Below are 55,311 nucleotides of genomic sequence, written 5' to 3' on the forward strand. Positions count from 1 at the left end.
CGGAGTCCTGCAGCGCTTCGAGAAGCGCCTCGAGGGTGCCGTCACCGGGGCGTTCGCGCGTGCCTTCCGCAGCGCGGTGCAGCCCGTCGAGATCGCGGCGGCCCTCCAGCGCGAGGTCGACCAGAACGCGTCGGTCCTCAGCCGCGAGCGCACGCTCGTGCCCAACGACTTCACCGTGGAGCTCTCGCCGGCCGACCACGACCGCCTGGCCCCCTACGGCGCCACGCTGGCCACCGAGCTGGCCACGCTGCTCAAGGAGCACCTCGCCGAGCAGCACTACACCGCCGCCGGCCCGCTGCACATCGAGTTCGCCCTCGACGAGGCCCTGCACACCGGTCGCTTCACGATCGTCAGCGCCTCGAACGCGTCGGTCACGCCGGTGCGCGGCGAGCCGATCACCGACACCGCCGTCCGACGCGCCAAGGTCGTCCTCGACATCGGCGGCCTGCGCCACCCCGTGAACCCGCCCGGCATCACGATCGGCCGCGGCTCCTCGGTGGACCTCAAGATCGACGACCCGGGCATCAGCCGCAACCACGCCGAGATCTCGTTCCTGGGCACGGGCGTGGAGATCCGCGACCTCGGCTCCACGAACGGCGTGATCGTCGACGGCCGCCGGGTCGACGCCGCGTTCCTGCGCAACGGCTCGTCCGTCCGCCTCGGCAACACCACGATCTCCGTGCAGATCAGCGAGGAGGTCGTGTGAGCGAGCTGACCCTGACCCTGATCAAGCTCGGCTTCCTGGCCGTGCTGTGGCTGTTCGTGCTGTCGGCCGTCTCGGTCATCCGCACCGACATCTTCGGCACGAAGGTCCAGGCGGCGAAGGCGCCCAAGGGGCAGAAGGCCCAGAAGCAGGCGAAGCCCGAGAAGGCCCGTCGCAACCGCAAGATGCGGGGTGCGCCCAGCATGCTGCAGGTCGTCGACGGTCCCAACGCCGGCCAGAGCGTGCCGCTGGGCACCGAGCCGATCCTGCTCGGCCGCGGCACCGACGCCGCGATCCGCCTCGACGACGACTACGTGTCCACCCGTCACGCCCGCTTCGCCACCAACGGCGAGCAGTGGTTCGTCGAGGACCTCGGCTCCACGAACGGCACCTACATCGGCAGCCAGCGCGTCACCTCCCCGGTGCCGGTCGCGCTCGGCACGTCCGTGCGACTGGGCAAGACGATCGTGGAGTTGCGCAAGTAGATGGCGCCGCTGACCTACCGCTACGTGGCGCTGACCGACGTCGGTCTGCGACGTTCGAACAACCAGGACTCGGGCTACGCCAGCCCGCGCCTGCTGGTCATCGCCGACGGCATGGGCGGTGCCGCGGCCGGCGACCTCGCCTCCTCGGCCACGCTCGCCGAGATCCGCGAGCTCGACCGCGACCTCGACCCCGAGGACGACGGCGACGCGCTCGAGGCCCTGCGCACCGCGGTGGCCACCGCGAACCACCGGCTCGCCCAGCTGATCGCCGACGACCCCGCGGTCGAGGGCATGGGCACCACGCTCGAGGCGATGCTGTGGGACGGCGAGAAGCTGGCCGTCGCCCACATCGGCGACTCGCGCGCCTACCGCCTGCGCCAGGGACGTCTCAGCCAGCTGAGCATCGACCACACCTTCGTGCAGAGCCTCGTCGACGAGGGACGCATCACGCCCGAGGAGGCGCGCGTCCACCCGCACCGCTCGCTGCTGCTCAAGGCGATCCTGGGCCGCGACGACTTCGAGCCCGACTTCACGTGGCTCCAGCCCGCCGCCGGCGACCGCTACCTGCTGTGCAGCGACGGCCTCACCGACATGGTCGACGACGAGACGATCGAGCGGACGATGAAGCTCGAGACGATCGACGCGGCCGCCACCGAGCTGGTCCGGCTCGCGCTCGAGGGCGGCGGCTACGACAACGTCACCGTGGTCCTGGCCGAGTTCGTCGACGGCGAGGAGCCGGTCGACGAGAGTCTCGTCTGCGCCGACGGCCGGCCCCAGATCGTGGGCGCCGCCACCACGCAGCCACGCCCGCGCACGGGCTCGGTCCGGGCCGCCACCGCTCCGGCCACGCTCCCGGCCGGAGCCGACGACGCCGTCGAGCCCGACCCCGAGGAGCTCCGCTACGCGCCGCGTGCCGCGCCCCGCCGCCGCGGCCTCACGTGGCTGCTCGCGATCCTCGTCATCCTGGGCCTCGTCGGCGGGGCCGGCGCCTACGCCTACGACTGGTCGCAGCGCCAGTACTTCGTCGCGCCGTCGGGCGACCAGGTCGCGATCTACCGCGGCGTCGACGTCGACATCCCCGGACTGACCCTCAAGACGGTCGACGAGGTCACCCGCATCCAGATCGACACGCTGCCGCCGTACCAGCGCGACCGCGTCGCCGCGGGCATCGCCGCCGCCGATCACGCCGAGGCCAAGCGCATCGTCACCAACCTCAGCATCCAGGTCACCGAACCGACCCCCACGCCGACGCCGACCCCCACCGCCACGGCCTCGCCGCGTCGCACCCCGGCCACGTCCGCGCCGACGGAGGCACCATGAGCTCCCCGGGCGCCACCCCCGCCTGGATCCCCCGCAAGCGCCGCACCGCCGAGCTCGGACTGCTGCTGCTGGCGATCGCGATCGGCATCGGGTCCTACGCCGCCGTCGGCCTGGGCATCGACGGCACCGTTCCCGCGGGCATCTACACGGTCGGCGCGGTCTACGCCGTCGTCGCGCTCGGTGCCCACCTCGCCGTGCGCCGCTTCGCCGGCTACGCCGATCCCGTGCTGTTGCCGGTCGTCGTGGCGCTCAACGGCATCGGCCTGACGATGATCTACCGGATCGACCTCGGCCTCGAGGCCAACGGATCGGGCTTCGGCCCGTTCGCGCAGGGCCAGTTGCGCTGGACGATCCTGGGCGTCCTCATGTTCGTCGCGGTGCTCGCGCTCATTCGCGACCACCGCCGCCTGCAGCAGTACACCTACACGTTCGGCCTCGGCGCGATCGTGCTGCTGGTGCTGCCGATCCTGCCCGTCATCGGCAACGCGAAGCGCGGCGCGCAGATCTGGATCCAGCTCGGCCCGTTCAGCTTCCAGCCCGCCGAGGCCGCCAAGATCGCGCTGGCGATCTTCTTCGCCGGCTACCTCGTGGCCAAGCGCGACGCGCTCGCCCTGGCCGGCCGCCGGGTGCTCGGCGTCGACCTGCCGCGCGGCCGCGATCTCGGCCCCATCCTGCTGGGCTGGCTCGTCAGCGTCGGCATCCTCGTCTTCCAGCGCGACCTCGGCTCGTCGCTGCTGTTCTTCGGCCTCTTCGTCGTGATGCTCTACGTCGCCACCGAGCGGCCGGGCTGGCTCGTCGTCGGCGGCCTGCTGTTCGCGGCGGGCGCCTGGTTCGGCTACGCGGCCTTCGGGCACGTGCGCGACCGCTTCGACGCCTGGCTCGACCCGTGGGCCGACCCGGACAAGAACTACCAGATCATCACGGCGCTCTACGGCCTCGCGCACGGCGGCCTGCTGGGTCGCGGCTGGGGCCAGGGCAGCCCCGAGATGACGCCCTTCGGCTTCTCCGACTTCATCCTGTCCTCCATCGGCGAGGAGCTCGGCCTCACCGGCCTCATGGCGGTGCTCGTGGCCTACGGCCTCATCGTCGAGCGCGGTCTGCGCATCGCGCTGACCTGCCGTGACGCGTTCGGCAAGCTGCTCGCGGTGGGCCTGTCGGTCTCGTTCGCGCTGCAGGTGTTCGTCGTCGCCGGCGGCGTCATGCGCCTCATCCCGCTGACCGGCCTGACGGCGCCGTTCCTGGCCGCCGGCGGCTCGTCGATCATCATGAACTGGATCATCGTCGCGCTGCTGCTGCGCATCAGCGACCAGACCCGCCGTCCCGCCCCCGAGGTCTCCACGATCAGCGGGGACGACCAGACGCAGGTGGTGAAGCTCTCGTGAACAAGCCCGTGCGCGCCATGGCCATCGTGTGCCTCCTGATGTTCCTGGCCCTGCTGCTCAACGCCAACGTCGTGCAGTTCGTCCAGGCCGACGACCTGAACGCCAAGGAGGGCAACCGCCGCGTCATCGACGAGCAGTTCAGCCGCGAGCGCGGCGCGATCATCGTCGACGGCGAGCCCATCGCGCAGTCCGTGCCGGTGAAGGACAAGTGGCAGTTCCAGCGCAAGTACACCGACCCGAAGCTGTACGCGCCGGTCACCGGCTACTTCTCCTACATCTACGGCCGCGAGGGCATCGAGCAGTCGTACAACGACATCCTGTCCGGCAGCGACGACCGCCTGTTCGTCAACCGCGTCATCGACGTCATCTCCAACGACCAGCCGCAGGGCGGCAGCGTGGAGCTCACGCTCGACCCGGCCGCGCAGAAGGCCGCGTTCGACGGCCTGGCCGACCTCGGCGAGAAGACGCGCGGCGCCGTCGTGGCGCTCAACCCGCAGAACGGCGACATCCTCGCGATGGTCAGCCAGCCCACGTACAACCCCAACGCGCTCGCCAGCCACGACCTCGACAAGGTCACCACGGCGATGCGGCGCCTGGAGAACGACGAGAACCAACCGCTCATCAACCGCGGCACGCAGACCACGCTGCCCCCGGGCTCGACCTTCAAGGCCGTCACGGCGGCTGCCGGCATCGAGGACCTCGGGCTGAAGGCCGACGACGACGTCCGCGGCGGCGCCACCCTCGGCTTCCCCGGCATCGACTACAAGCTCACCAACCAGGGCGGCAGCGACTGCGGCGGCAACCCGATCACGTTCGAGCGGGCCCTCGAGGTCTCGTGCAACGTCTCGTTCGGCTGGATGGCCGGCAAGGTCGGCCAGGACAAGCTCGCCGAGCAGGCCACGAAGTTCGGCTTCGGCTCGCGCCCGCTGGACGACCTCGCCTCGGCCGCCAGCCGCTTCACCGCCGACCCCGACGCCGAGCTCGAGGCGCCGCAGCTGGCCCAGTCCGGCATCGGCCAGTACGAGGTCGCCGCCACGCCGCTGCAGATGGCCATGGTCGCCGGCACGGTGGCCAACGACGGCGTGCTGATGAAGCCGCGCGTCGTGCGCACCGTCCGCGCGCCGAACCTGTCGATCCTCGAGCAGCCCGAGCCGCAGGAGCTGGAGCGGGCGATGTCCGCGGGCGACGCCCGCGAGCTCAACGACATGATGGTCGCGGTCGTCGACGACGGCACCGGCTCGCCCGCGGCCATCCCCGGTGTGAAGGTCGGCGGCAAGACCGGCACCGCCGAGTCGGCGCCCGACCGCCCGCCCTACGCCTGGTTCATCAGCTTCGCCCCGGCGGACGACCCGCAGGTCGCCGTGGCGGTGCTGGTCGAGTCCGCACAGAACACCAGCGACATCGGCGGAGGCCGCCTCGGCGGCCCGATCGCCCGCTCCGTGATGGAGGCGGTGCTGCGATGACCACCATCCACCCTTTGGGAGACTGGACACCATGACCGAGACTGACGCGTACATGAGCCCGCTCGGCGACCGCTACCAGGTCGGCGAGCTGGTCGGCCGTGGAGGCATGGCCGATGTCAGGGCCGGACACGACATGCGCCTGGGCCGCCCGGTCGCCATCAAGCTGCTGCGCGCCGACCTGGCCGCCGACGAGACGTTCCAGGAGCGCTTCCGCCGCGAGGCGCAGTCCGCGGCCTCGCTGAACCACCCCTCGATCGTCGCCGTCTACGACACCGGCGAGGCCACCGACGCGTCCGGCGCCCACGTGCCGTACATCGTGATGGAGCTCGTCGAGGGCCGCACGCTGCGCGACGTCCTGCGCGACGGCCGCAAGATCCTGCCCGAGCGCGCCCTGTCGATCACCGCCGACATCCTGGCCGCCCTGGACTACAGCCACCGCGCCGGCATCATCCACCGCGACATCAAGCCCGCCAACGTCATGCTGACGCCCGAGGGCAAGGTCAAGGTGATGGACTTCGGCATCGCCCGCGCGATCGCCGACACCTCCAGCGCCATGACCCAGACCGCGGCCGTCATCGGCACCGCGCAGTACCTCTCGCCCGAGCAGGCGCGCGGCGAGACCGTCGACGCCCGCAGCGACATCTACTCCACCGGCTGCGTGCTCTACGAGCTGCTCACCGGCCGTCCGCCGTTCGTGGGCGACAGCCCCGTCTCGGTGGCCTACCAGCACGTGCGCGAGGAGGCCCGTCCCCCGTCGCAGCTGAACCCCGACGTCTCGGTCGAGGTCGACCACGTCGTCGCGAAGGCGCTCGCCAAGCGCGTCGACGACCGCTACTCCAGCGCCGGCGACATGCGCAAGGACATCGAGCGTGTGCTGGCCGGCGGCTCGGTCGACGCGCCCACGCAGGCCGTCACGGCCGTCGGCGCCGCCGGGGCCACCCAGGTCGCGCCCGCCGTCGCCGCGCCCGTGCTGCCGCCCGCCTCCGAGGAGGAGGAGAAGAAGAAGGGCGCCGGCAAGTGGTGGGCGCTCGCGCTCGTGCTGCTGGCGATCGCGGCTGCGGTGGGCATCGCGCTGATGCTCAACGACAAGGACCCCGAGGTGAACACGCCGCAGGTGGACGTGCCGCGCGTGGAGGGCCTCGACGTCGAGACCGCCACCAACCGGCTCGAGTCCAAGAACCTCGTCGTCGGCGACACCAGCGAGCAGACCAGCGCCGACATTCCGAAGGATCAGGTCATCTCCACCGACCCCGAGGCCGGCACCACCGTCGACGAGGGCACGACGGTCGACCTGGTCGTCAGCGCCGGGCCCGAGCTCGTCGACATCCCGAACCTCACGAGCTACTCGTACGACGAGGCCAAGGACCTGCTCGAGGGCGACCGGTACGGCCTCAAGGTCGAACGCCAGAACACCGACAGCGACCAGCCCAAGGGCCGTGTCCTGAACAGCAACCCGCCCCCGGGCACCCAGGTCGAGCGCGGCAGCACGGTCACACTCATCGTGTCCCGCGGTCAGGTCGACGTGCCCAACGTCGTCGGTCAGTCCGTCGACGCGGCCACGAAGACGCTCGAGGACGCCGGCCTGAAGGTGTCGGTGCAGGACGACCCGAACGGCACGGCGCCCGACGGCACCGTCACCGCGCAGAGCCGCGAGCCGGGCTCGATGGTCGCGCCGGGCACGACGATCACCCTCACGGTGTCGCGTCCGCCGGAGCCCGAGACCGAGCCGACGCCCGACCCGAACGGTCCGCCGACCACGCTGCCCACCCCCTGAGGGGACTCAGTCCACGACGGTGGCGTGGCTCATCGACACGCTGCCGCCGTAGGCGGGCGCCTTCACGACGTCCACCTCGCGCTGGTCGAGGCCGAGGCCGTACTTCTGCGCGTACTGCGTGTAGGTGGTGACCTCGGGCGACTCGGTCATCGCGCCGCGCAGGCGGCTACGGTCGCCGATCGCCTCGATCACGTAGGGCGGCGAGTAGGGCACGCCGTCGAGCACCACGGTGTTGCCGACGCACTTGATGCCCGTGGTGGAGATCAGCCGCTGCCCCTGCAGCGTGATCGCCTCGGCACCGCCGGCCCACAGGGCGTTCACGAACGCCTGGATGTCCTGCTGGTGAACGACGAGCAGGTTGGGATCGAGTCCGGGGACCTCCACCGAGCGCGGAGCGTCCTCCAGGGCGATGCGCAGACCCGGCCCCTCGACGGGCGTCAGGCCGGCCGGGTCGGAGAGCCGCGTGACGCGACGCGCCTCGCGGCGCAGGTCCGCGTCGTCGGCGCGGCCGGTGAGCTCGTCGACCTCGCGCTGCAGCCGCGCGGCCTCGCCGCGACGGTTCTCCACCTCGTGGGCGCGGTCGCGCACCACCGAGTTCAGGTCGCCGCCGGCGGGCCTCAGGTCGGAGCCATCGGAGGTCACCGCGGCCGCCACCAGGACGATGCCGCACACGCAGGCGAGGACGAGGCCGAGCAGGCTCCACCTGCTGACGACCTTGATCTTCCCCTCCTCGCGTGGAGTTTCCGGCACGACGACTAGGCTAGCGGGGTACGACACACAGCGGCCGTCCCAGCCGCCCGACCGGGAGATGCTCGTGTTCAACAGGTTCAAGCGCAAGTCCGTCGACGACAACGGCCCCAAGCCGGTGCGCATCGGCAACCGCTGGGCGGCTCCCCTGATGGTCGCGTGCGCGGTCATCGGCCTGGCCTGGATCGTCGTCTTCTACACGATCTCCAACACCGACGTGACGATCCCCTGGTACAGCGACCTCGGTGGCTGGAACCTCATGATCGGCATGGGCTTCATCCTCGCCGCGTTCGGCTTCGCGATGAAGTGGGAGTGAATCACACCCCTGTGATTCCCCACAGGCTGTGCACACGGCTGTGGACAAGGTGTGGACGCGGGCGCTTCAGCTGAGGATCATGAAGCGCCCGGCGAGGTCGCTCGTGCGCCAGAACACGGCGGCGACGAAGGCCGCCCAGAGCACCACGAACGTCGCGACCTGCACGAGCGTGCGGCGCTCACGCGGCGCATAGGCGAACACCAGGCCGAGCACGAGGCCGGTGAGGAAGCCGCCGAGGTGGCCCTGCCAGCTGATGCCCGACTGCAGGCTGATCAGGCCGTTGATCGCCAGCAGGACGAGCATGCCGGTGATGTTCTGGCGCGTGCGCACGAGGAAGACCAGCGCCAGTCCGAACAGGCCGAAGACGGCACCGGAGGCGCCGATCGTCAGGGTGCGGAAGTCGGTGAGCAGGTAGACCAGCACCGACGAGCCCACGGCGAGCGTCAGGTACGTGAGAATGAACCGGACGCGCCCGAGGGTCTGCTCGACGAACGGGCCGAACAGGTACAGCGCGTACATGTTGAACGCGAGGTGCAGCAGTCCGCCGTGCAGGAAGGCCGCGGTCACGAGACGCCAGTACTCGCCGTGGGCGACGCCGTGGACCTCGCCGTCGTAGACGCCCAGGCCCAGCATCGCGCCGTCCTGGAAGAAGCGGCCGCTCGTGCCGCCGGTGACCATGACGATCAGCTGGGCCGCGACGTTGAGAGCGATGATCACCATCGTGACCGCGCCGGTGTTGGTGGAGATCGCGCCTCCGGCCAGCGTGCGCGGCTGACGCACCGACGCCTGCCCCTGCTTCACGCACTCGGGGCACTGGAAGCCGACGCTGGCCTCGCGCATGTCCTCAGGACAGATGTAGCGCGAGCAGCGCTGGCACTGGATGAACGCAGGCCGACCCGGATGGCGGTAGCAGGTCTGGCCGGCGTTCTGGTCGGTCACTTCTCGATGGTGACGGACTCGATCACGACGGGCTGGGTCGGACGATCGAAGCGATCGGTCTCGACCGCGGCGATCGCGTCGACGACAGCGCGGCTGTCGGCGTCCTTGACCTCACCGAAGATCGAGTGCTTCCGGTTGAGCCAGTCGGTCTTCGCGACCGTGATGAAGAACTGCGAGCCGTTCGTGCCGGCGCCGTTGGGCTTGGTGCCCGCGTTGGCCATGGCGAGCAGGTAGGGACGGTCGAACTGGAGCTCGGGGTGGAACTCGTCGTCGAACTCGTAGCCCGGGCCACCGCGGCCGTCGCCGAGCGGGTCGCCGCCCTGCAGCATGAAGTTGGAGATCACCCGGTGGAACGTGAGGCCGTCGTAGAAGGGCTTCGTCGACACCGAGCCGGTGGCGGGATCGACCCATTCCTTGGTGCCCTCGGCCAAGCCGACGAAGTTCGCCACCGTCTTGGGTGCCTGGTGGTCGAACAGCTCGATCTTGATGTCTCCACGGTTGGTGTGGAGCGTGGCGATGGTGGGCACTTCACGTCCTTTCAGGGGTTGGTTCCATCCTTGCACGAGACGCCGAACGTCTCCCGCTAGCGTGGGGGCATGTCGAGACTGGTGTTGCTCCTGATCGCTGCCGCGGCGGCCGTCGTGGTCGTCCGCAAGGCCACCGCCGAGCGCGGCGGCTCCTACGATCCGAGGATCGATCGGTGACCGTCGACCTGCACTCCGAGGGTGGTGTGACAACGCTCACCTTCTCCGCCCCGCCCGTGAACCTGTACTCGCTGGAGTTCCACCACGAGTTCGACGCGGCCCTGGATCGCGTGGAGGCCGAGCCGCCCCGCGTGCTGGTGGTGCGCGCCGAGGGCAAGCTCGTGTCCGGCGGCGTCGACGTGGCGCAGTTCCACGCCCGCACCACCAAGGCCGCCACGCGCGAGCTCTACGACCGGATGATCGAGCTGCCCGAGCGGTTCGCGGCGCTGGACGTTCCCACGATCTTCGTCGCGCACGGCCTGACGCTGACGTGGGCGTTCGAGGTCGCGCTGGCGTGCGACGTGCTGCTGGCCTCGGAGAGGGCGAAGTTCGGCCTCGTCGAGCGGGTCATCGGGCTGACGCCGACCATGGGCGGAACGCAGCGGCTCGCCGGCCGCGCGGGTGTCGCGCGCGCCAAGGAGTTCGTGTTCACGGGCGCGCCGTTCGACGCCGCCACGCTCGAGCGCTGGAACGTGGTCAACCGGGTCTTCGCTCCCGACGAGCTCGACGCCGGCGTCGCGGCCTTCGCCGCCGACCTGGCCTCCGGCCCGACCCGCGCGTTCGGCGCCGCGAAGCAGATCCTGCGCGAGTTCGAGGCCTCCGGCGTCTCGGGCTCCATCGCCCGCACCACCGAGATCGCCGCCGAGCTCTTCGACACCGAGGACCTCCAGCACGGCATGGCCTCCTTCCTCGCCGACGGCCCCGGGAACGCCACGTTCGTCGGGCGGTGACGTGACAGTTTCCCCGGTTAAGCGGGGAAACTGTCACTGACGGAGGTTCGCGAACCTCGTGAAGTGACAGGAAACCTCGTGAAGTCAGGCGAGGACGGTGGGCGAGAGGCGGCCATGAAGGCGACGCGACTGCTCGAGGGCTGCCAGGATCCGCTGGCAGGTAGCCCGAGGCGAGTGCAGGTCGGACCACACCCAACGGCTCATCCCACGGCCCGTCTCGCGAATGCGGTCCTCGCGGCGCTTCTCGTCGACGATCACCTGACCGAGGTTGCCGCCGCCGTACGGGTTCAGACGGCCGTACTTGAGTAGGCCGTCGAACTCGCCGCAGTGCCAGAAGTCCTCCCAGTCGAAGTCCACCCGACCGAGCGAGACTCCGTTCGCGTCGAAGTACTCCACCTGCATCCGGGGAACGGGGACACCGCCCATACGAAACATGTAGAGGGAGCGGAGCTCCCCAACGGTCTCGCACTCCGGGGTGGCCCAGATGACGGACAGACGAACTTTGGCAACGCCGGGCCATCGCGCCATCGCGCCGAGGCGATCGTGCAGCTCTTCCGGCGTCACACCATGCCGTAGCGCGAGGGACGTCTGGATGAGGCCGGCCTCCGTGCCGGCGACCACCGCCGTCTCGAGCGCAGCGCGCCCAGGGACCACGAGGAGGTGCCCGTCGACCTCGACGATGTCCTCGTCCGGCAGGGTTCCCCCGTGATGGGTCACCTTCGCCTCGGCACGGGCGGTCGTCCGACCCAGACGCGTCACATGGACCTGGCTCAGGTCGAGGCCGTACGAGACGCCGCTGTGGATCACCGAGGCGGACTGGTGGCTGAGCACGACTCCCGAGGGCAGCTTGTCCTGCACCGCGAAGGCCAGCAGCCGGTGCCTCTCCTCCGGCGAGAGGTCGGCGTGTCCGCGCGGCGCGTACGTCCCCGGGCGGATTCGCACGATGAGCTCCTGCCGGAGCGCGTCCTTGATCTGGCGGTCGGACACGCCCAGGTCGAGCAGATCGGGACGCAGGATGTAACCACCCCGGCGATCGGCCAAGGTCTCGAAGAAGGGCTCCATTCGTGAACTCTCGCGGATCCCAGCCACGAGAACGGTCCTGACTTCGGACCCTGTGGACAACGCGGCACGTCGTCCACGAGCCCCGACTTCGCGAGGTTTCCTGTCAGTTAGTGAGGTTTGCGAACCTCGTTAAGTGGCGGTTTCCCCGCTTAACCGGGGAAACCGTCATTCACCCGACGTCAAGGGTGCTTGACTGTCAAGCGACCTTGACCCTACGGTGGGGGCATGAGCGAACGGGTGGAGACGCGGGGGTACTGGGGGCGGGCGCGGTTCGGTGGGGGGCCGGGGGTGCTGCTCGGGGTCTGCGTGGCCGTCGCTCTGGTGGTGTCGGGCGGGGTCGCGGCGTGGGCGCTGGCGGCGCTCGACGGGACCCGGCGCGAGGAGATCATCGTCTTCGCGGTCGTCGCGCTGCCGTGGATCTTCGCGCTGACGTGGGTCGTCCTCGTCGACCGGACGAGCCTGCGCGACGCGGTCGACCGGCCCGACGACACGATCGAGGCCCAGTGGCTCCAGCGCGCGCAGAGCGGCGCGTTCACCGACCTGCTGCTGGTCCTCGGGCTCACGCTCGTCGCCGGGGTCATCGTCGACCTCGACGTGTCGCTGCGGAACGGACTGATCGCGCTGACGGCGTTCGCGATGGGCGACGTCGTCGTGCGGATGCTGTGGCTGAAGCGTCGGGACGGCTGATGCGCAACCACGTCCCGCGGCTCCGCGAGGAGCGCGGCTGGTCGCAGCGCCGGCTCGCCGACGAGCTGGGCGTGTCGCGGCAGACCGTGATCTCGATCGAGAAGGGCCGCTACGACCCGTCGCTGCCGCTGGCGTTCCGGCTCGCGGCGGCGTTCGACTGTCGGATCGAGGACCTGTTCGAGCCCGACCCGGCCGAGGACTGACTCAGGCGGTCGCGGGGGAGGAGGCCCGGGAGGCGTGCACGCTGTGGGTGGTGCGGCGCTCGGACCAGAACGACACGAGCGGGATGCACGCCAGGACGATGACGCTGAGCATGTAGCCCCACGACCACTTCTCGCGCAGGGTCAGGCGGGCGACCAGGACGATCAGCACCATGAAGAGGAAGCCGTGCAGCTGGTCGATCACCAGGAAGGTGTCCTGGTGGCGGTTCCACCACGAGCCCTCGTCGGTGGCGATCTTGCCGATGAAGCCGGCCATCACGATGAGGAGGTTGAGTCCCACGATGGTCGCCATGACCTGGTAGGCGCGCAGAAGTCGGTCGTTCACCGCCCCAGCCTATCGATCTCGGCCAAGCACCATCTCACGCGCCATGCGCCACCACATGAACAGCGCGAAGGCCGCGAAGACCCACCATTGCAGGCCGTATCCGAGGTTGCGGCCGCCGGCGGTCCACGACACGTCGGCCTCCGGGACCTCGGCCACGTCGAGGCCGCCGGCGACGGCGGGGTCGGTGGAGATCGCGAAGCCCGACCACAGGTCGGCGTAGCCGAGCTCGTTGAGCAGCGTGGGGATCCGGACCGAGCCGATCGTGCGCGCGGTGGGGTCCCAGCCGGACGCGGACTCCTCACCCGGCTGGAGGACGGCCTCGAACGAGGTCTCGCCGACGGGCACGTCGGGGAACGTCGCGGAGGCCTCGGGCGCCCAGCCGCGCACGACCATCAGCTGGGCGTCGCCGACCGTGACGGGAGCCAGCAGCCACACGCCGGTGGCGCCGTCCTGCTCGCGGTCGGTGACCCAGAGCTGCTCGGACGCCGGCCGGAACGTGCCGGTCACCGTGACCGGACGCTGGTCCTGGTCGGTGGTGAAGATGTCGCCGGGTCCCCACACCGACTCGAGGGGGACCGCCGCGGAGGTCTCACCGGCCTCGGCGCGCTCGTCCTCCTGACGTTGGTCGTACGCACCCAGTTGCCACGTACCCATGAACAGGCAGAACCCGATCGCCGCGATGGCGAACAGGTGCAGGCCGAGGACGGCCGGGCGGAACCACGCACCCACCCCCGGCCGGTCGTTCACGACGTGAACGGCTTGAGGCCGGGGTAGAGCGGGAAGCGCTCGGCGAGCACGTGGGTGCGCTTGCGCAGACCCTCGATGTCGACCTCGCCCGGCTGGAGCGCCGCGGCGATGATCTCGGCGACCTCGCGGAACTCGTCGGCGCCGAAGCCACGCGTGGCCAGGGCCGGCGTGCCGATGCGCAGACCCGAGGTCACCATCGGGGGACGCGGGTCGTTCGGGACCGCGTTGCGGTTGACCGTGATGCCGACCTCGTGGAGGCGGTCCTCGGCCTGCTGACCGTCGAGCTCGGAGTTGCGCAGGTCGACGAGCACGAGGTGCACGTCGGTGCCACCGCTGAGGACCTGGATGCCCGCGGCCACCGCGTCGTCAGCGAGCAGGCGGTCGGCGAGGATGCGCGCACCCTCGATCGTGCGCTGCTGACGCTCGGCGAACTCGGGCTGGAGCGCCATCTTGAACGCCACGGCCTTGGCGGCGATGACGTGCTCGAGCGGGCCGCCCTGCTGGCCGGGGAACACGGCCGAGCGCATCTTCTTGGCGATCGTCTCGTCGTTCGTGAGGATCGCGCCGCCACGCGGGCCGCCGAGGGTCTTGTGCGTGGTGGTGGTGACGATGTGCGCGTGCGGCAGCGGGCTGGGGTGCAGGCCCGTGGCCACGAGGCCGGCGAAGTGCGCCATGTCGACCCACAGGATCGCGTCGACCTCGTCGGCGATCGCGCGGAACGCGGCGAAGTCGAGCTGACGGGGGTACGCCGACCAGCCGGCGATGATGACACGGGGGCGGTGCTCGATCGCGAGCGCGCGCACCTCGTCCATGTCGACCAGACCGGTCTCGGGGATCACGTGGTACGGGATCGGGTTGTAGAGGCGCCCGGAGAAGTTGAGCTTCATGCCGTGCGTGAGGTGACCGCCGTTGGCCAGGTCGAGGCCCAGGATCGTGTCGCCCGCGGTGGCGATGGCGTGCAGGGCGGCGGCGTTGGCCGAGGCGCCCGAGTGGGGCTGCACGTTGGCGTAGTCCGCGTCGAAGAGCTGCTTGAGCCGGTCGATGGCCAGCTGCTCGACCTGGTCGACGAACTCGCAGCCGCCGTAGTAGCGCTTGCCGGGGTAGCCCTCGGCGTACTTGTTCGTGAGCACGCTGCCCTGCGCCTCGAGGGCGGCGACGGGAGCGAAGTTCTCCGAAGCGATCATCTCGAGCGTCGTCTGCTGGCGGACCAGCTCGGCGTCGAGGAGCGCGGCGATGTCGGGATCGAAATCGGCGAGATGCTGGTCGTGGCTCATGGTCCGAGGATATCGCCCGCTCCGCGAGCCCAGATCCGCGCGCCCCTCGGGAGCGTAACCAAAACGCAACCGTCCTGTGGATGGCCGCGACTCCGCGACGGGAGTAGCGTCGCAGCGAGTGTCCGGATGGTGGACACAACTCCGGGGAGGAAACAGATGAACTCGATGCGGCGACGCGTCACCGTCCTGGCGACCGCGGCACTGGCCGGCTCCGTGCTGGCGGCCTGCGGAGCGGGACAGAACGACGACGACAGCGATGCGGCCCTGATCGTGGGCACGACCGACAAGGTGGTCTCGATCGACCCCGCCGGCTCGTACGACAACGGCTCCATGGCGGTGCAGACGCAGGTCTACCAGTACCTGCTCAACTTCCCGGCGGGCAGCACCGAGCTGACCCCCGACGCGGCCGAGAAGTGCGACTTCGAGGAGCCGACGGTCTACGTCTGCACCATGAAGGACGGACTGAAGTTCGCCAACGGCAACGAGCTGACCGCCTCCGACGTGGCCTTCTCGTTCAAGCGGGTCGTGGACATCAACGACCCCAACGGCCCGGCCTCGCTGCTCGGCGCGATGGAGTCGGTGGAGGCGCGTGACGACAAGACCGTCGCGTTCACCCTCAAGGCGCCCAACGACCAGACCTTCGCCCAGGTGCTCGTGACCTCGGCCGGCCCGATCGTCGACGAGGACACGTACCCCGCCGACGGCCTGCTGGACGACGACGCCGCGGTCGAGGCCAACGCATTCTCCGGTCCGTACACGATCGGCGAGTACAAGAAGAACGAGCTGGCCGAGTTCACGGTCAACCCGGACTACGACGGCACGTACGGCGAGGCCAAGTCCGACGTGACGATGCGCTACTACGCCGACTCGAACAACCTCAAGCTCGACGTGGAGAAGGGCGACATCGACGTCGCGTACCGCTCGCTGACGCCGACCGACATCGACAGCCTCAAGAAGTCCGACGACGTCACGGTCCACACCGGACCCGGCGGCGAGCTCCGCTACATCGTGTTCAACCTCAAGACGATGCCCGGCGACGACGACGCGCAGAAGCAGGCCGTCCGCCAGGCCGCGGCCTACCTCGTGAACCGCGAGGAGATCGCCTCGGAGGTCTACAAGGGCACCTACACGCCGGCCTACTCGGCCGTCCCCGAGGGCCAGAAGGGCGCCACCGAGGCGTTCAAGGACAAGTACGGCGACGCGCCCGACCAGGCCGCCGCGAAGAAGACCCTCGACGACGCCGGCGTCTCGACGCCCGTCGAGCTCAACCTCCAGTGGAACCCCGACCACTACGGCGGCAGCTCCGACCAGGAGTACCAGGCGGTCAAGCGCCAGCTGGAGGAAGGCGGACTGTTCACGGTCAACCTGCAGTCGACGGAGTGGAACACCTACTCCGAGGAGCGCGTGAAGGACGCCTACCCGGCGTTCCAGCTGGGCTGGTTCCCGGACTTCCCGGATCCCGACAACTACCTGACGCCGTTCTTCGCGCCGAACAACTTCCTCCAGTCGCACTACGAGGACGACGCGATGACCAAGCTGCTCGACGCCGAGCGCGTGGACGCCGACGAGGCCTCGCGTGACGCGACGCTCGCGAAGGCGCAGGAGATGGTGGCCGACCAGGTCCCGATCCTGCCGCTGCTCACGGGCGCCCAGGTGGCCGTCGCCGGCAAGGACGTGAAGGGCGTGAGCGACACGCTCGACCCGTCGTTCAAGTTCCGGTTCACGGCACTGTCGAAGTAACGGACACCCGGAACCGGGGTCCCGGCACGCCCAGCGCGTGCCGGGGCCCCGCTTCCACGTAGGAGGAGTGCAGCGTGACCACAGACGTCCTCGTCGCCGCCGACACACCGTCGGCCGAACCCCCCGGTCGCCGCGGCGGCCTCAGCCCGCTCGCGCGGTACCTGTTGATCCGGCTGGCGCTCATCGTCCCCATGCTGTGGGTGCTCGTCACCGTCGTGTTCTTCCTGATGCGCGTGATCGGCGACCCGATCACCGCGGCGCAGGGCGGCCGCCTCACTCCCGAGCAGATCGCCGAGCGCAAGGCCGAGGCGGGCCTCGACCGGCCGATCCTCGTGCAGTACGTCGAGTACCTCGGCAACATCCTGCGCGGCGACTTCGGCACGACCCTCACGGACAACCGCGAGGTCACCGACATCCTCATCGTCAACGGCGCGGCCACCCTGGAGCTCACGTTCTGGGCGCTGCTCGTGGCGTTCTCGGTGGGCATCCCGCTGGGTCGCATCGCCGCGCGGCACCGCGACCGCGGGCCCGACGTGCTGCTGCGGCTCTTCGCGATCGTCGCCTACGCCGCGCCCGTCTTCTTCGTCGGCCTGCTGCTCAAGCTCGCCGTGGCGCCGTTCGGCTGGCCCACCTCGGGCCGGGCCTCGACGGCCACCGAGCTGACGCTCGCCAAGGTCGAGCCGCAGACGAACATCATGATCATCGACGCCATCCTGTGGGGCGAGCCCGAGTACATCTGGGACGTCCTGCAGCACGCCGTGCTGCCGGCGATCGCCCTGGGCCTGCTCACCGGCGGCATCTTCCTGCGCCTCGTGCGGGTGAACCTGCTGCAGACGCTGCGCGCGGACTACGTCACCGCGGCCCGCGCGCGCGGCGTCTCGGAGCGGCAGGTCGAGCGCAAGCACGCCTTCCGCAACGCGCTCGTCCCGGTCGTGACCGTGATGGGCATGCAGATCGCGATCCTGCTGGGTGGCGCGGTGCTGACCGAGACCACGTTCGAGTGGAAGGGCATCGGCTACGAGCTGGCGCAGTACCTGATCCGGCGCGACTTCCTCGCGGTGCAGGGCATCGTCACCGCGATCGCGTTCATCGTGTGCATCGCGAGCTTCCTCATCGACGCCATCGTGGCGCTCGTCGACCCCCGAGTGAGGTTCTGATGCGCTACCCCGGTCGCTCCGTCATCCAGCAGTCCCACGGCCTGCAGCGGTTCATGCTGCTGCTCGGCGTCGGGCTGATCCTGTTCTTCCTCGTGCTCGCGATCTTCGCGCCGTGGATCGCGCCCTACGACTTCAACCAGGTGCGCGGCGACGACGGCGTCCTGTTCGGCACGCAGCAGCCACCGAGCGCCGACCACCTGTTCGGCACCACCGTCGGCGGCGCCGACGTGCTGTCGCGCGTGGTCTACGGCGCCCGCACGGCGATGGAGGTCATCGTCCTCGCCGTGATCGTCTCGAGCGTGATCGGCGTGCCGCTCGGCCTCGTCTCGGGCTACCTGGGCGGCTGGCTCGACAAGACGCTCGTGCTGATCATGGACGCGCTGTACTCGTTCCCGTCGCTGCTGCTGGCGATCGTCGTGTCGATCGTGGTCTCGGGCGGCTCGAGCGGCGCGCTCGGCGGCATCGCGTCGGCGGCGATCTCGATCACCGTCATCTTCATCCCGCAGTACTACCGCGTGATCCGCAACGCGACCGTCTCGGTGAAGACCGAGCCGTACGTCGACGCCGCGAAGGTCGTGGGCGTGCGCACCCCGCGGGTCCTGTTCCGCCACATCCTGTCCAACGTCGCGCAGACGCTGCCGGTCATCGCCACCCTGAACGCGTCGGAGGCCATCCTGACCCTCGCGGCCCTGGGCTTCCTGGGCTTCGGCATCGAGCCGTCGGCCGCGGCCGAGTGGGGCTACGACCTCAACAAGGCGATGCCCGACGCGACCAACGACATCTGGTGGACGGGCCTCTACCCGGGCCTGGCGATCGTGCTGGTCGTCCTCGGCGTGACGCTGCTCGGCGAAAGCCTCAACGACATCACCAACCCGCTGCTGCGCACGCGCGCCGCCGACAAGGCCGAGGGCGAGCTCGAGGTCGAGCTGGCCGAGGACGTCTCGGCCGCGCCCGAGCTGGGCGACGACCTGGCCGGGACCTCCGCCGGCGCGGAGCCGCCCCACCGGACGGCGGTCCTGTCGCTGTCCGACCTCCGGATCAGCTTCGGCACGGACGCGGGACGCGTGGTCGCGGTGGACGGCGTCGGCTTCGACGTCGAGCCGGGCGAGGTCGTCGCCGTGGTCGGCGAGTCCGGCTCGGGCAAGTCGGTCACCTCGCGTGCCGTCATGGGTCTGCTGCCCGGCACGGCCAAGGTCGATGGCTCGGCGGTCCTGCGCACGGGTGGCGACGGCGAGCGCGAGCTCATCGGCATGAGCCCGCAGGCGCTGCGGCCGATCCGCGGCGACGAGATCTCCATGGTGTTCCAGGAGCCCTCGACCGCGCTCGACCCCGTGCGCACCGTGGGCTGGCAGATCATCGAGGCGATCCGCGCCCACCGCGAGACCAGCAAGTCGGAGGCGAAGAAGCGTGCGATCGAACTGCTCGAGCTGGTCGGCCTCCCCGACCCCGAGCGGCGCGTCGACTACTACCCGCACCAGCTGTCCGGCGGGCAGAAGCAGCGCGTGATCATCGCGATCGCGATCGCCTGCGAGCCCGACGTGATCGTCGCCGACGAGCCCACCACGGCCCTCGACGTGACGGTGCAGGCCGCGATCCTCGAGCTGCTGCTCGACCTGCGGAACCGGCTGGGCACCGCGATCGTGCTGATCACGCACAACATGGGCGTCGTCGCCGACATCGCCGACCGCGTCGTGGTCATGTACCGCGGCAAGATCGTCGAGCAGGCACCGGTCGACCGGCTGTTCTCCGCGCCGGAGCACCCGTACACGCGGGCGCTGCTGGAGTCGGTCCCTCACCTCGGCCGGCCGAAGGTCGTCGAGGGCGAGACGGGCCCGGCGCCGCTGGAGAACGCGCCCGTCGTGCTCGACCTCGAGGACATCGTGGTGGAGTTCCCGGGCGGCTGGGGCGAGCCCACCTTCCGCGCCGTCGACCACGTGAGCCTGCAGGTGCACCGCGGAGAGGTGCTCGGTCTCGTGGGCGAGTCCGGATCGGGCAAGTCCACGCTGGGCCGCACCGCCGTGGGCCTGCAGCAGCCGACTTCGGGCATCGTGCGCGTGGGCGGCGAGCAGATCTCGGGGCTGAGCGACGCCGAGCTGCGGCCGTTCCGCAAGCGGTTCGGGTTCGTGTTCCAGGACCCGGCCTCGTCGCTGAACCCGCGGATGTCGATCCTCGACTGCATCGCCGAGCCGCTGCGGGTGCACACCGACCTCTCCGACGCGCAGGTGAGGGAGAAGGTCCAGGGCCTGCTCGACTCGGTGGAGCTGCCGCGCGACTTCGCCGAGCGCTACCCGCACGAGCTCTCGGGTGGTCAGCGCCAGCGCATCAGCCTGGCCCGCGCCCTGGCGCTCGAGCCCGACCTGCTCATCGCGGACGAGCCGACCTCGGCGCTCGACGTCTCGGTGCAGGCGCGCGTGCTGGAGCTGTTCCTCGACCTGCAGCAGCGCCTGCAGTTCGCGTGCCTGTTCATCACGCACGACCTCGCCGTGGTGGACCGGCTCGCGAACCGGGTGGCGGTCATGCAGCGCGGGCGACTGGTGGAGCTCGGCCCCCGCGACCAGGTGCTGCGCCGGCCGACCGAGGACTACACGCGCAGCCTCATCGCGGCCGTGCCCGTGCCTGACCCGGTGGAGCAGCGCCGTCGTCGCGCCGAGCGCGGCGACCTCCTCACCGGGGCCTGACGACCGGACCGAGCGGGGTCTTCCGTCTCAACGATCCCAGGCGGCGACCTGGGCGCGGCGCTCGAGGCCGAGCTTGGACAGGACGGTGGAGACGTAGTTCTTCACCGTCTTCTCCGAGAGGAAGAGGGTCTCGGCGATCTCGCGGTTGGAGCGGCCGAGGCGCAGCTCGTCGAAGACCTTGCGCTCCTGCGCGGTGAGCTCGGCGAGCGGGTCGGGCTCGTCCTGGCGGCGCAGCCGGTCGAGCACCGCGCGGGTCATGGCGGGGTCGAGCAGCGACTGTCCGGCGGCGACCCGCTGCACCGCGTCGACCAGGTCGTTGCCGCGCACCTGCTTGAGCAGGAATCCCGAGGCGCCCGCCATGATCGCGTCGAAGAGCGCCTCGTCGTCCTCGTACGAGGTCAGGATCAGCACCGAGGTGCGCGGCGCCATGATCCGCACGCGGCGGCACAGCTCGATGCCTGAGCCGTCGGGCAGGCGCGCGTCGAGGACGGCGACGTCGGGCTGAAGGCTATCGATCTGCGTGGCGGCCTCGCCGACGGTGCCGGCCTGGCCGACCACCGTGATGGCGCCCGAGTCCTCGAGCAGGTCGCCGACGCCGCGCCGCACGACCTCGTGGTCGTCCAGCAGGAAGACGCGGATGGGTTCGCTCACGGGGTCAGCCTACGGAAGGTCGACCGCGGGCTCGGTGCTCTCGAGCGGGACCCGCCACGTCACCCGCGTGCCGCGACCGCCCGGACCTGGCTCGATCAGCAGGGATCCGCCCGACCGCTCGGCGCGCTCTCGGAGGTTGGCCAGACCGCTCGCGGGCTGCTGGTCTGCCATCCCGATGCCGTCGTCGGTGATCGTCGCGACGACGCCCTCGGGCGCGACGACGAGGTGCAGCCGCACCGAGGTCGCGCTCGCGTGCCTGATGACGTTGGCCAGCGCCTCGTTCATCACGGCGTGCACGTCACTGCGCCGGCCGAGCTCGAGCAGGCCGAGGTCGCCCTCGATGTCGATCGACGGCGCGAAGCCCAGCGGCGCCGCGGTGGCCTTGAGCAGCCGGACCAGCCGCGCCTCGTCGGTGGCGGCGTCCGAGCCGAGGGCGAAGATCGCGCCGCGCAGGTCGGCGATGGCGCGGTCGACGTCGTCCACGGCTTGCGAGGCCCGGCCGGCCCAGGGCTCGTCCACGTGACGGGCGATCCGGTCGAGCGACAGGCCTACCGCGAACAGGCGCCCGATGACGAGGTCGTGCAGGTCGCGCGCGATGCGGTTGCGGTCCTCCACCACGGCCATCCGCGCCAGCTCGGCACGCGTGCCGGCGAGCTCGTCGAACAGTCGCGCGTTCGCGATGGCGGTGCCCGCGACGGCGGCCAGGCCGGTGACCAGCCGCTCGTCGTCCTCGCTGAAGCCGCCCGCCTTCTCTGTCAGGTAGAGGTCGCCGAACACGCGGCCGTCGATCCGGATCGGGACGCCGAGGAAGGCGCCCATCGGCGGGTGGTGGGGCGGGAAGCCGACCGAGTCCGGGTGCGAGGCGACGTCGTCGAGCCGCAGCGGCACGCCGTCGCGCAGGACCACCCCGAGCACTCCGGCGCCGCGCGGCAGGGCGCCGATCTCGGCGGCTGTCTCGTCGTCGATGCCCTGCGTCAGGAACTCGACGAGGCCCTCCTCCGGGTCGCTCCCGAGGACACCGAGGGCGCCGTAGCGGGCGCCCGTCAGGTCGCGGGCCAGCTCGATGATGCGGGCCAGCAGGCTGTCGAGATCGAGGTCGGACGTGACCGCGACGGCCGCCTCGACGATGTGCTCCCAGCGCTTCCGGTCCTGTTCGTCCACGCGCTCACCGTACCGAGGCCGACGGGCCCGAGGTCCCGAGAACTCGTGACCTTCGGCCCTGCCCCGGCGCCGGCGCGCGCGGCACGATGGAGGTGTCAGAAAGGAACGAGTCCATGAGCACCAACACCATCGTCGTCGGTGTCGACGAGACCCCCGCCGGAACGGCCGCCCTGAGCTGGGCCGCCCGTGAGGCGGAGCTGCGCGGCGCCGACCTCAAGATCGTGCACGTCTGGCAGATCGACGCGGCCGTTGCGATGGCCGGCGCCGAGGTGCCGTGGCTGGCCTACGAGACCGATGCCCGGTCGAACGCCGCCCGCTGGGTGGCCGACACGATCGGCGCGGAGGACGCGCAGGGCCGTCCCCGCCGCATCGACGTCGTGCAGGGTGCCCCCGGGCCGACCCTCGTCGACGCCTCCCGCGACGCGGCCATGCTCGTCGTCGGGACCCGCGTGCACACCGGCATCAGCCGGGTCCTGTTCGGCTCGGTGAGCCACTACTGCCTCACCCACGCGCAGTGCGTCGTCGTCGCCGTGCCGACCACCTCCACGGCGGAGACCGTCGACGTGGAGTCGGCAGACGAGCTCGTCGAGCACTGAGTCACGGCGGCCGGCCGCACCACCGGCCGCCCTCCCGGCCCGCGCTCCTCTTCTCGGGCGCCGGCCGACCCGGAGGCCTCGATCCCCGGAGGCCCTCCCGCCCGCAGTCCCGGCGGCGACCCCACGCCGCCGGGGCTACGTTGGCGTCATGATCGAGCGCGTCCGTGGCCAGGCTGGTGCGGCGATCTTCGCCCGCGTGGCCGGACCCGAGGGCGAGGGCCGTCGCGACCGCATCCACGGCACGCCCGGCCCCCGGCGGTTCGCGCCGGGCGACCCCGTGTGGCGCGTCCACGGTGACGCCTCGATGTTCGTCGGTGGGATCCGCGCACTGCTGCTGCAGTCGCTGCACCCCCTCGCAATGGCCGGCGTCGACCAGCACTCGGGCTTCCGCGGCGACCCGTGGGGACGGCTCCAGCGCACGAGCGGCTTCATCGCGATGACCACCTTCGGCACGATCGAGCACGCCGACCGCACGATCGCCGCCGTGCGGGGCATCCACGAGCGCGTCACCGGCACCGCGCCCGACGGCCGGCCCTACGCCGCGTCCGACCCGCACCTGCTGCGCTGGGTGCACGTCGCCGAGATCGACTCCTTCCTGCGGGCGCACGACCGCTACGGCTCCACGCCGCTGACCCCGGCCGAGCGCGACCGCTACGTGGCCCAGGCCGCGGTCACCGCACGCCTGCTCGGCGCCACCGACGTGCCCGAGGACGTCGAGCAGCTGCGTGAGACGCTCCGGGCCTACCGACCCGAGCTCGAGAGCACGCCCGCCGCCCGCGCGGCCGCCCGCTTCATGCTGATCCACCCGCCCGTTCCGTGGACGGTTCGCGCCCCGTACGGGATGCTCGCCGCGGCCGCGGTGGGACTGCTGCCGCGCTTCGCCCGGCGGCCCCTGGGACTCCCGTGGCTGCCGGTGACCGAGGCGACCGCGGTGCGTGCCGGCGGCGTCGCCGTCACCCGCGCGATCGGCTGGGCGATGGCCCCGCCCGCGCGTTCCACGACATGAGGATCGGACCGAAGCACGACACAATGGACGAGTCCCCACCCGACACCTAGGAGTGATTCCTCGTGAAGAAGCTTGCGCTGCTGACGGCCGCTGCCGTCGGATACGTCCTCGGAACCCGCGCCGGCCGCGGCCGCTACGAGCAGATCAAGCGCCAGGCCGAGAAGGTGTGGCACACCGAGCCGGTGCAGACGACCGCCCACAAGGCCCAGGACACCGCCAAGGCCGCCGCGTCCGAGGCCGGCCACCGCGTCGCCGAGACCGCGAAGGACGTCTCGGGCACCGTCGCGGACAAGGCCAAGGACATGACCGGCAAGGCCAAGGACGCGTCCGACACCGCGACCGAGAAGGTCAAGACCGCCGCCGACTTCTCGAAGGACGACGACTCGTCGCCGAGCCAGGCCACGCCGACGCCCGCCCCGGGCCCGGCCACCGTCGCCGCCGCCACCTTCGGCTCCGCCACGCCGACCACGAGCACGCCCTCCGGCACCACGTCGACCTCCGACACCGGCTCGGAGGACTCCGCGGCGCCCCAGGCCGACGCCACGTCGCTCGCCTACAGCACCAGCTCGGAGGGCCTGCGCGCCGACGCGAGCAAGGCGGACGAGAAGGCGCCGTTCGACATCGACGAGGCCGGCTCCGACGACCTCGCGTCGCCGAACCCGCTCGGCACCGACGACCCGGACTCGCGCGCCTGATGCGGCTGAGGATCTTCACCGAGCCCCAGCAGGGCGCCTCGTACGACGACCTCCTCGCGGTCGCGCAGGAGGCCGAGCGGCTCGGCTTCGACGCCTTCTTCCGCTCGGACCACTACCTCGCGATGGGCGGCGACGGCCTGCCCGGGCCGACCGACGCGTGGACCACGCTGGCGGGTCTCGCCCGCGAGACGTCCACGATCCGGCTCGGCACGCTGGTCACGAGCGCGACGTTCCGGCTGCCCGGACCGCTCGCGGTGACGGTGGCCGGCGTCGACCAGATGAGCCGGGGCCGCGTGGAGTTCGGCCTCGGCGCGGGCTGGTTCGACGCCGAGCACCGCGCGTACGGGATCGGGTTCCCCGACACCCCGGAGCGCTTCGACCGCCTGGAGGAGCAGCTCGAGATCATCACGGGTCTGTGGGCGGACACCACCGGCTCGTATTCGTTCGACGGTGAGCACTACACGATCAGCGACTCGCCGGCCCTCCCCAAGCCGGCGCAGGAGCGGATTCCGGTGATCGTCGGCGGCAAGGGCAAGCGCCGCACTCCGGCGCTCGCCGCCCGGTTCGCGGACGAGTTCAACGTGCCGTTCGTCTCGGTGGAGGAGACCCGCACGCTGTTCTCGCGGGTCCGCGAGGCCTGTGAGAAGGCCGAGCGCGATCCGTCGACGCTGGCCTGGTCCAATGCGCTCGTGGTGTGCGCGGGCGCGGACGAGGCCGAGATCGCGCGCCGCGCGTCGACGATCGGCCGCGAGGTCGACGAGCTGCGGGAGAACGGCCTGGCCGGCACCCCCGCCGAGATCGTCGACCGGATCGGCGAGTTCGCCGAGGCCGGCACCGAGCGGATCTACCTGCAGGTGCTCGACCTGTCCGATCTGGACCACCTGGCGCTCGTGGCCGAGGAGATCATGCCCCACGTGTGATCGCTCGAGAGCTCCGAGACGACGAGGCACCCGGACCGCTGCGGCGGCCGGGTGCCTCGTCGTTCTGGCCCTTGGGCAGGGCGAATGACACCGGTGTGATTTACCCACAGCATTGTCCCCACGTGGGGACAACTCATCCTCAGGACGGCGGTCCGACCTCCAGCGTCCCGCGCTCCATCTCCCACGTCAGGGCCTGCAGGAAGTCGATGATCGCCGGCCGCGCGTCGTGCGGCACCTTGGCCGCGATCGCCTTCATCCGGTCGTGCATGTCGGCCAGGTGCGCCGACATCTCGCGGCGGGCCTGCTCGGTGGGCACGAGCAGCACCGAGCGGCGGTCGGTGGGGTGCGGCGTCCGCTCGAGGTGCCCCGAGGCGACCAGTCGATCGACGAGCGTGGTGACCGCGGCGGTGCTGATGCCGAGATGGTCCGCCAGGCGGCGCGGCGTGACTCCCGGGAGCGCCCCCTGCACGACCCCGGCCTCGGCCTGCTCGACGGTCCGGATGACGTGGCGCAGCGAGCGGAGGTCGGTGGGGTTGACGCGCATCGAGTCGCTGAGGCGGTTCCGCATCTCGCGATCCGCGCGGACGAGCTCGCGCACCGCACGCAGCAGGCCGCGCTCGTCGTCGGTGTAGGCGGGCGCCACTGGGGTACGTGGAGTCAGGGGCACGGCACGACTCTATCCCTTATTTCTACAAGTTGATATCTAGACTGCTTAGCAATACGGTTTCAAGTGTCCCCAGGAGGAACCGTGGAACCCGTGCTCGATCTCTCGCCCGGTGCAGTGGATGCCGCTGCCTCGGCCGCTGCCGTGCGCGCGGACCTGCCCGACCGCCTCCCCCACGACGACCCCGACGATCTGGTCGTCCTGCTGGACGACGACCACCAGCCCATCGGCACCGCTCCGCGCCACGGCGTGCACGGAACCGACACCCCCTTGCACCTCGCGTTCTCCTGCTATCTGGTGGACGGAAAGGGCCGCGTGCTGCTCACCCGCCGCGCCCTGGGCAAGCGGTCGTGGCCCGGCGTCTGGACCAACTCCTTCTGCGGCCACCCGCGACCCGGCGAGGACCTCGTCGACGCGGTGAGCCGGCACGGGCGCGGCGAGCTGGGGCTCGAGCCCGAGGCGATCCGTCCCGTCCTGCCCGACTTCGCGTACCGTGCGGTCGACGCCTCCGGCGTGGTGGAGAACGAGGTCTGCCCCGTGTTCGTGGCCCGCACCAGCGATGACGTCGAGCCGCACCCCGACGAGGTCGAGGAGCACCGCTGGGTCGACGTGTCCGACCTGCGCGAGACCGTGCGGGTGGCGCCGTGGGCGCTCAGCCCGTGGCTCGTGGAGCAGGCCGCGGCGATGGAGGAGGCCGACGCGTGGCACGTGCTGGCACCGGACGAGACGGAGACCCGCCCATGACCCTCCAGTCCGAGCTCGACTCGCTGCTGCACTCCGCCCGGGTGCCCGGCCTCGCCCGCGACCACGCGGCGCTGCTCGACGCCCTCGACCTCGGCAGCTCGGGCGGCAAGCGCTTCCGGCCCTGGCTCGTCACCACCGTCCATGCCGCGTTCGACGGCGAACAGCCCGAGCCGGTCGTCGATGCCGTGGCCGCCGCCACCGAGCTGCTGCACACGGCCTTCGTCATCCACGACGACGTGATCGACAACGACGACACCCGCCGAGGACGCTCGAGCGTGCCGGGGCTGTTCCGCAGCGACGCGGCCGAGCTGGGCACCGCGCCCGACGACCGCGACACCTACTCCCGCGCCGGTGCGATCCTCGCCGGCGACCTCGCGCTCGCCGCCGCGATCCGCGCCGTGGCCACGTGCGGCGCGGACGCTGCCACCACGCACCGCCTGCTCGACCTCCTCGACGCCACGCTGCACGCGTCGGCAGCGGGCGAGCTGGCCGACGTGCGGCTCGCCCTCAGCCCCGAGATGCCGGGCGCCGAGGAGGCCATCGCGGTCACGGAGCACAAGACCGCGGTCTACTCGTTCGTGCTGCCGCTGCAGGCCGGAGCCGTGCTGGCGGGCGCCGACGACGCCGCGGTCCGCGCGCTGGGCGAGATCGGTCGGTGCCTCGGCATCGCGTTCCAGCTGCACGACGACGTGATGGCGATCTTCGGCGACCCCGCCGAGACCGGCAAGGACCCGCTCGGCGACCTGCGCGAGGGCAAGCGCACGCCACTCATGGTGCACGCCTCGCAGACCGACGCCTGGGCCCGCATCGCCCCTCACCTGGGGGACCCCGAGCTCACGGAGGCCGCGGCGTCCGCCGTGCGCGAGGCGCTCCAGGAGTGCGGCTCGCGCCACCACATCGAGGACCTCGCCGAGGGGCACCTCACCGTCGCCCGCGAGCACGCGCGCTCGCTCGGCCTCGAGTGCTCGCTGCTCGACCCGCTGGTCGAGCAGGCGTGGCGGATGACGCCCACGGCGCTCACGCGGGCCGCCCAGGTCGGGGCGGCATGAGCGTCCTGCACCCGGACGACCACGGGAAGTCCGGCTCCACCGCCGCCACCGAGGCCTACGCGCTGTACGACGAGGTGGCCGAGGACGCCGCCGCGCTGGTCATCAAGCGGTACTCCACCTCGTTCTCGCTGGCGTCGCGGCTGCTCGCCGAGCCCGTGCGCACGCGCGTCTGCAACATCTACGCGCTCGTGCGGGTGGCCGACGAGATCGTCGACGCACCGCGCCCCGAGGGCGACCACGACCAGCAGTTGCGATTGCTCGACTCGCTCCAGGCCGAGGTCCACGAAGCGATGCGCACGGGGCACAGCGCGAACCTCGTCGTGCACGCCTTCGCGCGTACCGCCCGCGCCTGCGGGATCGGCACCGACCTCGTGGACCCGTTCTTCGACTCGATGCGCACCGACCTGTTCCGGACCGAGCACGACGAGGCCAGCTTCGCGACCTACGTCTACGGCTCGGCCGAGGTCGTCGGGCTCATGTGCCTCAAGGCCTTCCTGCTCGACCAGCCCGACGTCAACGGCGCGTACGAGGCGCTGGCCCCGGGCGCGCGACGGCTCGGCGCCGCCTTCCAGAAGGTGAACTTCCTGCGCGACCTCGGCGACGATCGCGACAACCTCGGCCGCAGCTACGTGCCCGGCCTCGACCCGGAGCACTTCGACGTGACCATGCGCGATCGCCTGCTGGACGACATCGACGCCGACCTCGCGGCCGCCGCGGCCGTGATCCCCCAGCTGCCTGCCGGCAGCCGCCGGGCGGTGGCCGCCGCGCACGCACTGTTCGCCGAGCTCTCGCGCCGGCTGCGCCACGCCTCGCCCGAGCGGATCCGGTCCGAGCGCATCCGCGTGCCCGGGCCGGCCAAGGCCCGGGTCGTCGCGCGCGCCGTCACGGTGGGCGTCTGATGGGGCGCGTCACGGTCATCGGCGGCGGGATCTCGGGGCTCGCCACCGCCGCACTGCTCGCCGCCGACGGCTGGTCGGTCGACCTGCTGGAGCAGCGCGACGAGGTCGGTGGGCGCGCCGGCTCCTGGGAGCAGGACGGGTTCCGGTTCGACACCGGTCCGTCCTGGTACCTCATGCCCGAGGTCTTCGACCACTTCTTCCGTCTGCTCGGCACCTCAGCCGCGGAGCAGCTCGATCTCGTGCAGCTCGATCCGGCGTACCGCGTCTTCTTCGAGGGCCACGCCGATCCGGTCGACGTGCTCACCACGCGCGCCCGGAACGTGGCCCTGTTCGACGCGATCGAACCGGGCGCCGGGCAGCGCCTCGAGCAGTACCTGGACTCGGCCGACGACGCGCTCGCGATGGCGGTGGACCACTTCCTCTACACGAGCTTCGACCGGCCCGCGAACCTCGCGCACGCCGACGTGCTGCGCCGGGCGCCGCAGCTGGCGGGCCTGCTCGGCCGGTCGCTGGAGTCGCACGTCGCCTCACGATTCGACGACGTCCGGCTGCGCCAGATCCTGGGCTATCCCGCGGTCTTCCTCGGCTCGTCCCCGTCGCGGGCGCCGAGCATGTACCACCTGATGAGCGGCATGGACCTTGCCGGCGGGGTGCTCTACCCCCAGGGCGGCTTCTCCACGCTGATCGACGCGATCGCCGCCCTCGCGCGGGCGCGCGGGGTGCGGATCCACACCGGCGCCACCGTCATCGGCATCGACACCGTGGCGACCGACCGACTGCCCTTCGTGCCGGGTGCGCGGGCGCGCGTCGAGGGCGTCACGTTCCGCACCGCGGAGCGCATCGAGTGGATCGGCGCCGACGTCGTCGTCGGCGCGGCCGATCTGCACCACCTCGAGACGCGGCTGCTGCCCGAGCACCTGCGCACCTACCCCGAGTCCTGGTGGCGCCGCCGCGACCCCGGCCCCGGAGCCGTGCTCGCGTACCTCGGCGTGGAGGGCGAGCTGCCGCAGTTGGCCCACCACACCATGTTCTTCACGCAGGACTGGGCCTCGAACTTCGACGACGTCCTCGGGCGGCCCGGCCGCGTGCCCGACCCGGCGTCCTCCTACGTCTGCAAGCCGTCGGCCACCGACCCCACGGTCGCGCCCCCGGGTGACGAGAACGTGTTCGTCCTCGTGCCCGTCCCGGCCGACGTCGGACTCGGGCGCGGCGGCATCGACGGCACGGGCGACCCCGTGATCGAGAAGACCGCGGACGCCGCCATCGCACAGATCTCCGCTTGGGCTGGCGTTCCCGACCTGGCCTCGCGCATCAAGGTCCGCCGCACGGTGGGCCCCGGCGACTTCGCCGCCGACCTCAACGCGTGGTCGGGCGGCGCGCTCGGGCCCGCGCACACGCTGCGACAGAGCGCCTTCCTCCGCGCCCGCAACGCGTCGCGCCACGTGGACGGCCTCCTGTTCGCCGGATCCAGCACGATCCCGGGCATCGGCCTGCCGATGTGCCTCATCAGCGCCGAGCTCGTGCTGAAGCGGCTGCGTGGCGACCGGTCGGCCGGCCCGATCGCGGAGCCCACCGGCACTACGGTGGACGCGTGAGCTGGCTCTACCTCGCCTCGGTCGTCGGGGCGGGCTTCTGCATGGGCCTGGTCGATCACCGCTGGCGGCTGTTCCTGTTCCGGTGGCCGCGCCGAGCGCTGGTCGTCCTGGCCATCGGGTTCGTGTTCTTCCTGGTGTGGGACCTCGTGGCCATCCAGCTCGAGGTCTACAGCCGCGGCGAGTCGCCGGCGATGACGGGCATCGAGGTCGCGCGCGAGCTGCCGCTCGAGGAGCTCTTCTTCATCGCGTTCCTCTGCTACGTCACGGGCGTGCTGCACGGCCTGTTCACGCGAGTCCTCGACCGCGAGGGAGCCGCGCGATGACGTACCTCGGACTGGCCGCCGTGTTCACGGCCGTCACCGTGCCGGTGCTGGCCGTCGCCGTGGTGAGGCGCCGCCCCGACCGGCGCTGGTGGGCCGCCACCGGGCTCACGGCGCTCGCGCTGGTCGTGCTGACCGCGGTCTTCGACAGCATCATGATCGCCGCCGACCTGTTCCGCTTCGACGAGGAGTCGCTCACCGGGATCCACGTCGGGCTGGCCCCGATCGAGGACTTCGCGTGGCCGATCGCCGCCACGATCCTCGTCTCCTCGCTGCTGCTGCTCCTGGCGCCTGCGCGCGAGCCGGCCGAGGACCGGTCGTGAGTCGCGCCGGGCAGGTCCTGGCCTCGTCGCGCCCGCTGTCCTGGATCAACACGGCGTTCCCGTTCGGCGCGGCGTACCTGCTCGCCGACGGCGGGCTCGACGCGGCGTTCTGGATCGGCTGCATCTGGTTCCTCATCCCCTACAACCTGATGATGTACGGAATCAACGACGTCTTCGACTACGAGTCGGACCTGCGCAACCCGCGCAAAGGCGGGGTCGAGGGGATCGTGCTCGACCGGCGCGTGCACCGGCTGACGATCTGGTCGTCCGTGGTCACGAACGTGCCGTTCGTGGTCGTCCTCGCCGCGATGGGCTCGGCGGTCTCGAACCTCGTGCTGGCGATCAGCATCTTCGCGGTCATCGCGTACTCGGCGCCGGTGCTGCGGTTCAAGGAGCGGCCGTTCCTGGACTCGATCACCTCGAGCACGCACTTCGTGAGCCCTGCGGTCTTCGGCCTCGCCCTGGCCGCGGCCCGCGGCAGTGACGTCGAGGTCACCGTGCCCGTCGTGGCCGCGCTCCTCGGGTTCTTCGCGTGGGGCATCGGCTCGCACGCGTTCGGCGCGGTGCAGGACGTCATGGCCGACCGTGCCGCGGGCATCGGCTCGATCGGCACGGCGCTGGGCGCCCGCAACACCACGTGGTTCGCGCTCGGCGCCTACCTGCTCGGCGGCGTCTGCCTGCTGCTCCTGCCGTGGCCCGGCACGCTGGCCGCGCTGCTGGTGCTGCCGTACGTGGCGAACATCTGGCCGTACCGCTCGATCACCGACGCCACCTGCGAGGAGGCCAACGTCGCGTGGCGGCGCTTCCTGTGGCTGAACTTCCTGACCGGCTTCCTCGTCACGCAACTGCTGATCTGGATCACCCTCACCTGACGGCGCGGAAGCGGTCCTGCCAGCGCACCCACGGCGGTCGCTCGGCCCAGTTGAGCCGCAGGGTGGTGACGGCGCGGTCCATCCGGCGCGCCAGCTGGGCGCGGCCGCGCACCGAGCGGCCCGACACCGCCAGCCGCAGCGAACGGTCGTAGCGGATGACGGACTCCGGTCCCAGCACGAAGGCGAGGTCCATGTCGTCGTGGACGTCGTCGAACCGGTGCACCCGGTCGCGCACCCGCTCCCACGTGGTGCGGCGGACGGCCATGCTCGATCCCCACAACGGGTGGTGAGCGAGCGCGAGGTAGGTCAGCACGTAATAGGCGCCGAGGTAGACCACCGTGGCGATCTGCCGCAGGACGGGCGGGAGGTCGTGGAAGTAGCCGGCGCCGGTGACCGCGTCGACGCGGGGATCGGCCATCGCGCGAGTGACCTGCTCGATCCAGTCGGGGCCGGGCCGCGAGTCGGCGTCGAGCCGCGCGATCACCTCGCCGCGGGCGGCGTCGTAGCCGGTGGCCGCGGCGGGCGGGATCCCCAGGCGCGGCTCGGGGACCACGCGGGCTCCCGCGGCCTCGGCGACGGCAGCCGAGTCGTCGGCGCTCGCGTTGTCGACCACGACGACCTCGAGCGGTGTGACGGTCTGGGCCGCCAGGAGGCACAGGCACTCAGCCAGCTCGGCGGCGTCGTCGTGGACGGGGATGACGACCGACACGGTGGGCGCTGTCATCGCGGCTCCGCGGCGGAGGTGCGGCTGACGACGAGTGCCGCGACGACCGCCCCGATGGCGCCGGCGGCCAGGTCGCCGACGGTGTCGTCGTACCCCACCTGGATGCGGTCGTCGAGCCACGTGTGGCCCATCCACTCGAGGAACTCCCACACGACGGCGAGGGCGACGGCGGTGGTGATCGTGACGATGAACGCGCCGAGACGGGGTCGCGCGATGCGCGGGTCGTCGTGGGCCGGCAGCGCGCCGACCTTGACCAGGACCTGCCACGTGAGCGCGGCGATGAGGCCGGTGGCCGCGGCGTGGACCACGATGTCGAGCTCCGGGACCGCGAGGTACCAGTCGAGCTGCGCGGCCCATCCGCCGAGCAGGAGGGTGCCGCAGTAGGCGACGTCGAGCGCGGGGCCGGTGCCGATCGCTCGCGGGATGAACAGGCCGCCGAGCACGAGGAAGAACAGGGCGAACCCCATCCAGCCGCCCTCGATCGTCGCCGCGACGACGCTCACGACGCCCGCCGCGCGCAGGGCGTCAGGGGCGATCAGCGGCATTCGACCATCCTACTGAGGACGGAGCGTCGCGGATGGTGGCCGGGCGGGTCGGCACGCGAAATCGCCCGGAATCGCAGGAATCACATCGGCGTAGTTTGTCCACACGTCTGTGCACAGCTGGGGACAAACCGGGCGTCTGCCGCGGTCATCGGAGGTGGGCGAAGTCGTCCACTCCCTGGTCCTCCTCGGCGAGCGAGAACGAGGCGACGGCCCGGGTCACCATGCCGGTGGCCAACAGTACGGCCACCGACACGGTGAAGGCCATGCCGCACAGGAACGCGAGCACCAGGGCGACCACGGCTCACGCCTCGCTCTCGCTCATGTCGTCCTCCGTCGTGCTCGTCCGTGTGGATGGAGAGCCGCGAGGAGCCGATTCAGGACCGAGAGCGGGCGGTCACCGTCAGCGGCGCGGCGTGTCCGGTCCGGTGTCGGGCTCCGAGCGGAGCACGTCCTCGCGGGTCTCGTCGTACCGCGCGTCGCCGGGCTGGTCGCCCGGCGTGTCGCCGTACTGCACGTTGCCGTTCTCGTCCGTCACGGCGCGCTCGCCGACGTGGTGCTCGTGCTGCTCCCCGGCCAGCGGTCGATCGGCGGTCTCGTTCCGGTGCACCACGTTGCCGTCCTTGTCGGTGGTGACGTCCGGGTCGATCTCGTCCGCCTTCGACAGGCGGTGATCGGCGTGCTGCTTGGTCTCGTTGGCCTCGTGCTCGAGGTCCTTCGCCTGACGCTCGAGTCGCTCGGCGTCGAGGCGCGCCTGATCGGCGTCGGCCCGAGCCGCGGCGGCGCCCGCCGCGGTCTGGTTCGCGGTGACCGAGGCCTCCCGAGCCTCGTCGCGCAGCTGCGCGGCCTCCTCGCGGTGACGGCGCTCCTGCTCCAGTCGGCGCTCCTCCTTGGCCTTGCTCCCCCTCTTCGCCAGCGCGGCCACGAGCGCCAGCAGCAGCAGGACCGCCACGACGGCGATCAGGATCCAGACCCAGGTGTCGACGTTGTCCATCGCACTTCTCCGTCCGCGGGCCGCGGCTGCGTCGGTCGACGCTGGTGCGCCGGGCCCTCTCATTCCTTGGTACCGCAGTCGAGACGAAGCCGCTCGTCGGATGAATCGGGGTCAGGTGGTCTCCGCGTCGCCCGCGAACGCTGCCTGGAGGTCGCGGATCGTGGTGGCGAGGACGCCGGAGGCGAGGAGCCCGGAGCCGAGTGGTCCGGAGGAGTCCTCGCCGAGTCGCGGCAGAGTCGCAAGGGCGGCACGAACCTCGTCCGTCATGTGCTCGAGCTGCCAGCGGACCTCGTCCTGGCGTGCGGCCTCGGGATCGCTCGCGGCCAAGGACGCTGCCTTCGCCGCGTAGGCGGCCGCACCCAGGGCATGCGCCCCCATGTGGGCAACGCCCGAGGCCTGTCCGGCGGCGTAGGCGGCCGCGACGGCGGCGGGGCTGCGAGCCGACTTCGAGGCTCGGTTGGCGACGAAGCGATCCCGGATCTGCGAGGCGGCGTCGAGCTCGCCCCGTCCGAAAGCCCGAGCGCGGGCGATCCCGTCGCGCGCTCGGTCGTCGTCCGGGGCCTCGGCCTCGAAGAGCGGCAGGAGGCGCTCGGCGCAGTCCGCGGCCCAGAGCGCGACGAGACGTCGGTCGGACTCGCTGAGTGCCTGAGGAGACGCCATGAGCTCACTCTGGCACGCGGGTCGGACAGCGCCTCAGGCGAAGGGACCGTCGAGGAGCGCCCACTGAATCAGCATGATCGTCTTGGCGTCGAGGATGTCGGTCCCGATCGCGGCGCGCGCCTCGTCGATGCCGAGCTCGACGATCTCGATGTCCTCGCCCTCGTGGGCGACGCCGTGGCGGGTCCCGTGCGCGTCGTCCGAGCGGTAGGGCGCGGCGAAGAAGTGGAGCCGCTCCGTGACGGAGCCGGGGCTCATGAACACGTCGAAGACGTGCTGCACGGGCCCGACCTCGATGCCGGTCTCCTCGGCGGCCTCCCGCCTGATCGCGGCCTCGGCGTCGTCCTCGTCGAGCAGTCCCGCGGCGGTCTCGATCAGCATCCCGTCGGGGTGGCCGTTGACGTAGACGGGGAAGCGGAACTGCCGCGTCAACAGGACGGTCCTGGCGTCCGGGTCGTAGAGCAGGATCGTCGCGCCGTCCCCACGGTCGTAGGTCTCGCGTCGCTCGGTGCGCCACGTGCCGTCGGACATCCGCTGCTCGAACGTCGTCGCCCGCAGGACGTACCAGTCGTTCGCGAGCACCTCGACGTCTTTCACGACGACGTCGGGGTTGCGGTCCAAGTCGCGTCCGGTGAGGTGCAGTCCGGTGCGCCCCCGGCGGTCCGGCGTATCGATTCCGGCGGTCATCGGGCGTTCGCGATCAGTCTCAGCATGCTGACGATCGTAGATTTGCGCGCAAATTACATAGGTGTCATTTGTTCCACAGGACTGTTCACAGATGGGGACAACCGCCGATCTGCGGGAGTGCGGGTTCGACCGCGCCCGGAGATCATGGAGGGGTGCCGGCGTACGAGAGCTGGGCCAGCAGCGACGCATCTCGCAAGGTCATGCAGGCCAACCGAGCGCGCGACACCGCACCAGAGCTGGCGGTTCGCCGTCTGCTTCACGCTGCCGGTCTCCGGTACCGCGTCGCGCACCGTCCCGAGCCATCTCTTCGCCGCACGGCCGACATCGTGTTCACGCGGCAGCGCGTCGCAGTCTTCATCGACGGTTGCTACTGGCACGCGTGCCCGGAGCACGGAACCCAGGCGCGTGCGAACGCGGCCTATTGGTCGGAGAAGCTCGCCAGGAACGTGGCGCGGGACGCCGACACGAACGCTCGCCTCTCCGAGTTGGGATGGACTGTTCTGCGCTTCTGGGAGCACGAGGATCCGCACGCGGTCGCCGAGTCGATCTCAGACTACGTCACGCCCGCGAGGTGATCCGGGAGACATCGTCTCAACACCACCGAATCAGTTCGATTTCGTGGTGTCCCGGATGCTAAGCTGACGAACATGCGTTCGAGCTCGCCTGCATTCACCTTCATCGATCTCTTCGCGGGAATCGGAGGCTTTCACGCGGCGATGAAGGCGCTCGGCGGGGAGTGCGTCTACGCGGTCGAGATCGATAGGCAGGCCGCGCGTGTCTACGAGGCCAACTGGGGTCATCCCGCACTCGGCGACATTACCCAGGACGCCGATGACGACCTCGGCGTGATGAACGTGCCGCCCCACGACGTCTTGTGTGCGGGCTTCCCGTGCCAGCCCTTCTCGAAGTCGGGCGCCCAGCGCGGCATGGACGAGACGCGAGGGACGCTCTTCTTCAACATCGCGTCGATCATCAAGGCCCACCGTCCCTCAGTCGTGATGCTCGAGAACGTCCGTAACCTCATCGGGCCGCGCCACGAGCACGAGTACGACGTGATCATCGAGACGCTTCGGGATCTGGGCTACCACGTCTCGGACGTGCCGACCGTGTTCTCTCCGCATCTACTCCCGCCGTCGCTCGGGGGTGCGCCTCAGGTGCGCGAGCGCGTGTTCATCACGGCAACCTATGCCCCGGACCAAGTACGGATGGACCTCGAGCATGGTGGCCCGCTGCCGGCCGTGACCATGGCGGATCGGTTCGAAGGCTTCGAGCCCAAGCGCGACTGGCACATCGAAGATCTACTCGACGACACGCACAACGTGCCCGGCTGCGAGCTCACCGACACCGAGATGCATTGGATCAACGCCTGGGACGAGTTCGTGCAGATCATGCGGCCGCTCATGGGCGGCAGGCACCTGCCCGGCTTCCCAATCTGGGCCGACGCCTGGCTCGACTTCCCGGAGATGGCCCGTATCAACTGGTCGGCCAAGTCGATCAAGATCCCTGCGGCAGTGACGACGCCCGCCATCGACCCATCCCTCCCGGCGTGGAAGCAGAGCCACCTCCGCAAGAACTACGACCTCTTCGAGCGCCACTTCAGGGACATCATCCCGTGGGCTCACCAGTGGAAGCTCTACAGCGACGTGTTCCCGCCGTCTCGGCGCAAGCTCGAGTGGCAGGCGCAGGACAGCAAGTCCCTCTGGGAGACCGTGATGCACCTGCGCCCGTCTGGCCTTCGCGCCAAGAAGCCCAACTACCTGCCGGCGCTCGTGGCGATCACTCAGACGTCGATCGTGGGCAGTCGCGAGCGACGAATCTCACCGAGGGAGACCGCCCGCCTGCAGGGCCTGCCGGACAGCTTCATCTTCCCGGACCAGCCCGACTCGGCGACCTACAAGCAGATGGGCAACGGCGTGAACGTCGGTGCTGTGTGGCATGTGTTCAAGCAGCACGTCCTCCGGGATCGAGCGCTGCTTCGGGCGAGTGACATCGGTCGTGTGCTCGTCTCTGTGGTGGAGGCGTCACCCAATCATCCTGCAGCGATGCTGGAGGGTCACGTCCCCGCTCTGCATCGCGGAGGCAACTAACTAGCGGAACGATCCGTCCAACGTTCGCACCCCCGGTGAGACCAACTGGTATCTATGGGGCATGGGACGAGTCGCAGTCGATCAGATTTGGCCTGACGGCCGTCTCACGCACGACGTCGACACGACCCTTCCCCAACGGGTGCGGCACGAGTTGCTCCTCAAAGCGATTCCTGGCGCAACGCTTGAACGATTCGCAGGCGTCTGGGTGGTTCGCTTCGAGGATCAGGTGATTCTCAGCAAGCAGGTCACTTATCTCGGACGGCCATGGCAGACGTTCAAGAAGCGGATCCAGATTCCTGGCTACTGGCTTGATGTTCATCGGGCGGCGGTGACCGAGGGCCTCACGCCACGCTTCATCGGCACTTACCACTACGGCTCTACGACGATCTTCGTCGACTTCGACCCCGTGACCTATGTCCTGGGGAAGGCAAACAACTCGTCCGCCCACGTATCCACCAATGACCTGTTCCAGGCCCAGACACTCGGGCAGTTCTCTCGTCAGGACCGAAATGGCAACCGACTTACGAGCGTGCGAGCTGACGAGTTCGCCGCGTACCTGCTGAAGGGCTACGAAGAACAGGATCCTTACGTCGTGACTCTCGATGGCTTCAGTGCCTCACTGCTTAACGGCTCGAGAATTGAGGCGCTCGACGCGGTCCAGGAGATGCACGCGGATGGTTGGCCGGACGCGTTCCAGAACGAATGGGCGGGCTTCTACGTTGAGTTTCGACTGAGCAAGTACCTCGCTGGGCATGGTGTCCGAAGTATCAGGGTTCAGAAGGAGAAGCGTAGAGGCTCGTTCGACTACGACCTGCAGTTCCTCGGCAACGGTTCGGTCGAGTACTACGGGGATCTGAAGGCTTCGAACGTCGATGTCGCCGATAGCCCTGGGAATGACGCTGCGACGTTTTTCCGCTGCCTCAATGAGTTCGGGCGCTTCTGGTACGTCGTGTACGAGCACCAGACCTGGCATGCGCGCGACAATGAGAACCGCGCGACGATCGCTTGGAACGACTGGCGCCGGTCAGTAGGCCACGTCGGTCGAAAGGCGGTCTACGACCCGCTCTCGTACGCCTCTCGCTTCAAGGAAGCGGTTCGGTTCGTGGGCGTGAAGATCCTTGAGGTCAACGCCGCGAATGTCAACATCGTGCTCGGGGACTTTCAGAAGGACTTCAGGCAACCCGACGGCAAGCCACGAAACGGCAAGGTCATGATCAAGAAGAGGGACATCGACAACTTCCTGATCTACTCGAAGTCGATCGATCTCCCAGCCCGGGTCTAGCGCAAGAAGCCGCTGACACGTCGGACCGATGCGCTCACTCTGACGGAGAACACACCAGGCTCTCAGGCACGGAGGTGCCGGTCGTAGTTTGCGGCGACCGCGCACTCCTAGGAGGGTGATCCACGATGATCTGAACCGAAGGGCTCTCGGCGAGGTCTGGGGACGCCCTTCGCCACGGGCTCTGCAGCATCAGGAAGACGGCCGGGAACGAGTCCCGCCGGTTTCGGAAAGTGGTGGAGCCTAGGGGACTCGAACCCCTAACCCCCTGCTTGCAAAGCAGGTGCGCTACCAATTGCGCCAAGGCCCCGTGGTGGGTGTGTCAGACGGAGTCGCTGTGCTGCGCCCAGGGATCGGGCTGCGCAGCGGCCTTGCGGCGGCTGGAGAACCAGACGGCTCCTGCGACCGCGAGTGCCAGGGTGAGGATCTTCTTCACGTCGATTCCTCCTTCGGTGGGCCTAGATGGACTTGAACCATCGACCTCTTCCTTATCAGGGAAGCGCTCTAACCGAGCTGAGCTATAGGCCCCGGGCAGCAATAGAAGAGATTACCCGAAGGTCCCCGGCGAGTTCCAATCGGGTCGGCGAGTGGTGGATCACGTGCCGTCCAGTGACGCAGAACGGCCCGCCACTCGGTGAGTGGCGGGCCGTTTCGCGCCACTCGCGGGGAGGGGCGGCTGCAGGCGTTACTGGCGCTCGCCGAACGTCATCTCGATGCCGCCGAGGATGCCGGAGGCGAGGTTGTAGAGGTGGGCGGCGATCGTGGCGAGGGCCGTCATGAAAATGACGTTGAGGCTCGACACGAGGAGCGTCAGGCCGACGACCCGGCCGAAGCCCAGGTACTCGGTGATGTCGAAGCCGGAGGCGTCGTCGGCGAGCACGTTGGAGACGCTGTCGTTCAGCGCGCCCCAGACGCCGGTGATCTGCATGACCAGCCAGAACACGGTGACCGCGACGACGCTGACCACCATGAGCGCCACCGAGACGACGAACGCCATCTTCGTGACGCTCCACGGCTCGACGTGGCTGAGCTTGAGGCGCGCGGAGCGACCCGAGGCCGCCGGAGCGGTCTTCGTGACCTCGCCCGCGGACTCTGCCTGCTTCGGCGCCTTCTTGGGCTCGGGCTTCTGCTTCTTGGCCGGAGCCGGCTTCGGCTCCGCCTTCTGCTGAGGCTTCGCGGCGGGAGCCGTCGCAGGAGCCGCGGCCGGCGCAGCAGCCGGAGCGGCAGCAGCCTGCGTGGACGCCGACGCCGCGGCAGCCGCGCCACCGGCAGCCGCACCCGCACCCTTCGGCGCCGGAGCAGCCTTGGCCTCGGGACGCGAGGGGGCCTTCTTCGGCTCGGCCTTCTTCGGCTCAGGCTTCGCCGCCGGCTGGGCCGGCACGGCCTTCATCGTCTGGGTGGGACGGTCGTCGGCCGACGGCGCGGGCGCCTTCGGCGGCGCCGGCTGGTCGTCACGGACCGCCGGGATCACCGAGGTCGTGTCGGGCGACGCCTGGGTGGTGCGCGCGTACTCCGCCTTGCTCAGCGGCCGGCGCGCGGTGACCGAAGGGGTCGTCCCGTTCGCCTTGGCGTTCTTGGCAGGCATGCCGTTCTGCTGACCGTTCTCCGGCTTCTGCTCACTCACTGTCGTCCCCGCTCGCGTTCGACTGCTCGGCCGTCTCGTCGTTCTCGTCCGTGTTCTCCGGGGTGGCGACCTCGGTGTTCCGGGCGATGGTGACCACGCGGTCGTTGCCCTTGAACTTCACGAAACTCACTCCCATCGTGCCACGGCCCTTCACAGGAACGCCGGACACGAGGCTGCGTGTGATCTGTCCGGACTCGGTCACGCTGATGACGTCGTCGGTGTCACGAAGCACCAGACCGCCCACCAGCTCGCCGCGCGACTCGGTGATCTGCATGGCCTTGATGCCCAGGCCGCCGCGGCCCTGGACGCGGTACTCGTCGATGCGCGTCTTCTTGGCGTAGCCGCCGTCGGTGACGGTGAAGACGTACAGCTTCTGGCTGTCGTCGTCCTCGCCCTCGCCCTCCTCGTCGGCGCCGGCCTTGATGACCGTCATCGACAGCAGGGAGTCGTCGTCGCGGAACTTCATGCCCGTGACGCCGGAGGTGGCGCGGCCCATGGGACGCAGCTGCTCGTCGTCGGCGCGGAAGCGGATCGACTGCGCCTTGCGGCTGATCAGCAGGATGTCGTCCTCGGGCGAGACCAGCTCGGCCCCGACCAGCTCGTCGTCCTCGTCGCGGAAGTTGATCGCGATGACGCCGGCCTGGCGCGGGCTGTTGTAGTCCGTGAGGCGCGTCTTCTTCACGAGGCCGCGCTTCGTGGCGAGCACCAGGTAGGGCGCCTGCTCGTAGTCGCGGACCGCCAGCACCTGGGCGATCTCCTCGTCGGGCAGGAACGCCAGCAGACCGGCCACGTGACCGCCGCGCGCGTCGCGACCGCCCTCGGGAAGGTGGTACGCCTTCGCGCGGTAGACCCGGCCCGCCGTGGTGAAGAACAGGATCCAGTGGTGCGCGGTCGTGGAGAACACGTGCTCGACGACGTCCTCGCCGCGCAGCGACGCACCCCGCACGCCCTTGCCGCCGCGGTTCTGCACGCGGTAGAGCTCGGTCTTCGTGCGCTTGGCGTAGCCGCCCTTGGTGATCGTGACGACGAGCTCCTCGTCGGGGATCAGGTCCTCGTCCGAGAGGTCGCCGTCGGCCGCGATGATGCGCGAGCGGCGGTCCTCGCCGTACTTCGCGACGATCTCGGCCAGCTCCTCGCCGACGATCTCGCGCTGACGCTTCTCGCTGGCCAGGATCGCCTTGTACTCGGCGATCTCGGCCTCGATCTCGCCGAGCTCGTCGATGATCTTCTGACGCTCGAGCGCGGCCAGGCGACGCAGCTGCATGTCGAGGATCGCGGTGGCCTGGAGCTCGTCGATGTCGAGCAGCTCCATCAGGCCGTGGCGGGCCTCGTCGACCGTGGGGCTGCGACGGATCAGCGCGATCACGTCGTCGAGCTGGTCGAGGGCCTTCACGAGGCCACGCAGGATGTGGGCGCGCTCCTCGGCCTTGCGCAGGCGGTACTCGGTGCGACGACGGATGACGTCGACCTGGTGGCGGATCCAGTGCGAGATGAAGCCGTCGAGGGTCAGCGTGCGCGGGACGTCGTCGACGATCGCGAGCATGTTGGCGCTGAAGTTGGTCTGCAGGTCGGTGTGCTTGTAGAGGTTGTTCAGCACGACCCGGGCCACGGCGTCGCGGCGCACCTCGATGACGATGCGGCGGCCGGCGCGGTCGCTGGACTCGTCGCGCAGGTCGGAGATGCCCTGCACGCGGCCCGTCTGCGCCAGGTCAGCGATCTTGCGCATCAGCGCGTCCGGGTTCACCTGGTACGGCAGCTCGGAGACGACGAGCTGGATGCGGCCCTTCGTGTCCTCCTCGATGTTCACCACGGCGCGCATCGGCACTGAGCCACGGCCCGTGCGGTACATCTCCTCGATGCCGTGGGTTCCGACGATGAGGCCGTCGGTGGGGAAGTCGGGGCCCTTGATGCGGGCCAGCAGCGCCTCGAGGAGCTCTTCGCGAGACGCGTCGGGGTGCTCGAGGGCCCACTGCACGCCCTCGGCGACCTCGCGGAGGTTGTGCGGCGGGATGTTGGTGGCCATGCCGACGGCGATGCCGGCCGAGCCGTTGACCAGCAAGTTCGGGATGCGCGCCGGCAGGACGGTGGGCTCCTGCGAGCGGCCGTCGTAGTTCGGCTTGAAGTCGACGGTCTCCTGCTCGATGTCGCGGAGCATCTCCATCGCGATGGGCGCGAGCTTGCACTCGGTGTACCGCATCGCGGCGGCCGGGTCGTCGCCCGGCGAGCCGAAGTTGCCCTGGCCGCTGATCATCGGCGCGCGCATCGACCACGGCTGCGCCAGACGCACGAGGGTGTCGTAGATCGCCGAGTCGCCGTGCGGGTGGTACTGACCCATGACGTCACCGACGATGCGGCTGCACTTGTTGAAGCCGCGGTCGGGGCGGTAGCCGCCGTCGTACATCGCGTACAGGACACGACGGTGCACCGGCTTGAGGCCGTCGCGCACGTCGGGCAGCGCGCGCGCCACGATCACGCTCATCGCGTAGTCGATGTACGAACGCTGCATCTCGTCCTGCAGCTCGACCGGTTCGATGCGGTCGCGCTCGATCGGGGTGTCGGTCACTTCTGTGTCCTTCTGTCTGTGGCCGGGCTACGCAGCGCGCCGCCGACCACCGGGGAGGTGGAGGTCAGATGTCGAGGAAGCGGACGTCCTTGGCGTTCCGCTGGATGAACGAGCGTCGCTGGTCGACGTCCTCGCCCATGAGGATCGTGAAGATCTCGTCGGCCACGGCGGCGTCGGCGAGGGTGACCTGGCGCAGCAGGCGGCCGTCGGGATCCATCGTGGTCTCCCACAGCTCGCTGGCGTTCATCTCGCCGAGACCCTTGTAGCGCTGCACCGGGGCCTCCTTGGGCAGGCGGTAGCCGGCCTCGGTGCCCGCGGCGACCACCGCGTCGCGCTCGGCGTCGGAGTACGCCAGCTCGTGCGCGTGGTTCGTCCACTTGACCTTGTACAGCGGGGGCTGCGCGAGGAACACGTGGCCGGCGTCGATGAGCGGCTTCATGAACCGGAACAGCAGGGTCAGCAGCAGCGTGGTGATGTGCTGGCCGTCGACGTCGGCGTCGGCCATCAGCACGATCTTGTGATAGCGCAGCTTGGCGATGTCGAAGTCCTCGTGGACGCCGGTGCCGAGGGCGCTGATGATCGCCTGGACCTCGGTGTTCTGCAGGATCTTGTCGATCCGCGCCTTCTCGACGTTGAGGATCTTGCCGCGCAGGGGCAGGATCGCCTGGGTCGCGGGATCGCGGCCGTTGCGGGCCGAGCCGCCGGCGGAGTTGCCCTCCACCACGAAGATCTCGCACTCCTCCGGGTTGCGGCTGGAGCAGTCCACCAGCTTGCCCGGGAGGCCGCCGCCGGAGCCGAAGCCCTTGCGGTTGCGGGCGAGGTCGCGCGCCTTGCGGGCGGCCACGCGCGCCGCGGCGGCGTCGATCGACTTGCGGACGATGTTCTTGCCCTCGGCGGGGTTGCGCTCGAACCAGGCGCCGAGCTCGTCGTTCAGCACCTGTTGGACGAAGCCCTTGGCCTCGGTGTTGCCGAGCTTGGTCTTGGTCTGGCCCTCGAACTGCGGCTCGGCGAGCTTGACCGAGATGATCGCGGTGAGGCCCTCGCGGATGTCGTCGCCGGTGAGGCGGTCTTCCTTCTTCTTGATGAGATTGTTGGTCTCGGCGAAGCGGTTGACCGTGGTGGTCAGCGCCGCGCGGAATCCCTCCTCGTGCGTGCCGCCCTCGTGCGTGTTGATCGTGTTGGCGAAGGTGTGGACCGACTCGCTGAAGCTGTCGTTCCACTGCATCGCGAGCTCGAGCGACAGGCCGTTCGCCTCGTCCTCGCGCTCGAGGTTGATGACGTCGCGGTGGATCGGCGCCTTGCTGCCGACGTTGATGTGGTTGACGTAGTCGACCAGGCCGCCGTCGTAGCGGAACGTGACCTCGCGCTCGACGTCGTCGGCGACGCCGTTGGGGTCGTCCTCGCCCTCGTGGCGCTCGTCGCGCAGCGTGATCTCGAGGCCCTTGTTGAGGAACGCCATCTCACGGAAGCGCGTCTTGAGCGTCTCGTACTCGTAGGTGGTGGTCTCGAAGATGTCGGCCGAGGCGTAGAACGTGGTGGTGGTGCCGGTCTCGTCGGTGGCCTCGCCGCGCTCGAGGGGAGCGTCCGGGACTCCGTAGGTGAACGACTGGGTCCAGCGGTAGCCGTCGCGCTTGACCTCGACGTGCATCTTCGTGGAGAGCGCGTTCACGACCGAGACGCCGACGCCGTGCAGACCACCGGACACCTTGTAGCCGCCGCCGCCGAACTTGCCGCCGGCGTGCAGCGAGGTGAGCACCAGCGTGACCGCGGGGATCTTCTCCTCGGGGTGCTCGTCGACCGGGATGCCACGGCCGTCGTCGACGACCTTGACGCCGCCGTCGGCCTGCAGCACCACCTGGATGTTGGTCGCGTAGCCGGCGAGGGCCTCGTCGACCGAGTTGTCGACGACCTCGTAGACGAGGTGGTGCAGGCCCCGCTCACCGGTGGAGCCGATGTACATGCCGGGTCGCTTGCGGACCGCCTCGAGCCCTTCCAGGACCTGGATGTTGCTCGCGTCGTACGTGCTGGGTGTCTCGGGCGCCTGGGTCACTGAACCAGTATACGGGGCCATTCTGTGCGTCTCACGGCACGACACCTTCTGTGGAGCGTTGTTCCTTCATCCACAAGTGCCGCTGAACGGCGCTAGAAGGCCGCTGGGAGTCACGACAAGGGGGTCGATCAAGGTTCCCATCGTCCACGAGCCTTCTGGGGCGTCCGCGAGGCTCTCCGCAACCTGGCTGTCACCCACGGTCTGGGAAAGTGGAGGGGTGAGCTCCACGACCCGCGTCCCGTCACGGGTGTCGGGGCCGGCGCTGGTGGTCGGCGCCGCCGCCGTCACCGCGTTCGTCGTGCTCGTGCGCGTCGCCCTGATGTCCGAGCGCGGCCAGGCCGCCGACGAGCACGCGATGCTCACGGTGGCAGCCGGGCGCGAGGCCGAGCTGACCCTGCTGTCGATCCTGGGACGCGTGCCGATCTGGTCCGCCGCGACGCTCGCGGTCGTGTGCCTGCTGCTGGCCGCCCGGCGCCACCACTGGCGCGCCGTCATCGGCGCGGCGGTCGTGATCGTGGGCGCGAACGTCACCACGCAGGTCCTCAAGCAGGGTGTCCTCGAGCGGCCCGACCTCGGGTACGGCTTCCACAACTCCCTGCCGAGCGGGCACGTCACGGTGGCCGCGTCGGTCGTCGCCGCGCTGATGCTGGTCGTGCCGGCGGGGGCGCGGGCCGCCGTGGCGGGACTCGGCACGTTCGCCGTCGGGCTGACCGGCCTCTCGACGATCGTCGCGGGGTGGCACCGGCCCGCCGATGTCGTCGCTGCGCTCGTGGTCGCGCTCGGCTGGTTCGCGGTGGCCGTCGTGGTGCAGGGCGGTCGTCGGGCGAGGGCTCGGGCCGTGCTGCCCACTGCGCTGGTCGGCGCCGTCGCCGCCCTGATCGCGATCGTGCTGATCGGCGTGCGTCCGGTGGAGGGGATGGACGGCTTCGTCGACGCCTCCCTGGTGCTCGGCGCCGTCGCCTCGGTCACCGCTGTCACGGTGTCGGCGATGGCCTGGATCGCGCCCGACGCCTGAGCCCGCGCCTCCGGGGGTGACGAACGATGAGGCATTGCGCCCCGCTGGGGTACCCGAATGCCTCATCCTGCGTGCTCACCCGTAGGTGTCGCGCGGACCGCGGCCCTTCACCGAGCGGCGGCCCTTCTTCCAGCTCGGCGCCTGCGGACCCCGGACGTCGATCCGCAGCACCTGGCCGTCGCCGAGCTCCTCGTTGAGCTTGGCCACCAGGCGCGGGGCGAGCAGCTTGAGCTCCTTGGCCCACGCGGTCGAGGAGGTCTCGAGGTGCACGACACCGTCGGAGAAGCTGTCGACCCTGCAGTGCTGCGCCACCTCGGGGCCCACGATCGCGGCCCAGTCGGAGAACACCCGCGACGCGGCGAGCCGGTCGTTCCAGCCCTGGTTCTGCACCATCTCGCCGAGGACTTCGCCCAGTGCGACGGCGTCCTCGCGGCCGCCGCGACGCGGTGGGGCGTTGCGGCGCATCGGCCGGCGGGTGCGAGCGGGCGGCGCGTTGCCGTTGCGGTAGGCGTCGGCGATCTCGCGCGCGAGGCGCAGGACGTCGTCGTCAGCCACGCGGGGTCACCACCGCGGCCGCGACGTCGAACGACTGGCCCACCAGCTCGGGCGGCACGTCGCCCTCGACCGCCGCCGTCACCAGGACCTGCTCGGCCGTGGCCACCCGCGCGGCCAGCCGCGAGCGTCGATCGCTGTCGAGCTCGGCGAACACGTCGTCGAGGATGAGGATCGGGTCGTCGCCCTCTTCGCGCAGCAGCGCGAACGCCGCCAGTCGCAGGGCCAGCGCGAGCGACCACGACTCACCGTGGCTCGCATATCCCTTCGCGGGAAGCGCGCCGATCGAGAGCAGCACGTCGTCGCGGTGCGGACCGACGAGGCTGATGCCGCGCTCGAGCTCCTCGCGCCGGCGGCGACCGATCTCGTCGAGCAGCGCCTTGGCGATGTCGTCGGGATCGCGCAGGTCCTGCACCCCCTCGACCGAGGGCTTGTAGTCCAGCGCAACGACCTGCCGGTCCGCGGCAGCGCCGGCCGCGACGTCGCGGTACGCGTCGGTGGCGTGCGGGGCCAGGGCGTCGAGGAGCGCGAGCCGCGCCGCGACCAGCTGGCCGCCGACCCGCGCGAGGTTCTCGTCCCAGATGTCCAGCGTGGAGATCTCGATGTTGCTGCGGCGGCCGGCGGTCTTCAGCAGGGTGTTGCGCTGCTTGAGCACCCGGTCGTAGTCGGCCTTCGCACCGGCCAGGCGCGGCGTGCGCATGACGATGAGGTGGTCGAGGAAGCGGCGGCGGTCGGACGGGTCGCCCTTCACGAGGGCCAGGTCCTCGGGGGAGAACAGCACGGTGCGCGCGATCCCGACGAGGTCGCGCACACGCGGCAGCGGGTTGCCGTTCACCCGCGCGCGGTTCGACTTGCCCGGCGTGATCTCGAGCTCGAGCAGCGCGGAGCGGTCCTCGCGCTGCAGTTGCGCGCGCACGATCGCGCGGTCGGCGCCGGCGCGCACGAGCGGAGTGTCGGAGGAGACGCGGTGCGAGTCCAGCGTGGCGAGGTAGTCGATCGCCTCCACGAGGTTGGTCTTGCCCTGGCCGTTGGCGCCGATGAAGGCCACCGGACCCGCGGCCAGCTCGATCGCGACCGAGGCGTAGGACCGGAAGTCGGTCAGCTCGAGCCGGGTCACGTGCATGCGCCCAGCCTACGGCCGGCGAGATCTGTAGCGGTGTCCACCTGTTTCAGCCGATTTCGGCGCTGAAAGGGTAGATACCGCCACAGATCTGGGTCGCGGGAGCGACAGGATCAGGCCGGCGGGACGTCGGGGCTCTCCTGGGCGGCGCGGACCGCGTGGCCGCCGAACTGCTGCCGCATCGCGGCGACGGCCTGCATCGCGGCCGACTCGTCCTGGCGCGAGACGAAGCGCGCGAAGAGCGAGGCGGCGATCGTGGGGGCGGGCACCGCGTTGGCGATCGCGGCCTCGACGGTCCAGCGACCCTCGCCCGAGTCCTCGGCGTAGCCGCGGACCTTCGACAGGCCCGGATCCTCCTCGAGCGCCTTGACCAGCAGGTCGAGCAGCCACGAGCGCACGACCGTGCCGACGCGCCAGGAGTCGAGCACCTCGGTGACGTTCTCGACCATGTCGACGGCCTCGAGCAGCTCGTAGCCCTCGGCGTAGGCCTGCATCATCGCGTACTCGATGCCGTTGTGGACCATCTTGCTGAAGTGGCCGGCGCCCACACGGCCCGCGTGCACGAAGCCGTTCTCGGCATCGGGACGCAGTGCGTCGAACGCGGGCTGGACCTTCGCGATGTCGTCGGCGTCGCCGCCGGCCATCAGCGCGTAGCCGTTCTCGAGGCCCCAGACGCCGCCGCTCACGCCGCAGTCGACGTAGCCGATGTTCTTCTCGGCCAGCTGCGCCGCGTGGATCTCGTCATCGGTCCAGCGCGAGTTGCCGCCGTCGACGACCACGTCGCCCTCGGAGAGCAGCTCCTTGAGCTCGGTGATCGTGCTGTGCGTGGGGTCCCCGTGCGGGACCATCACCCACACCACCTTGGGGCTGGGCAGCTGGTCGACCAGCTCGGCGAGCGACGTCACGTCGCTCAGCTCGGGATCGCGGTCGTAGCCGATGACCGTGAGGCCGGCATTGCGCATGCGTTCGCGCATGTTGCCGCCCATCTTTCCCAATCCGACGAGTCCGATGTGCATGGGCGCCTCCCGACGTCGTGGCGCGTTCAGTTCTGAAGACGAACCGGCATGATCAGGTAGCGGAACGCGCCATCGGGATCCGCTCCCACCTCCGCGACTCCGGACATCGCGGCGGGCTTGGTGTGCTGCGTGAAGGACAGGTGCACGACCGGCTCGGTCATGACCGACAGCCCTTCCAGCATGTAGTTCGGGTTGAAGCCGATCGAGATGTCGTTGCCCTCGATCGTGGCCTCGACGCTCTCGGAGGCCTGGGCCTCGTCGCCGCTGCCGGCCTCGAGGAGCACCTGGCCCTCGGAGAACGACAGCCGCACGGGCGTGTTGCGCTCGGCCACGAGGGCCACGCGCTTCACGGCGTCGACGAGCGTCTGGGTGCCGACGTAGGCGACCGTCTCGGCCTGCGCCGTGAACAGCTGGCGCACGCGCGGGAAGTCGCCCTCGAGCAGACGGGTGGTGGTGCGGCGGACGCCGCCGCCGACCGTGCCCTCGAAGCCGATGAGGCCGTCGCCGGACTCGCTGGTGGAGACCGCGATCGTGATGTCGCCGCCTGCGGTGAGCGCCTTGGCGGTGTCGGACAGCACGCGGGCGGGCACGAGTGCACGCGCCGAGATGTCGGAGGCCTCGGGGTACCAGGCGAGGTCGCGCAGGCTGGCGCGGAACCGGTCGGTGGCCATGAGGGAGATCGTCGAGCCCTCGAGCTCGAGGCGGATGCCGGTGAGCAGCGGCAGCATCTCGTCGCGCGAGGCGGCGGCGCTGGCCTGGCCGACGGCGGTGGCGAAGTCCTCGGCCTTGACCGTGCCGGACGAGGTGGGCATCGCGGGGAGCTGGGGGTACTCGTCGACCGGCATCGTCTGCAGGCTGAAGCGCGAGCTGCCGCACGTGACTTGGACCTTGGTGCCGTCGTGGACGAGGTCGACGGGCTTGCCGGCAGGCAGCGCGCGGACGATCTCGGCGAGGAGGCGGCCCGAGACGAGCGCCTTGCCCTCGTCGCTGACCTCGGCGGGCAGCGTGGCGCGCGTGGAGGTGTCGTAGTCGAAGCCCGAGAGGTGCAGCTCGTCGCCGACCGTCTCCAGCAGCAGGCCCGTGAGCACCGGGACGCTCGGGCGGGTCGGCAGGCTGCGGGCGGTCCAGCCGACGGCGTCGGCGAGGGTGTCGCGATCGATGCGGAACTTCACGTTCGGAGGCCTCTCATTCGTCAGTCGAATCCTGCCACGGTGAGCGTTCTTCCACACCCATGGGTGCACGTGACTTCGACTCGGGTTTCGGTCTTTGTACTTTCCGTCGTCGTAGTAGGGGCTGTGGATTCGGTGGACAACCCTCGTTTGTGCTGCGCTGCGGGAAATCTGTCGGTGGATGAAGTTGTGGTTCGTGCAGTGGGGGGACTCGTCCGGGCTGTGGACGATCATCGCGTGTTCACATGTGATTCACATGCAGATCGCCCGGATGCACCGATGAGGGCCGTTCATGCACAGGCGTTTCCCCAGGTGTGGGCGCCGCAGCACGTCAAGACTGGCGAGCCTGCTGGCGGATGCGTGCCGTCAGCTCGGTGACCTGGTTGTAGACGGCGTGCTTCTCGGCCATGAGCTTGCGGATCTTGCGCTCGGCGTGCATCACCGTGGTGTGGTCGCGGCCGCCGAACTCGCTGCCGATCTGCGGCAGGGACATCTCGGTCAGCTCGCGGCACAGGTACATCGCGATCTGGCGGGCCAGGACGAGGTTGCGCGAGCGGTTGGGGCCGCACAGCTCCTCGATCGTGTACTCGGAGTAGGCCGCGGTCTGGGCCATGATCATGCCGGCGGTGATCTCGGGGTCGTCGCCCTCGGCGATCAGGTCCTTCAGCACGATCTGCGCGAGCTGGAGGTCGACCGTGGTGCCGTTGAGGTTGGCGAAGGCCGTGGCGCGGATGAGCGCGCCCTCGAGCTCACGGATGTTGGTCTGCACCTTGCTGGCGATGAACTCGAGCACGTCGGCCGGCGCCGTGAGCTTCTCGGTGGCGGCCTTCTTGCGCAGGATGGCGATGCGGGTCTCGAGGTCGGGCGGCAGCATCTCGGTCTGCAGCCCCCAGCTGAACCGGTTGCGCAGGCGCTCCTCGAGGGTGCGCAGCTCGGCCGGCGGCCGGTCGGACGTCATCACGATCTGCTTGTTCTCGTTGTGCAGCGCGTTGAAGGTGTGGAAGAACTCCTCCTGCGTCGCGTCCTTGTTCTCGATGAACTGGATGTCGTCGACGAGCAGGACGTCGATCTCGCGGTACTTGCGGCGCAGCGCGGGGGTGCGGTTCTCGCCGATGGCGTTGATGACGTCGTTCACGAACTCCTCGGAGCTGACGTAGCGGACGCGCGAGGAGGGGTAGAGATTGATGACGTAGTGACCGATGGCGTGCAGCAGGTGGGTCTTGCCCAGGCCGGAGTCGCCGTGGATGACGAGCGGGTTGTAGGCCTTGCCCGGCGCCTCGGCCGCGGCGACGGCGGCCGCGTGGGCGAAGCGGTTCGACGAGCCGATGACGAAGTTCTCGAACTGGTAGCGCGAGTTGAGCCGGGCCTCGGCGATGTTGGCGCGGTGCGTGGGGCCGGGGCCGCCCTGTCGCGCGGTGGGACGGCTGACCCAGCTGGGGGTCAGCGAGTCGTCGTCGTCCTCGAAGTCCTCGTCGCGGTCGACAAGACGATTTGTCGACTTGTCGCCTTCTGGCTCCTCCTCGACGGTGATGGGCCCGGACACCAGGTCGGGCGCCTCGTCGACGACGTCGGGATCGATCGTGACCACGAGGCGGATGTCCTCGCCGGCCTGGGTCGTCAGCGCCTGCTCGAGGGCCGGGCGCACGCGCGACTCGAGCTGGGCGCGCGAGAGGTCGTCGTGGACGGCGACGATGAGGATGCCGTTGTGCAGCGAGAGCGGCTTGGCCGCGTAGACGAAGACCTTGGCTCCGGGGGACAAGGTGGCGACGGAATCGCGCCAGACGGTCTCCAGCTCCAGCTCAGCCTCGTCGCGCACCGCACAGCCTTCCTTCCCACCCATGGCAGGACGTTTCCCGAGTTCTTCCCGGCATCGAGGTCGACCGACGACGGTTGTTCACACTGTTGTCCACACGTTGTGTATGAATCGGGTGGACGACACGTCCGTTCAGGGGAGGTGTCCTGTGGATATCCGGTGACGCTAGCAGCCGGTGCCGACCCGTCACAAGCGGGTTCGGCGATTTGTGGGGACGCTTCGGCGTGTCGCGTGGACGCCTTCTGCGGTTCAGGATAAGACTGGCCGCTTTGGGTCGGTTTGACCACGTCAGGCCGCCCCGCGTACCGTTGAGGGGTCGTCTCGAACGACGTCCGCCGCGTGCCCATGAACAGTTCCGGTCATGGGCGAGCGGTGGCCACTCCAACCGGCCACGAATCCGTACCGAAGGACCTCCTGTGAGCAAGCGCACCTACCAGCCGAACAACCGTCGCCGCGCCAAGAAGCACGGCTTCCGCCTCCGCATGCGCACGCGTGCCGGCCGCTCGATCCTGGCCGCGCGCCGCCGCAAGGGCCGCGACAAGCTGTCGGCCTGATTCCGCGTGCTGCCGCGCGTGCACCGCATGCGCGACGGTGAGGTGTTCCGCCAGGCGATCCGCCGCGGTGGCAAGGGCGTCCAGCCCGACCTCGTCGTCCACGTGGGTGGACCTGTCGAACCGACGGACGTCACGTCCGTCGGTTTCGTCGTGTCGAAGAAGGTCGGTCCGGCGCACGATCGCAATCGCGTGAAGCGCCGGCTCCGTCACCTCATGCGCGAGCGCATCGACGCCGTCCCCACGGGCTCACGCGTGGTGATCCGCGCCCTTCCCGGCTCGGCCCACCGACGCGCGGCAGACCTCGGACCCCAACTCGACCAGGCGCTGCACACGGCGTCGTCGCGGATTCGGCCATGATGCGCTGGATCGTGGCGAGCCTGCTGCGCGCCTACCGACTGGTCATCAGCCCGATGTACGGGCAGGTGTGCCGCTACCACCCCAGCTGTTCGGCATACGCCCTCGAGGCGGTCGAGACGCACGGCGCCCTCAGGGGCTGCTGGCTCGCGATCCGTCGACTGGGCCGCTGTCACCCCTGGGCCGCGGGCGGGTTCGACCCCGTTCCGGGCCGTGATCGAGGAGAAGCATGTTCGACTTCCTAGGCACCATCGGCAGCGCCATCATGACGCCGCTGTACTACTTCGTGTCGGGAATCATCCTGGCGTGGCACTGGCTCTTCGAGCAGATCGGCATGGATCCCGACGGCGGCTGGACCTGGGTCCTGTCCATCGTCGGTCTGACCATCACGATCCGCGCGATGCTGATCCCGCTCTTCGTCAAGCAGATCAACTCCAGCCGCAACATGCAGCTGATCCAGCCGCAATTGCAGGAGCTGCGCAAGAAGTACGGTCACGACCGCGAGCGCTTCGCCCAGGAGCAGATGAAGCTGTTCCAGGAGACGGGCACGAACCCGTTCTCGTCCTGCATGCCGCTGCTGCTGCAGATGCCGATCTTCTTCGCCCTGTTCCGTGTGATCGACCAGGCGTCGCGCAAGGGTGCCGAGGGCGCGAAGGGCTTCCTTTCCGGTGATCAGGCCGAGTCCATCGCCAACGCGCAGTGGCTCGGTGGCAAGATCGCCGACACGTTCATCTCCAGCGAGCACCTCGAGACCAAGATCATCGCGATGGTCATGGTCGTGGCGATGTGCGCCACGCAGTTCTTCACGCAGAAGCAGCTGATGGCCAAGAACATGCCGCCGGAGGCGCTCAACGGCCCGTTCGCCCAGCAGCAGAAGATCCTGCTGTACGTGCTCCCCGTCGTCTTCGCGGTGTCGGGTGTGGCGTTCCCCCTCGGCGTGCTGGTCTACTGGACCACCTCGAACCTGTGGACCATGGGCCAGCAGTTCTGGGTCATCCGCAACAACCCCGCCCCCGGCACTCCGGCCTTCGCGGCGAAGCAGAAGCGCGACGCGGCCAAGGGCAAGATCGTCCAGGCTGACCCCGTCGTCGAGGCGAAGCAGGCGGCCGAGGAGCAGAAGGCCAAGCGTCAGCAGCCCAAGAAGAAGTCCCGCGACCAGCGTCGCAAGGGCGGCACGCCGCCCAAGCAGTCCCAGCCCCGCAAGGAGGATTCCGATGAGTGAGACCGATCTGGAGCGCGAGGGCGACATCGCCGCCGACTTCCTGGAGGAGCTGCTCGACATCGCCGACCTGGACGGCGACATCGACATCGATGTGGACGGCGACCGTGCCGCCGTGGAGATCATCGGGGGCAACCTGAGCCACCTCGTGGGTCGCGACGGCGAGGTTCTCGACGCCCTGCAGGAGCTCACCCGCCTGGCCGTGTACCGCGAGACCGGTGTGCGCAGCCGTCTGATGCTCGACGTCGACGGCCACCGAGCCGCCCGCAAGGCCGAGCTCGTCAAGATCGCCGCGGAGGCCATCGAGCGCGTGCAGGCCGAGGGCGAGTCCGTGGCCCTCGACGCCATGTCCCCCTTCGAGCGCAAGGTCATCCACGACGCGGTCGCCGACGCCGGCCTGCGCAGCGAGTCCGACGGTGCGGGCGCTGGTCGCCATGTCGTCGTGCTTCCGGCCGAGTGACCGTTTCACGTGAAACAGTGTTCGGCGAGCGGCTTCCGTTCGCCGAGCGCTACGCCGAACTCCTGGCGACGTCGGGCGTCGAGCGCGGCCTGATCGGCCCTCGCGAGGTCGACCGTCTGTGGGAGCGTCACCTCTTCAACTGCGCTGCCCCGGTCGCCCGCGTGCCTGAGGGTGCGTCCGTCGCCGATGTCGGTGCGGGCGCCGGACTCCCCGGCATGGTCTGGGCGATCGCTCGTCCCGATCTGCACGTGACGCTGATCGAACCCCTCCTCCGCCGCACGACGTGGCTGGAGGAAGTCGTCGCCGATCTGGGTCTCGAGAGCCAGGTGACCGTGCTGCGGTCCCGCGCCGAGGATGTCGATCAGACCTTTGACGTGGTGACCGCCCGCGCCGTGGCGGCACTCGACAAGCTCGCGCGCTGGTGCATGCCGCTGGTGCGGCCCGGAGGATTGCTGCTCGCCCTCAAGGGACGCAGTGCAGCAGAAGAGGTGGAGGCTGCGCGCGCCACCCTCGCTCGGCTCAAGGCCGGCGATATCGTGGTGGCGACGTACGGGCACCGGTGGGACCTCGAGGTTCCGACCACGCTCGTCGAAGTCCAGCGCCGATGACACGCCGTGGAACAGCGAATGTTCCACGTGAAACATGACAGGAGCCGTAGTGACGATTCCGACCGCCGCTGACTTCGCCGAGGAGCCGCTGGGGACGTCAGCGTCCACCCCCCTCGCCGACCAGGCCGGCTATCACGTCCAACTCATGGAGCGCCTGGCCTCCACAGGTCGCTACGAGCGACCGCGCCAGACGCGGGTGTTCGTCGTCGCCAACCAGAAGGGCGGCGTCGGCAAG

59 protein-coding genes and 2 tRNA genes (2 of these 61 cut by a window edge) are annotated in these 55,311 nt (G+C 70.1%); 35 read left to right on the forward strand and 26 right to left on the reverse strand.

What is annotated here, in order from left to right; translation table 11 throughout:
* The 6 genes in view from O3S82_RS16715 to pknB are tightly spaced (at most 31 nt apart) and all read left to right on the forward strand, a layout consistent with a single transcriptional unit that may run on beyond the window.
* Window positions 1–706: the 3' portion of an FhaA domain-containing protein gene (locus O3S82_RS16715; protein WP_269304365.1), read on the forward strand. 5 nt of this gene lie to the left of the window's left edge; 706 of the gene's 711 nt are visible here — the last part of the coding sequence; the start codon falls outside the window, past its left edge; its stop codon occupies window positions 704–706.
* Complete coding sequence (locus tag O3S82_RS16720) at window positions 703–1,188, forward strand: FHA domain-containing protein FhaB/FipA (RefSeq protein WP_269304366.1); 486 nt, start codon at window positions 703–705, stop codon at window positions 1,186–1,188. Before O3S82_RS16715 ends, O3S82_RS16720 begins: the two co-directional genes overlap by 4 nt.
* Window positions 1,189–2,508, forward strand: coding sequence for a PP2C family protein-serine/threonine phosphatase (locus O3S82_RS16725; protein WP_269304367.1), 1,320 nt, complete (start codon window positions 1,189–1,191; stop codon window positions 2,506–2,508).
* A complete protein-coding gene (locus O3S82_RS16730) occupies window positions 2,505–3,890 on the forward strand; it encodes an FtsW/RodA/SpoVE family cell cycle protein (protein ID WP_269304368.1) in 1,386 nt (461 codons plus the stop codon). The genes O3S82_RS16725 and O3S82_RS16730 overlap by 4 nt, the downstream gene beginning before the upstream one ends.
* The gene (locus tag O3S82_RS16735; RefSeq protein ID WP_269304369.1) at window positions 3,887–5,353 is read left to right on the forward strand and encodes a peptidoglycan D,D-transpeptidase FtsI family protein; all 1,467 of its coding nucleotides are present in this window, start codon (window positions 3,887–3,889) and stop codon (window positions 5,351–5,353) included. Before O3S82_RS16730 ends, O3S82_RS16735 begins: the two co-directional genes overlap by 4 nt.
* Window positions 5,354–5,384: 31 nt before the next feature.
* Window positions 5,385–7,127, forward strand: coding sequence for a Stk1 family PASTA domain-containing Ser/Thr kinase (gene pknB, locus O3S82_RS16740; RefSeq protein WP_269304370.1), 1,743 nt, complete (start codon window positions 5,385–5,387; stop codon window positions 7,125–7,127).
* A gap of 6 nt (window positions 7,128–7,133) precedes the next feature.
* Here pknB and O3S82_RS17385 read toward each other — a convergent pair whose 3' ends face one another.
* A complete protein-coding gene (locus O3S82_RS17385) occupies window positions 7,134–7,877 on the reverse strand; it encodes a DUF881 domain-containing protein (protein WP_396336565.1) in 744 nt (247 codons plus the stop codon).
* A 64-nt stretch (window positions 7,878–7,941) separates the two neighbouring features.
* Between O3S82_RS17385 and O3S82_RS16750 the strand changes: the two genes are divergently transcribed.
* Window positions 7,942–8,190, forward strand: coding sequence for a cell division protein CrgA (locus O3S82_RS16750; protein WP_269304371.1), 249 nt, complete (start codon window positions 7,942–7,944; stop codon window positions 8,188–8,190).
* 66 nt (window positions 8,191–8,256) lie between these two features.
* On the opposite strand, the gene O3S82_RS16755 is transcribed toward O3S82_RS16750, so the two are convergent.
* Together O3S82_RS16755 and O3S82_RS16760 are read right to left on the reverse strand one after the other, a co-directional pair.
* Complete coding sequence (locus tag O3S82_RS16755; RefSeq protein ID WP_269304373.1) at window positions 8,257–9,129, reverse strand: rhomboid family intramembrane serine protease; 873 nt, start codon at window positions 9,127–9,129, stop codon at window positions 8,257–8,259.
* Entirely contained in the window at window positions 9,126–9,656 is a 531-nt protein-coding gene (locus O3S82_RS16760; protein ID WP_269304375.1) for a peptidylprolyl isomerase, read from the reverse strand. The genes O3S82_RS16755 and O3S82_RS16760 overlap by 4 nt, the downstream gene beginning before the upstream one ends.
* A 173-nt stretch (window positions 9,657–9,829) precedes the next feature.
* Between O3S82_RS16760 and O3S82_RS16765 the strand changes: the two genes are divergently transcribed.
* Window positions 9,830–10,603: an enoyl-CoA hydratase/isomerase family protein gene (locus tag O3S82_RS16765; protein WP_269304377.1), complete on the forward strand. Its 774-nt coding sequence runs from the start codon at window positions 9,830–9,832 to the stop codon at window positions 10,601–10,603.
* An 84-nt stretch (window positions 10,604–10,687) separates the two neighbouring features.
* On the opposite strand, the gene O3S82_RS16770 is transcribed toward O3S82_RS16765, so the two are convergent.
* A complete protein-coding gene (locus O3S82_RS16770) occupies window positions 10,688–11,665 on the reverse strand; it encodes a type IV toxin-antitoxin system AbiEi family antitoxin domain-containing protein (RefSeq protein WP_269304379.1) in 978 nt (325 codons plus the stop codon).
* Between the two features lie 225 nt (window positions 11,666–11,890).
* Between O3S82_RS16770 and O3S82_RS16775 the strand changes: the two genes are divergently transcribed.
* Together O3S82_RS16775 and O3S82_RS16780 are read left to right on the forward strand one after the other, a co-directional pair.
* The gene (locus tag O3S82_RS16775; RefSeq protein WP_269304381.1) at window positions 11,891–12,352 is read left to right on the forward strand and encodes a hypothetical protein; all 462 of its coding nucleotides are present in this window, start codon (window positions 11,891–11,893) and stop codon (window positions 12,350–12,352) included.
* Window positions 12,352–12,555 (forward strand): helix-turn-helix transcriptional regulator, encoded by a 204-nt coding sequence (locus O3S82_RS16780; RefSeq protein ID WP_179427434.1) that lies wholly within the window; start codon window positions 12,352–12,354, stop codon window positions 12,553–12,555. The genes O3S82_RS16775 and O3S82_RS16780 overlap by 1 nt, the downstream gene beginning before the upstream one ends.
* Before the next feature lies 1 nt (window position 12,556).
* Here O3S82_RS16780 and O3S82_RS16785 read toward each other — a convergent pair whose 3' ends face one another.
* From O3S82_RS16785 to glyA, 3 genes are read right to left on the reverse strand one after another with little or no spacing between them, the layout of a single operon-like run.
* On the reverse strand, window positions 12,557–12,898 hold the full coding sequence (locus O3S82_RS16785; protein WP_269304383.1) for a DUF3817 domain-containing protein: 342 nt from the start codon (window positions 12,896–12,898) through the stop codon (window positions 12,557–12,559).
* 9 nt (window positions 12,899–12,907) lie between these two features.
* Complete coding sequence (locus tag O3S82_RS16790; protein ID WP_269304384.1) at window positions 12,908–13,645, reverse strand: SURF1 family protein; 738 nt, start codon at window positions 13,643–13,645, stop codon at window positions 12,908–12,910.
* Window positions 13,642–14,919, reverse strand: a complete 1,278-nt coding sequence (gene glyA, locus O3S82_RS16795; RefSeq protein ID WP_269304386.1) for a serine hydroxymethyltransferase — start codon at window positions 14,917–14,919, stop codon at window positions 13,642–13,644. Before glyA ends, O3S82_RS16790 begins: the two co-directional genes overlap by 4 nt.
* A 165-nt stretch (window positions 14,920–15,084) precedes the next feature.
* Here glyA and O3S82_RS16800 point away from each other — a divergent pair, with 165 nt between their 5' ends.
* From O3S82_RS16800 to O3S82_RS16810, 3 genes are all read left to right on the forward strand, one after another.
* The gene (locus O3S82_RS16800) at window positions 15,085–16,659 is read left to right on the forward strand and encodes an ABC transporter substrate-binding protein (RefSeq protein WP_269304388.1); all 1,575 of its coding nucleotides are present in this window, start codon (window positions 15,085–15,087) and stop codon (window positions 16,657–16,659) included.
* A 74-nt stretch (window positions 16,660–16,733) separates the two neighbouring features.
* Window positions 16,734–17,816, forward strand: coding sequence for an ABC transporter permease (locus tag O3S82_RS16805; RefSeq protein WP_269304390.1), 1,083 nt, complete (start codon window positions 16,734–16,736; stop codon window positions 17,814–17,816).
* Entirely contained in the window at window positions 17,816–20,494 is a 2,679-nt protein-coding gene (locus O3S82_RS16810; protein WP_269304392.1) for an ABC transporter ATP-binding protein/permease, read from the forward strand. Before O3S82_RS16805 ends, O3S82_RS16810 begins: the two co-directional genes overlap by 1 nt.
* A 27-nt stretch (window positions 20,495–20,521) precedes the next feature.
* Here O3S82_RS16810 and O3S82_RS16815 read toward each other — a convergent pair whose 3' ends face one another.
* Entirely contained in the window at window positions 20,522–21,145 is a 624-nt protein-coding gene (locus tag O3S82_RS16815) for a response regulator (RefSeq protein ID WP_269304395.1), read from the reverse strand.
* Between the two features lie 9 nt (window positions 21,146–21,154).
* Complete coding sequence (locus tag O3S82_RS16820; RefSeq protein ID WP_269304397.1) at window positions 21,155–22,306, reverse strand: GAF domain-containing sensor histidine kinase; 1,152 nt, start codon at window positions 22,304–22,306, stop codon at window positions 21,155–21,157.
* A 113-nt stretch (window positions 22,307–22,419) separates the two neighbouring features.
* Between O3S82_RS16820 and O3S82_RS16825 the strand changes: the two genes are divergently transcribed.
* From O3S82_RS16825 to O3S82_RS16840, 4 genes are all read left to right on the forward strand, one after another.
* Window positions 22,420–22,902, forward strand: coding sequence for a universal stress protein (locus O3S82_RS16825; protein WP_179427420.1), 483 nt, complete (start codon window positions 22,420–22,422; stop codon window positions 22,900–22,902).
* Window positions 22,903–23,050: 148 nt separating this feature from the next.
* Complete coding sequence (locus tag O3S82_RS16830; protein ID WP_269304401.1) at window positions 23,051–23,908, forward strand: oxygenase MpaB family protein; 858 nt, start codon at window positions 23,051–23,053, stop codon at window positions 23,906–23,908.
* A 62-nt stretch (window positions 23,909–23,970) separates the two neighbouring features.
* The gene (locus O3S82_RS16835) at window positions 23,971–24,603 is read left to right on the forward strand and encodes a hypothetical protein (protein ID WP_269304402.1); all 633 of its coding nucleotides are present in this window, start codon (window positions 23,971–23,973) and stop codon (window positions 24,601–24,603) included.
* A complete protein-coding gene (locus O3S82_RS16840) occupies window positions 24,603–25,523 on the forward strand; it encodes an LLM class F420-dependent oxidoreductase (RefSeq protein ID WP_269304405.1) in 921 nt (306 codons plus the stop codon). Before O3S82_RS16835 ends, O3S82_RS16840 begins: the two co-directional genes overlap by 1 nt.
* A gap of 139 nt (window positions 25,524–25,662) precedes the next feature.
* Here the strand turns inward: O3S82_RS16840 and O3S82_RS16845 are convergent, their stop codons facing one another.
* On the reverse strand, window positions 25,663–26,190 hold the full coding sequence (locus O3S82_RS16845) for a MarR family winged helix-turn-helix transcriptional regulator (RefSeq protein WP_179427412.1): 528 nt from the start codon (window positions 26,188–26,190) through the stop codon (window positions 25,663–25,665).
* Window positions 26,191–26,331: 141 nt separating this feature from the next.
* Here O3S82_RS16845 and idi point away from each other — a divergent pair, with 141 nt between their 5' ends.
* The 7 genes from idi to O3S82_RS16880 are packed head-to-tail and all read left to right on the forward strand — an operon-like array spanning window position 26,332 to window position 31,989.
* Window positions 26,332–26,931, forward strand: a complete 600-nt coding sequence (idi, locus tag O3S82_RS16850) for an isopentenyl-diphosphate Delta-isomerase (RefSeq protein WP_269307079.1) — start codon at window positions 26,332–26,334, stop codon at window positions 26,929–26,931.
* Window positions 26,928–27,980, forward strand: coding sequence for a polyprenyl synthetase family protein (locus O3S82_RS16855; RefSeq protein ID WP_269304409.1), 1,053 nt, complete (start codon window positions 26,928–26,930; stop codon window positions 27,978–27,980). The genes idi and O3S82_RS16855 overlap by 4 nt, the downstream gene beginning before the upstream one ends.
* Window positions 27,977–28,879 carry a phytoene/squalene synthase family protein gene (locus tag O3S82_RS16860; protein WP_269304411.1) on the forward strand — a complete coding sequence of 301 codons (903 nt, stop codon included), beginning with the start codon at window positions 27,977–27,979 and terminating at the stop codon, window positions 28,877–28,879. Before O3S82_RS16855 ends, O3S82_RS16860 begins: the two co-directional genes overlap by 4 nt.
* Window positions 28,879–30,474: a phytoene desaturase family protein gene (gene crtI, locus O3S82_RS16865; RefSeq protein ID WP_269304413.1), complete on the forward strand. Its 1,596-nt coding sequence runs from the start codon at window positions 28,879–28,881 to the stop codon at window positions 30,472–30,474. Before O3S82_RS16860 ends, crtI begins: the two co-directional genes overlap by 1 nt.
* Window positions 30,471–30,797, forward strand: a complete 327-nt coding sequence (locus tag O3S82_RS16870) for a lycopene cyclase domain-containing protein (RefSeq protein ID WP_269304415.1) — start codon at window positions 30,471–30,473, stop codon at window positions 30,795–30,797. The genes crtI and O3S82_RS16870 overlap by 4 nt, the downstream gene beginning before the upstream one ends.
* Entirely contained in the window at window positions 30,794–31,117 is a 324-nt protein-coding gene (locus O3S82_RS16875; protein ID WP_179427402.1) for a lycopene cyclase domain-containing protein, read from the forward strand. The genes O3S82_RS16870 and O3S82_RS16875 overlap by 4 nt, the downstream gene beginning before the upstream one ends.
* The gene (locus O3S82_RS16880) at window positions 31,114–31,989 is read left to right on the forward strand and encodes a prenyltransferase (RefSeq protein WP_269304417.1); all 876 of its coding nucleotides are present in this window, start codon (window positions 31,114–31,116) and stop codon (window positions 31,987–31,989) included. Before O3S82_RS16875 ends, O3S82_RS16880 begins: the two co-directional genes overlap by 4 nt.
* Here the strand turns inward: O3S82_RS16880 and O3S82_RS16885 are convergent.
* The 6 genes from O3S82_RS16885 to O3S82_RS16910 all read right to left on the reverse strand — a co-directional run bounded on the left by O3S82_RS16885 (window position 31,982) and on the right by O3S82_RS16910 (window position 35,593).
* Window positions 31,982–32,713 carry a glycosyltransferase gene (locus tag O3S82_RS16885; protein WP_269304420.1) on the reverse strand — a complete coding sequence of 244 codons (732 nt, stop codon included), beginning with the start codon at window positions 32,711–32,713 and terminating at the stop codon, window positions 31,982–31,984. The two genes, O3S82_RS16880 and O3S82_RS16885, sit on opposite strands and share 8 nt — an antisense overlap.
* Window positions 32,710–33,258, reverse strand: coding sequence for a hypothetical protein (locus O3S82_RS16890; RefSeq protein ID WP_179427396.1), 549 nt, complete (start codon window positions 33,256–33,258; stop codon window positions 32,710–32,712). The genes O3S82_RS16885 and O3S82_RS16890 overlap by 4 nt, the downstream gene beginning before the upstream one ends.
* Before the next feature lie 145 nt (window positions 33,259–33,403).
* Window positions 33,404–33,556 (reverse strand): hypothetical protein, encoded by a 153-nt coding sequence (locus O3S82_RS16895; protein WP_269304422.1) that lies wholly within the window; start codon window positions 33,554–33,556, stop codon window positions 33,404–33,406.
* A gap of 102 nt (window positions 33,557–33,658) precedes the next feature.
* On the reverse strand, window positions 33,659–34,249 hold the full coding sequence (locus O3S82_RS16900; protein ID WP_269304423.1) for a hypothetical protein: 591 nt from the start codon (window positions 34,247–34,249) through the stop codon (window positions 33,659–33,661).
* A 111-nt stretch (window positions 34,250–34,360) separates the two neighbouring features.
* On the reverse strand, window positions 34,361–34,909 hold the full coding sequence (locus O3S82_RS16905) for a putative immunity protein (RefSeq protein ID WP_269304425.1): 549 nt from the start codon (window positions 34,907–34,909) through the stop codon (window positions 34,361–34,363).
* Between the two features lie 33 nt (window positions 34,910–34,942).
* Complete coding sequence (locus O3S82_RS16910; protein WP_269304427.1) at window positions 34,943–35,593, reverse strand: NUDIX domain-containing protein; 651 nt, start codon at window positions 35,591–35,593, stop codon at window positions 34,943–34,945.
* Window positions 35,594–35,745: 152 nt separating this feature from the next.
* Here O3S82_RS16910 and O3S82_RS16915 point away from each other — a divergent pair, with 152 nt between their 5' ends.
* From O3S82_RS16915 to O3S82_RS16925, 3 genes are all read left to right on the forward strand, one after another.
* A complete protein-coding gene (locus O3S82_RS16915; protein ID WP_269304428.1) occupies window positions 35,746–36,168 on the forward strand; it encodes a very short patch repair endonuclease in 423 nt (140 codons plus the stop codon).
* Window positions 36,169–36,240: 72 nt separating this feature from the next.
* Complete coding sequence (locus tag O3S82_RS16920) at window positions 36,241–37,680, forward strand: DNA cytosine methyltransferase (RefSeq protein ID WP_269304430.1); 1,440 nt, start codon at window positions 36,241–36,243, stop codon at window positions 37,678–37,680.
* 61 nt (window positions 37,681–37,741) lie between these two features.
* Window positions 37,742–38,962, forward strand: coding sequence for a hypothetical protein (locus tag O3S82_RS16925; RefSeq protein WP_269304432.1), 1,221 nt, complete (start codon window positions 37,742–37,744; stop codon window positions 38,960–38,962).
* A gap of 231 nt (window positions 38,963–39,193) precedes the next feature.
* Here the strand turns inward: O3S82_RS16925 and O3S82_RS16930 are convergent.
* From O3S82_RS16930 to gyrB, 5 genes are all read right to left on the reverse strand, one after another.
* A tRNA-Ala gene (locus O3S82_RS16930) sits at window positions 39,194–39,269 on the reverse strand.
* A 143-nt stretch (window positions 39,270–39,412) separates the two neighbouring features.
* A tRNA-Ile gene (locus tag O3S82_RS16935) sits at window positions 39,413–39,487 on the reverse strand.
* Window positions 39,488–39,644: 157 nt separating this feature from the next.
* The gene (locus O3S82_RS16940) at window positions 39,645–40,544 is read right to left on the reverse strand and encodes a DUF3566 domain-containing protein (protein ID WP_269304434.1); all 900 of its coding nucleotides are present in this window, start codon (window positions 40,542–40,544) and stop codon (window positions 39,645–39,647) included.
* 31 nt (window positions 40,545–40,575) lie between these two features.
* Window positions 40,576–43,146, reverse strand: coding sequence for a DNA gyrase subunit A (gyrA, locus tag O3S82_RS16945; RefSeq protein ID WP_269304436.1), 2,571 nt, complete (start codon window positions 43,144–43,146; stop codon window positions 40,576–40,578).
* Between the two features lie 64 nt (window positions 43,147–43,210).
* A complete protein-coding gene (gyrB, locus tag O3S82_RS16950) occupies window positions 43,211–45,217 on the reverse strand; it encodes a DNA topoisomerase (ATP-hydrolyzing) subunit B (protein WP_179427384.1) in 2,007 nt (668 codons plus the stop codon).
* A gap of 196 nt (window positions 45,218–45,413) precedes the next feature.
* Between gyrB and O3S82_RS16955 the strand changes: the two genes are divergently transcribed.
* Window positions 45,414–46,211 carry a phosphatase PAP2 family protein gene (locus tag O3S82_RS16955; RefSeq protein WP_269304440.1) on the forward strand — a complete coding sequence of 266 codons (798 nt, stop codon included), beginning with the start codon at window positions 45,414–45,416 and terminating at the stop codon, window positions 46,209–46,211.
* Window positions 46,212–46,286: 75 nt separating this feature from the next.
* Here the strand turns inward: O3S82_RS16955 and O3S82_RS16960 are convergent, their stop codons facing one another.
* From O3S82_RS16960 to dnaA, 5 genes are all read right to left on the reverse strand, one after another.
* Entirely contained in the window at window positions 46,287–46,766 is a 480-nt protein-coding gene (locus tag O3S82_RS16960; RefSeq protein WP_269304443.1) for a DUF721 domain-containing protein, read from the reverse strand.
* Window positions 46,759–47,886 (reverse strand): DNA replication/repair protein RecF, encoded by a 1,128-nt coding sequence (recF, locus tag O3S82_RS16965; protein ID WP_269304445.1) that lies wholly within the window; start codon window positions 47,884–47,886, stop codon window positions 46,759–46,761. Before recF ends, O3S82_RS16960 begins: the two co-directional genes overlap by 8 nt.
* A gap of 110 nt (window positions 47,887–47,996) precedes the next feature.
* Entirely contained in the window at window positions 47,997–48,899 is a 903-nt protein-coding gene (gene gnd / locus O3S82_RS16970) for a phosphogluconate dehydrogenase (NAD(+)-dependent, decarboxylating) (protein ID WP_179427378.1), read from the reverse strand.
* A gap of 26 nt (window positions 48,900–48,925) precedes the next feature.
* On the reverse strand, window positions 48,926–50,071 hold the full coding sequence (gene dnaN / locus O3S82_RS16975) for a DNA polymerase III subunit beta (protein WP_179427376.1): 1,146 nt from the start codon (window positions 50,069–50,071) through the stop codon (window positions 48,926–48,928).
* Window positions 50,072–50,399: 328 nt separating this feature from the next.
* Window positions 50,400–51,908, reverse strand: coding sequence for a chromosomal replication initiator protein DnaA (dnaA, locus tag O3S82_RS16980; protein ID WP_179427373.1), 1,509 nt, complete (start codon window positions 51,906–51,908; stop codon window positions 50,400–50,402).
* Window positions 51,909–52,297: 389 nt separating this feature from the next.
* Here dnaA and rpmH point away from each other — a divergent pair, with 389 nt between their 5' ends.
* The 7 genes from rpmH to O3S82_RS17015 all read left to right on the forward strand — a co-directional run.
* Window positions 52,298–52,435, forward strand: coding sequence for a 50S ribosomal protein L34 (rpmH, locus tag O3S82_RS16985; protein ID WP_078699619.1), 138 nt, complete (start codon window positions 52,298–52,300; stop codon window positions 52,433–52,435).
* Between the two features lie 6 nt (window positions 52,436–52,441).
* Entirely contained in the window at window positions 52,442–52,792 is a 351-nt protein-coding gene (rnpA, locus tag O3S82_RS16990) for a ribonuclease P protein component (RefSeq protein WP_179427371.1), read from the forward strand.
* Window positions 52,792–53,034 (forward strand): membrane protein insertion efficiency factor YidD, encoded by a 243-nt coding sequence (yidD, locus tag O3S82_RS16995; RefSeq protein ID WP_269307080.1) that lies wholly within the window; start codon window positions 52,792–52,794, stop codon window positions 53,032–53,034. The genes rnpA and yidD overlap by 1 nt, the downstream gene beginning before the upstream one ends.
* Window positions 53,019–54,011, forward strand: a complete 993-nt coding sequence (gene yidC / locus O3S82_RS17000; protein ID WP_269304452.1) for a membrane protein insertase YidC — start codon at window positions 53,019–53,021, stop codon at window positions 54,009–54,011. Before yidD ends, yidC begins: the two co-directional genes overlap by 16 nt.
* A complete protein-coding gene (locus tag O3S82_RS17005; protein ID WP_179427367.1) occupies window positions 54,004–54,468 on the forward strand; it encodes a Jag family protein in 465 nt (154 codons plus the stop codon). Before yidC ends, O3S82_RS17005 begins: the two co-directional genes overlap by 8 nt.
* A gap of 17 nt (window positions 54,469–54,485) precedes the next feature.
* Complete coding sequence (rsmG, locus tag O3S82_RS17010; RefSeq protein WP_269304455.1) at window positions 54,486–55,076, forward strand: 16S rRNA (guanine(527)-N(7))-methyltransferase RsmG; 591 nt, start codon at window positions 54,486–54,488, stop codon at window positions 55,074–55,076.
* 145 nt (window positions 55,077–55,221) lie between these two features.
* On the forward strand, window positions 55,222–55,311 hold the 5' portion of the coding sequence (locus O3S82_RS17015; RefSeq protein WP_269307081.1) for a ParA family protein. Its footprint extends 759 nt past the window's final position; 90 of the gene's 849 nt are visible here — the first part of the coding sequence; it begins with the start codon at window positions 55,222–55,224; its stop codon lies beyond the right edge, outside the window.

This window comes from Aeromicrobium sp. HA, from assembly GCF_027171405.1.
Lineage (GTDB): Bacteria > Actinomycetota > Actinomycetes > Propionibacteriales > Nocardioidaceae > Aeromicrobium > Aeromicrobium tamlense.

Excerpts from the sequence above, each read along its gene's own strand:
- O3S82_RS16725 (WP_269304367.1), top strand. The coding sequence starts at position 1,189 with ATGGCGCCGCTGACCTACCGCTACGTGGCGCTGACCGACGTCGGTCTG.
- O3S82_RS16730 (WP_269304368.1), top strand. The coding sequence starts at position 2,505 with ATGAGCTCCCCGGGCGCCACCCCCGCCTGGATCCCCCGCAAGCGCCGC.
- pknB (WP_269304370.1), top strand. The coding sequence starts at position 5,385 with ATGACCGAGACTGACGCGTACATGAGCCCGCTCGGCGACCGCTACCAG.
- O3S82_RS16770 (WP_269304379.1), bottom strand. The coding sequence starts at position 11,665 with ATGGAGCCCTTCTTCGAGACCTTGGCCGATCGCCGGGGTGGTTACATC.
- O3S82_RS16775 (WP_269304381.1), top strand. The coding sequence starts at position 11,891 with ATGAGCGAACGGGTGGAGACGCGGGGGTACTGGGGGCGGGCGCGGTTC.
- O3S82_RS16780 (WP_179427434.1), top strand. The coding sequence starts at position 12,352 with ATGCGCAACCACGTCCCGCGGCTCCGCGAGGAGCGCGGCTGGTCGCAG.
- glyA (WP_269304386.1), bottom strand. The coding sequence starts at position 14,919 with ATGAGCCACGACCAGCATCTCGCCGATTTCGATCCCGACATCGCCGCG.
- O3S82_RS16800 (WP_269304388.1), top strand. The coding sequence starts at position 15,085 with ATGCGGCGACGCGTCACCGTCCTGGCGACCGCGGCACTGGCCGGCTCC.
- O3S82_RS16810 (WP_269304392.1), top strand. The coding sequence starts at position 17,816 with ATGCGCTACCCCGGTCGCTCCGTCATCCAGCAGTCCCACGGCCTGCAG.
- O3S82_RS16825 (WP_179427420.1), top strand. The coding sequence starts at position 22,420 with ATGAGCACCAACACCATCGTCGTCGGTGTCGACGAGACCCCCGCCGGA.
- O3S82_RS16830 (WP_269304401.1), top strand. The coding sequence starts at position 23,051 with ATGATCGAGCGCGTCCGTGGCCAGGCTGGTGCGGCGATCTTCGCCCGC.
- O3S82_RS16840 (WP_269304405.1), top strand. The coding sequence starts at position 24,603 with ATGCGGCTGAGGATCTTCACCGAGCCCCAGCAGGGCGCCTCGTACGAC.
- O3S82_RS16855 (WP_269304409.1), top strand. The coding sequence starts at position 26,928 with ATGACCCTCCAGTCCGAGCTCGACTCGCTGCTGCACTCCGCCCGGGTG.
- O3S82_RS16860 (WP_269304411.1), top strand. The coding sequence starts at position 27,977 with ATGAGCGTCCTGCACCCGGACGACCACGGGAAGTCCGGCTCCACCGCC.
- crtI (WP_269304413.1), top strand. The coding sequence starts at position 28,879 with ATGGGGCGCGTCACGGTCATCGGCGGCGGGATCTCGGGGCTCGCCACC.
- O3S82_RS16875 (WP_179427402.1), top strand. The coding sequence starts at position 30,794 with ATGACGTACCTCGGACTGGCCGCCGTGTTCACGGCCGTCACCGTGCCG.
- O3S82_RS16885 (WP_269304420.1), bottom strand. The coding sequence starts at position 32,713 with ATGACAGCGCCCACCGTGTCGGTCGTCATCCCCGTCCACGACGACGCC.
- O3S82_RS16890 (WP_179427396.1), bottom strand. The coding sequence starts at position 33,258 with ATGCCGCTGATCGCCCCTGACGCCCTGCGCGCGGCGGGCGTCGTGAGC.
- O3S82_RS16900 (WP_269304423.1), bottom strand. The coding sequence starts at position 34,249 with ATGGACAACGTCGACACCTGGGTCTGGATCCTGATCGCCGTCGTGGCG.
- O3S82_RS16905 (WP_269304425.1), bottom strand. The coding sequence starts at position 34,909 with ATGGCGTCTCCTCAGGCACTCAGCGAGTCCGACCGACGTCTCGTCGCG.
- O3S82_RS16910 (WP_269304427.1), bottom strand. The coding sequence starts at position 35,593 with ATGACCGCCGGAATCGATACGCCGGACCGCCGGGGGCGCACCGGACTG.
- O3S82_RS16920 (WP_269304430.1), top strand. The coding sequence starts at position 36,241 with ATGCGTTCGAGCTCGCCTGCATTCACCTTCATCGATCTCTTCGCGGGA.
- O3S82_RS16925 (WP_269304432.1), top strand. The coding sequence starts at position 37,742 with ATGGGACGAGTCGCAGTCGATCAGATTTGGCCTGACGGCCGTCTCACG.
- O3S82_RS16940 (WP_269304434.1), bottom strand. The coding sequence starts at position 40,544 with ATGCCTGCCAAGAACGCCAAGGCGAACGGGACGACCCCTTCGGTCACC.
- gyrB (WP_179427384.1), bottom strand. The coding sequence starts at position 45,217 with ATGGCCCCGTATACTGGTTCAGTGACCCAGGCGCCCGAGACACCCAGC.
- recF (WP_269304445.1), bottom strand. The coding sequence starts at position 47,886 with ATGCACGTGACCCGGCTCGAGCTGACCGACTTCCGGTCCTACGCCTCG.
- gnd (WP_179427378.1), bottom strand. The coding sequence starts at position 48,899 with ATGCACATCGGACTCGTCGGATTGGGAAAGATGGGCGGCAACATGCGC.
- dnaA (WP_179427373.1), bottom strand. The coding sequence starts at position 51,908 with ATGGGTGGGAAGGAAGGCTGTGCGGTGCGCGACGAGGCTGAGCTGGAG.
- yidD (WP_269307080.1), top strand. The coding sequence starts at position 52,792 with ATGCGCTGGATCGTGGCGAGCCTGCTGCGCGCCTACCGACTGGTCATC.
- yidC (WP_269304452.1), top strand. The coding sequence starts at position 53,019 with ATGTTCGACTTCCTAGGCACCATCGGCAGCGCCATCATGACGCCGCTG.
- O3S82_RS17005 (WP_179427367.1), top strand. The coding sequence starts at position 54,004 with ATGAGTGAGACCGATCTGGAGCGCGAGGGCGACATCGCCGCCGACTTC.